Annotated in this window: 70 protein-coding genes (1 of these 70 running past the window's edge); 32 read left to right on the top strand and 38 right to left on the bottom strand. The window is 58.1% G+C overall.

Annotated elements, in window-relative coordinates; genetic code table 11:
• The 10 genes from rnc to folK all read right to left on the bottom strand — a co-directional run.
• Nucleotides 1–515, bottom strand: partial view of a ribonuclease III gene (gene rnc, locus AC2FJZ_RS17965; protein WP_496779357.1) — the 5' portion only. Its footprint begins 178 nt before the window's first position; only the first 515 of its 693 coding nucleotides appear in the window; it begins with the start codon at nt 513–515; the stop codon falls past the left edge of the window.
• Nucleotides 512–1,351, bottom strand: coding sequence for a signal peptidase I (gene lepB / locus AC2FJZ_RS17960; RefSeq protein ID WP_496779355.1), 840 nt, complete (start codon nt 1,349–1,351; stop codon nt 512–514). The genes rnc and lepB overlap by 4 nt, the downstream gene beginning before the upstream one ends.
• A gap of 60 nt (nt 1,352–1,411) precedes the next feature.
• Nucleotides 1,412–1,831 (bottom strand): holo-ACP synthase, encoded by a 420-nt coding sequence (gene acpS / locus AC2FJZ_RS17955; RefSeq protein ID WP_050605221.1) that lies wholly within the window; start codon nt 1,829–1,831, stop codon nt 1,412–1,414.
• Nucleotide 1,832: 1 nt separating this feature from the next.
• Nucleotides 1,833–2,300 carry an ABZJ_00895 family protein gene (locus tag AC2FJZ_RS17950; RefSeq protein ID WP_496779353.1) on the bottom strand — a complete coding sequence of 156 codons (468 nt, stop codon included), beginning with the start codon at nt 2,298–2,300 and terminating at the stop codon, nt 1,833–1,835.
• A gap of 64 nt (nt 2,301–2,364) precedes the next feature.
• Complete coding sequence (locus AC2FJZ_RS17945; protein WP_496779352.1) at nt 2,365–2,988, bottom strand: LysE family translocator; 624 nt, start codon at nt 2,986–2,988, stop codon at nt 2,365–2,367.
• Nucleotides 2,985–3,731: a pyridoxine 5'-phosphate synthase gene (locus AC2FJZ_RS17940; protein WP_496779350.1), complete on the bottom strand. Its 747-nt coding sequence runs from the start codon at nt 3,729–3,731 to the stop codon at nt 2,985–2,987. The genes AC2FJZ_RS17945 and AC2FJZ_RS17940 overlap by 4 nt, the downstream gene beginning before the upstream one ends.
• Nucleotides 3,731–4,423: a DUF2062 domain-containing protein gene (locus AC2FJZ_RS17935; RefSeq protein WP_496671078.1), complete on the bottom strand. Its 693-nt coding sequence runs from the start codon at nt 4,421–4,423 to the stop codon at nt 3,731–3,733. The genes AC2FJZ_RS17940 and AC2FJZ_RS17935 overlap by 1 nt, the downstream gene beginning before the upstream one ends.
• A gap of 16 nt (nt 4,424–4,439) precedes the next feature.
• Nucleotides 4,440–6,572: a RelA/SpoT family protein gene (locus AC2FJZ_RS17930; RefSeq protein ID WP_496779348.1), complete on the bottom strand. Its 2,133-nt coding sequence runs from the start codon at nt 6,570–6,572 to the stop codon at nt 4,440–4,442.
• 26 nt (nt 6,573–6,598) lie between these two features.
• Nucleotides 6,599–6,952: a DNA-directed RNA polymerase subunit omega gene (gene rpoZ / locus AC2FJZ_RS17925; RefSeq protein ID WP_050605226.1), complete on the bottom strand. Its 354-nt coding sequence runs from the start codon at nt 6,950–6,952 to the stop codon at nt 6,599–6,601.
• Nucleotides 6,953–7,046: 94 nt separating this feature from the next.
• A complete protein-coding gene (folK, locus tag AC2FJZ_RS17920; RefSeq protein WP_496671075.1) occupies nt 7,047–7,616 on the bottom strand; it encodes a 2-amino-4-hydroxy-6-hydroxymethyldihydropteridine diphosphokinase in 570 nt (189 codons plus the stop codon).
• A 139-nt stretch (nt 7,617–7,755) separates the two neighbouring features.
• On the opposite strand from folK, the gene AC2FJZ_RS17915 reads away from it, so the two are divergent.
• The 7 genes from AC2FJZ_RS17915 (at nt 7,756) to AC2FJZ_RS17885 (ending at nt 12,251) form a co-directional block, all read left to right on the top strand.
• Nucleotides 7,756–8,331, top strand: a complete 576-nt coding sequence (locus AC2FJZ_RS17915; protein ID WP_050605228.1) for a LabA-like NYN domain-containing protein — start codon at nt 7,756–7,758, stop codon at nt 8,329–8,331.
• 188 nt (nt 8,332–8,519) lie between these two features.
• Nucleotides 8,520–9,470: a 4-hydroxy-3-methylbut-2-enyl diphosphate reductase gene (gene ispH, locus AC2FJZ_RS17910; protein ID WP_496671072.1), complete on the top strand. Its 951-nt coding sequence runs from the start codon at nt 8,520–8,522 to the stop codon at nt 9,468–9,470.
• A complete protein-coding gene (locus AC2FJZ_RS17905) occupies nt 9,467–9,919 on the top strand; it encodes a DUF3429 domain-containing protein (protein WP_050605230.1) in 453 nt (150 codons plus the stop codon). The genes ispH and AC2FJZ_RS17905 overlap by 4 nt, the downstream gene beginning before the upstream one ends.
• The gene (locus AC2FJZ_RS17900; RefSeq protein WP_496779346.1) at nt 9,916–10,503 is read left to right on the top strand and encodes a class I SAM-dependent methyltransferase; all 588 of its coding nucleotides are present in this window, start codon (nt 9,916–9,918) and stop codon (nt 10,501–10,503) included. Before AC2FJZ_RS17905 ends, AC2FJZ_RS17900 begins: the two co-directional genes overlap by 4 nt.
• The gene (gene rnhA, locus AC2FJZ_RS17895; protein ID WP_496671063.1) at nt 10,496–10,963 is read left to right on the top strand and encodes a ribonuclease HI; all 468 of its coding nucleotides are present in this window, start codon (nt 10,496–10,498) and stop codon (nt 10,961–10,963) included. The genes AC2FJZ_RS17900 and rnhA overlap by 8 nt, the downstream gene beginning before the upstream one ends.
• Nucleotides 10,960–11,583 (top strand): trimeric intracellular cation channel family protein, encoded by a 624-nt coding sequence (locus tag AC2FJZ_RS17890; protein WP_496779344.1) that lies wholly within the window; start codon nt 10,960–10,962, stop codon nt 11,581–11,583. The genes rnhA and AC2FJZ_RS17890 overlap by 4 nt, the downstream gene beginning before the upstream one ends.
• A gap of 65 nt (nt 11,584–11,648) precedes the next feature.
• Nucleotides 11,649–12,251, top strand: a complete 603-nt coding sequence (locus AC2FJZ_RS17885; RefSeq protein ID WP_496779342.1) for a COG3904 family protein — start codon at nt 11,649–11,651, stop codon at nt 12,249–12,251.
• A 1-nt stretch (nt 12,252) separates the two neighbouring features.
• On the opposite strand, the gene speB is transcribed toward AC2FJZ_RS17885, so the two are convergent.
• The 6 genes from speB to def (AC2FJZ_RS17855) are packed head-to-tail and all read right to left on the bottom strand — an operon-like array spanning nt 12,253 to nt 15,542.
• Complete coding sequence (gene speB, locus AC2FJZ_RS17880) at nt 12,253–13,074, bottom strand: agmatinase (RefSeq protein WP_496779340.1); 822 nt, start codon at nt 13,072–13,074, stop codon at nt 12,253–12,255.
• Between the two features lie 60 nt (nt 13,075–13,134).
• Nucleotides 13,135–13,371, bottom strand: a complete 237-nt coding sequence (locus tag AC2FJZ_RS17875) for a GlsB/YeaQ/YmgE family stress response membrane protein (RefSeq protein WP_496671045.1) — start codon at nt 13,369–13,371, stop codon at nt 13,135–13,137.
• A 1-nt stretch (nt 13,372) separates the two neighbouring features.
• A complete protein-coding gene (locus AC2FJZ_RS17870; protein ID WP_050605237.1) occupies nt 13,373–13,609 on the bottom strand; it encodes a hypothetical protein in 237 nt (78 codons plus the stop codon).
• A gap of 6 nt (nt 13,610–13,615) precedes the next feature.
• Nucleotides 13,616–14,530: a methionyl-tRNA formyltransferase gene (gene fmt, locus AC2FJZ_RS17865; RefSeq protein ID WP_496779338.1), complete on the bottom strand. Its 915-nt coding sequence runs from the start codon at nt 14,528–14,530 to the stop codon at nt 13,616–13,618.
• Between the two features lie 2 nt (nt 14,531–14,532).
• Nucleotides 14,533–15,027 (bottom strand): peptide deformylase, encoded by a 495-nt coding sequence (gene def, locus AC2FJZ_RS17860; protein WP_496779337.1) that lies wholly within the window; start codon nt 15,025–15,027, stop codon nt 14,533–14,535.
• Entirely contained in the window at nt 15,024–15,542 is a 519-nt protein-coding gene (gene def, locus AC2FJZ_RS17855; RefSeq protein WP_496671038.1) for a peptide deformylase, read from the bottom strand. The genes def (AC2FJZ_RS17860) and def (AC2FJZ_RS17855) overlap by 4 nt, the downstream gene beginning before the upstream one ends.
• A gap of 94 nt (nt 15,543–15,636) precedes the next feature.
• On the opposite strand from def (AC2FJZ_RS17855), the gene AC2FJZ_RS17850 reads away from it, so the two are divergent.
• Together AC2FJZ_RS17850 and AC2FJZ_RS17845 are read left to right on the top strand one after the other, a co-directional pair.
• Nucleotides 15,637–16,809 (top strand): MalY/PatB family protein, encoded by a 1,173-nt coding sequence (locus tag AC2FJZ_RS17850; protein WP_496671035.1) that lies wholly within the window; start codon nt 15,637–15,639, stop codon nt 16,807–16,809.
• Nucleotides 16,810–16,845: 36 nt separating this feature from the next.
• On the top strand, nt 16,846–17,340 hold the full coding sequence (locus tag AC2FJZ_RS17845) for a L,D-transpeptidase family protein (protein ID WP_496671032.1): 495 nt from the start codon (nt 16,846–16,848) through the stop codon (nt 17,338–17,340).
• Here the strand turns inward: AC2FJZ_RS17845 and AC2FJZ_RS17840 are convergent.
• Nucleotides 17,337–17,690 (bottom strand): hypothetical protein, encoded by a 354-nt coding sequence (locus AC2FJZ_RS17840; RefSeq protein WP_496779335.1) that lies wholly within the window; start codon nt 17,688–17,690, stop codon nt 17,337–17,339. The two genes, AC2FJZ_RS17845 and AC2FJZ_RS17840, sit on opposite strands and share 4 nt — an antisense overlap.
• A gap of 212 nt (nt 17,691–17,902) precedes the next feature.
• On the opposite strand from AC2FJZ_RS17840, the gene AC2FJZ_RS17835 reads away from it, so the two are divergent.
• Complete coding sequence (locus AC2FJZ_RS17835) at nt 17,903–18,892, top strand: glutathione S-transferase family protein (protein WP_496779333.1); 990 nt, start codon at nt 17,903–17,905, stop codon at nt 18,890–18,892.
• Here AC2FJZ_RS17835 and AC2FJZ_RS17830 read toward each other — a convergent pair.
• Nucleotides 18,874–19,236, bottom strand: coding sequence for a response regulator transcription factor (locus AC2FJZ_RS17830; RefSeq protein WP_050605244.1), 363 nt, complete (start codon nt 19,234–19,236; stop codon nt 18,874–18,876). The genes AC2FJZ_RS17835 and AC2FJZ_RS17830 overlap by 19 nt on opposite strands.
• A 185-nt stretch (nt 19,237–19,421) precedes the next feature.
• Between AC2FJZ_RS17830 and AC2FJZ_RS17825 the strand changes: the two genes are divergently transcribed.
• The 3 genes from AC2FJZ_RS17825 to AC2FJZ_RS17815 are packed head-to-tail and all read left to right on the top strand — an operon-like array spanning nt 19,422 to nt 22,479.
• Complete coding sequence (locus AC2FJZ_RS17825; protein ID WP_496779331.1) at nt 19,422–20,387, top strand: threonine-phosphate decarboxylase; 966 nt, start codon at nt 19,422–19,424, stop codon at nt 20,385–20,387.
• A complete protein-coding gene (gene cbiB, locus AC2FJZ_RS17820; RefSeq protein WP_496779329.1) occupies nt 20,384–21,304 on the top strand; it encodes an adenosylcobinamide-phosphate synthase CbiB in 921 nt (306 codons plus the stop codon). The genes AC2FJZ_RS17825 and cbiB overlap by 4 nt, the downstream gene beginning before the upstream one ends.
• 11 nt (nt 21,305–21,315) lie before the next feature.
• Nucleotides 21,316–22,479 (top strand): lytic murein transglycosylase, encoded by a 1,164-nt coding sequence (locus AC2FJZ_RS17815; RefSeq protein ID WP_496779327.1) that lies wholly within the window; start codon nt 21,316–21,318, stop codon nt 22,477–22,479.
• Nucleotides 22,480–22,485: 6 nt separating this feature from the next.
• Here the strand turns inward: AC2FJZ_RS17815 and AC2FJZ_RS17810 are convergent, their stop codons facing one another.
• The 5 genes from AC2FJZ_RS17810 to AC2FJZ_RS17790 form a co-directional block, all read right to left on the bottom strand.
• Nucleotides 22,486–22,824 (bottom strand): acyl-CoA thioesterase, encoded by a 339-nt coding sequence (locus AC2FJZ_RS17810; RefSeq protein ID WP_496779383.1) that lies wholly within the window; start codon nt 22,822–22,824, stop codon nt 22,486–22,488.
• Between the two features lie 223 nt (nt 22,825–23,047).
• Nucleotides 23,048–23,398 (bottom strand): hypothetical protein, encoded by a 351-nt coding sequence (locus AC2FJZ_RS17805; protein ID WP_050605248.1) that lies wholly within the window; start codon nt 23,396–23,398, stop codon nt 23,048–23,050.
• 53 nt (nt 23,399–23,451) lie between these two features.
• Nucleotides 23,452–26,907: a chromosome segregation SMC family protein gene (locus AC2FJZ_RS17800; RefSeq protein ID WP_496779325.1), complete on the bottom strand. Its 3,456-nt coding sequence runs from the start codon at nt 26,905–26,907 to the stop codon at nt 23,452–23,454.
• A gap of 141 nt (nt 26,908–27,048) precedes the next feature.
• Nucleotides 27,049–27,444: a hypothetical protein gene (locus AC2FJZ_RS17795; protein ID WP_496779322.1), complete on the bottom strand. Its 396-nt coding sequence runs from the start codon at nt 27,442–27,444 to the stop codon at nt 27,049–27,051.
• Between the two features lie 44 nt (nt 27,445–27,488).
• Nucleotides 27,489–28,682: an aminotransferase-like domain-containing protein gene (locus AC2FJZ_RS17790; RefSeq protein ID WP_496779320.1), complete on the bottom strand. Its 1,194-nt coding sequence runs from the start codon at nt 28,680–28,682 to the stop codon at nt 27,489–27,491.
• A 149-nt stretch (nt 28,683–28,831) separates the two neighbouring features.
• On the opposite strand from AC2FJZ_RS17790, the gene AC2FJZ_RS17785 reads away from it, so the two are divergent.
• On the top strand, nt 28,832–29,602 hold the full coding sequence (locus AC2FJZ_RS17785) for a FadR/GntR family transcriptional regulator (RefSeq protein WP_050605252.1): 771 nt from the start codon (nt 28,832–28,834) through the stop codon (nt 29,600–29,602).
• 17 nt (nt 29,603–29,619) lie between these two features.
• Here the strand turns inward: AC2FJZ_RS17785 and AC2FJZ_RS17780 are convergent, their stop codons facing one another.
• The 8 genes from AC2FJZ_RS17780 to AC2FJZ_RS17745 all read right to left on the bottom strand — a co-directional run bounded on the left by AC2FJZ_RS17780 (nt 29,620) and on the right by AC2FJZ_RS17745 (nt 35,109).
• Entirely contained in the window at nt 29,620–30,402 is a 783-nt protein-coding gene (locus AC2FJZ_RS17780) for a class I SAM-dependent methyltransferase (RefSeq protein ID WP_496779318.1), read from the bottom strand.
• 3 nt (nt 30,403–30,405) lie between these two features.
• Complete coding sequence (locus AC2FJZ_RS17775) at nt 30,406–31,206, bottom strand: hypothetical protein (protein WP_496779316.1); 801 nt, start codon at nt 31,204–31,206, stop codon at nt 30,406–30,408.
• Nucleotides 31,207–31,438: 232 nt separating this feature from the next.
• Nucleotides 31,439–31,999 (bottom strand): F0F1 ATP synthase subunit B, encoded by a 561-nt coding sequence (locus AC2FJZ_RS17770; RefSeq protein ID WP_496779314.1) that lies wholly within the window; start codon nt 31,997–31,999, stop codon nt 31,439–31,441.
• A 5-nt stretch (nt 32,000–32,004) separates the two neighbouring features.
• Complete coding sequence (locus tag AC2FJZ_RS17765) at nt 32,005–32,556, bottom strand: F0F1 ATP synthase subunit B' (RefSeq protein ID WP_496779313.1); 552 nt, start codon at nt 32,554–32,556, stop codon at nt 32,005–32,007.
• 86 nt (nt 32,557–32,642) lie between these two features.
• Nucleotides 32,643–32,867 carry a F0F1 ATP synthase subunit C gene (locus tag AC2FJZ_RS17760; protein ID WP_005981269.1) on the bottom strand — a complete coding sequence of 75 codons (225 nt, stop codon included), beginning with the start codon at nt 32,865–32,867 and terminating at the stop codon, nt 32,643–32,645.
• Between the two features lie 48 nt (nt 32,868–32,915).
• Complete coding sequence (locus tag AC2FJZ_RS17755) at nt 32,916–33,674, bottom strand: F0F1 ATP synthase subunit A (RefSeq protein WP_496779311.1); 759 nt, start codon at nt 33,672–33,674, stop codon at nt 32,916–32,918.
• A gap of 2 nt (nt 33,675–33,676) precedes the next feature.
• A complete protein-coding gene (locus AC2FJZ_RS17750; protein ID WP_050605258.1) occupies nt 33,677–34,009 on the bottom strand; it encodes an AtpZ/AtpI family protein in 333 nt (110 codons plus the stop codon).
• Between the two features lie 200 nt (nt 34,010–34,209).
• Nucleotides 34,210–35,109 carry a LysR substrate-binding domain-containing protein gene (locus AC2FJZ_RS17745; protein WP_496779309.1) on the bottom strand — a complete coding sequence of 300 codons (900 nt, stop codon included), beginning with the start codon at nt 35,107–35,109 and terminating at the stop codon, nt 34,210–34,212.
• Between the two features lie 106 nt (nt 35,110–35,215).
• On the opposite strand from AC2FJZ_RS17745, the gene AC2FJZ_RS17740 reads away from it, so the two are divergent.
• Nucleotides 35,216–35,428: a hypothetical protein gene (locus AC2FJZ_RS17740; protein WP_496670987.1), complete on the top strand. Its 213-nt coding sequence runs from the start codon at nt 35,216–35,218 to the stop codon at nt 35,426–35,428.
• A gap of 40 nt (nt 35,429–35,468) precedes the next feature.
• Nucleotides 35,469–35,804, top strand: a complete 336-nt coding sequence (locus AC2FJZ_RS17735) for an ArsR/SmtB family transcription factor (protein WP_050605260.1) — start codon at nt 35,469–35,471, stop codon at nt 35,802–35,804.
• Here AC2FJZ_RS17735 and AC2FJZ_RS17730 read toward each other — a convergent pair.
• From AC2FJZ_RS17730 to AC2FJZ_RS17720, 3 genes are all read right to left on the bottom strand, one after another.
• Nucleotides 35,801–36,214 (bottom strand): universal stress protein, encoded by a 414-nt coding sequence (locus AC2FJZ_RS17730; protein ID WP_496670984.1) that lies wholly within the window; start codon nt 36,212–36,214, stop codon nt 35,801–35,803. The genes AC2FJZ_RS17735 and AC2FJZ_RS17730 overlap by 4 nt on opposite strands.
• Nucleotides 36,215–36,341: 127 nt before the next feature.
• The gene (locus AC2FJZ_RS17725) at nt 36,342–37,256 is read right to left on the bottom strand and encodes a DMT family transporter (RefSeq protein WP_496670981.1); all 915 of its coding nucleotides are present in this window, start codon (nt 37,254–37,256) and stop codon (nt 36,342–36,344) included.
• On the bottom strand, nt 37,253–38,131 hold the full coding sequence (locus AC2FJZ_RS17720) for a LysR family transcriptional regulator (protein ID WP_496779307.1): 879 nt from the start codon (nt 38,129–38,131) through the stop codon (nt 37,253–37,255). The genes AC2FJZ_RS17725 and AC2FJZ_RS17720 overlap by 4 nt, the downstream gene beginning before the upstream one ends.
• 120 nt (nt 38,132–38,251) lie before the next feature.
• On the opposite strand from AC2FJZ_RS17720, the gene AC2FJZ_RS17715 reads away from it, so the two are divergent.
• Together AC2FJZ_RS17715 and AC2FJZ_RS17710 are read left to right on the top strand one after the other, a co-directional pair.
• Nucleotides 38,252–38,833, top strand: a complete 582-nt coding sequence (locus AC2FJZ_RS17715; RefSeq protein ID WP_496670974.1) for an FMN-dependent NADH-azoreductase — start codon at nt 38,252–38,254, stop codon at nt 38,831–38,833.
• 70 nt (nt 38,834–38,903) lie between these two features.
• Nucleotides 38,904–39,641, top strand: a complete 738-nt coding sequence (locus tag AC2FJZ_RS17710) for an aspartate/glutamate racemase family protein (protein WP_496670971.1) — start codon at nt 38,904–38,906, stop codon at nt 39,639–39,641.
• Here AC2FJZ_RS17710 and AC2FJZ_RS17705 read toward each other — a convergent pair whose 3' ends face one another.
• Complete coding sequence (locus AC2FJZ_RS17705) at nt 39,642–40,172, bottom strand: prolyl-tRNA synthetase associated domain-containing protein (protein WP_496779305.1); 531 nt, start codon at nt 40,170–40,172, stop codon at nt 39,642–39,644. It abuts the gene before it with no gap.
• A gap of 352 nt (nt 40,173–40,524) precedes the next feature.
• On the opposite strand from AC2FJZ_RS17705, the gene ffh reads away from it, so the two are divergent.
• The 10 genes from ffh to AC2FJZ_RS17655 all read left to right on the top strand — a co-directional run bounded on the left by ffh (nt 40,525) and on the right by AC2FJZ_RS17655 (nt 47,333).
• Nucleotides 40,525–42,033, top strand: coding sequence for a signal recognition particle protein (gene ffh / locus AC2FJZ_RS17700; protein WP_050605266.1), 1,509 nt, complete (start codon nt 40,525–40,527; stop codon nt 42,031–42,033).
• On the top strand, nt 42,034–42,588 hold the full coding sequence (locus AC2FJZ_RS17695) for a GNAT family N-acetyltransferase (RefSeq protein WP_496779303.1): 555 nt from the start codon (nt 42,034–42,036) through the stop codon (nt 42,586–42,588).
• Entirely contained in the window at nt 42,585–43,136 is a 552-nt protein-coding gene (locus tag AC2FJZ_RS17690; RefSeq protein ID WP_496779301.1) for a GNAT family N-acetyltransferase, read from the top strand. Before AC2FJZ_RS17695 ends, AC2FJZ_RS17690 begins: the two co-directional genes overlap by 4 nt.
• Nucleotides 43,133–43,429 (top strand): chorismate mutase, encoded by a 297-nt coding sequence (locus AC2FJZ_RS17685; RefSeq protein ID WP_496779299.1) that lies wholly within the window; start codon nt 43,133–43,135, stop codon nt 43,427–43,429. Before AC2FJZ_RS17690 ends, AC2FJZ_RS17685 begins: the two co-directional genes overlap by 4 nt.
• 42 nt (nt 43,430–43,471) lie before the next feature.
• Nucleotides 43,472–43,852, top strand: coding sequence for a 30S ribosomal protein S16 (gene rpsP / locus AC2FJZ_RS17680; protein ID WP_050605270.1), 381 nt, complete (start codon nt 43,472–43,474; stop codon nt 43,850–43,852).
• Between the two features lie 12 nt (nt 43,853–43,864).
• Nucleotides 43,865–44,500 (top strand): 5,6-dimethylbenzimidazole synthase, encoded by a 636-nt coding sequence (gene bluB, locus AC2FJZ_RS17675; protein WP_496779298.1) that lies wholly within the window; start codon nt 43,865–43,867, stop codon nt 44,498–44,500.
• A gap of 148 nt (nt 44,501–44,648) precedes the next feature.
• Nucleotides 44,649–45,152 (top strand): ribosome maturation factor RimM, encoded by a 504-nt coding sequence (rimM, locus tag AC2FJZ_RS17670; RefSeq protein WP_050605272.1) that lies wholly within the window; start codon nt 44,649–44,651, stop codon nt 45,150–45,152.
• Nucleotides 45,152–45,961, top strand: a complete 810-nt coding sequence (locus tag AC2FJZ_RS17665) for a hypothetical protein (protein ID WP_496779297.1) — start codon at nt 45,152–45,154, stop codon at nt 45,959–45,961. The genes rimM and AC2FJZ_RS17665 overlap by 1 nt, the downstream gene beginning before the upstream one ends.
• A 2-nt stretch (nt 45,962–45,963) precedes the next feature.
• Entirely contained in the window at nt 45,964–46,773 is an 810-nt protein-coding gene (trmD, locus tag AC2FJZ_RS17660; RefSeq protein WP_496779296.1) for a tRNA (guanosine(37)-N1)-methyltransferase TrmD, read from the top strand.
• Between the two features lie 134 nt (nt 46,774–46,907).
• Nucleotides 46,908–47,333, top strand: a complete 426-nt coding sequence (locus tag AC2FJZ_RS17655) for a hypothetical protein (protein ID WP_050605275.1) — start codon at nt 46,908–46,910, stop codon at nt 47,331–47,333.
• On the opposite strand, the gene AC2FJZ_RS17650 is transcribed toward AC2FJZ_RS17655, so the two are convergent.
• A complete protein-coding gene (locus tag AC2FJZ_RS17650; RefSeq protein ID WP_050605335.1) occupies nt 47,330–48,130 on the bottom strand; it encodes a glycoside hydrolase family 25 protein in 801 nt (266 codons plus the stop codon). The two genes, AC2FJZ_RS17655 and AC2FJZ_RS17650, sit on opposite strands and share 4 nt — an antisense overlap.
• Nucleotides 48,131–48,500: 370 nt before the next feature.
• Here AC2FJZ_RS17650 and rplS point away from each other — a divergent pair, with 370 nt between their 5' ends.
• Both rplS and rpmE read left to right on the top strand, forming a co-directional pair.
• On the top strand, nt 48,501–48,884 hold the full coding sequence (gene rplS / locus AC2FJZ_RS17645) for a 50S ribosomal protein L19 (protein WP_050605277.1): 384 nt from the start codon (nt 48,501–48,503) through the stop codon (nt 48,882–48,884).
• Between the two features lie 11 nt (nt 48,885–48,895).
• On the top strand, nt 48,896–49,117 hold the full coding sequence (gene rpmE / locus AC2FJZ_RS17640) for a 50S ribosomal protein L31 (protein WP_050605278.1): 222 nt from the start codon (nt 48,896–48,898) through the stop codon (nt 49,115–49,117).
• 72 nt (nt 49,118–49,189) lie between these two features.
• Here the strand turns inward: rpmE and AC2FJZ_RS17635 are convergent, their stop codons facing one another.
• Both AC2FJZ_RS17635 and AC2FJZ_RS17630 read right to left on the bottom strand, forming a co-directional pair.
• Nucleotides 49,190–49,600 (bottom strand): VOC family protein, encoded by a 411-nt coding sequence (locus AC2FJZ_RS17635; RefSeq protein ID WP_496670938.1) that lies wholly within the window; start codon nt 49,598–49,600, stop codon nt 49,190–49,192.
• A gap of 53 nt (nt 49,601–49,653) precedes the next feature.
• A complete protein-coding gene (locus AC2FJZ_RS17630; RefSeq protein ID WP_496779293.1) occupies nt 49,654–50,541 on the bottom strand; it encodes an AEC family transporter in 888 nt (295 codons plus the stop codon).
• A gap of 218 nt (nt 50,542–50,759) precedes the next feature.
• On the opposite strand from AC2FJZ_RS17630, the gene AC2FJZ_RS17625 reads away from it, so the two are divergent.
• On the top strand, nt 50,760–51,569 hold the full coding sequence (locus AC2FJZ_RS17625) for a division plane positioning ATPase MipZ (protein WP_050605281.1): 810 nt from the start codon (nt 50,760–50,762) through the stop codon (nt 51,567–51,569).
• Nucleotides 51,570–51,700: 131 nt separating this feature from the next.
• Nucleotides 51,701–52,600: an MBL fold metallo-hydrolase gene (locus AC2FJZ_RS17620; RefSeq protein WP_496779290.1), complete on the top strand. Its 900-nt coding sequence runs from the start codon at nt 51,701–51,703 to the stop codon at nt 52,598–52,600.
• Nucleotides 52,601–52,706 lie beyond the last annotated feature (106 nt).

Genomic DNA, 52,706 nt, shown 5'->3' with positions numbered 1-52,706 from the left:
TTTTGTCCACGGGCCTGTGCCCATTCCTGCAGCGCGGTTTTGGCGTCGCGTGCGTCGGCCTCGACCGTGTGGACACGGTCCCCCCAAAGGGCGAGGATAACATCGCGGGCGGCCTCGAACCCGGCATCGCGGTAAATGGCGGCGATCACGGCCTCCATCGCGTCGCCCAGCAGGGCCTGTTTGCGGCGACCGCCAGACAGCATCTCGGACCGACCCAGTTTCAATACCGCGCCCAGATCGATCTGGCGGGCCACGTCAGCGCAGGCCTCTTTGCGGACCAGCGCGTTGAACCGAGGGGCCAGTTGGCCTTCGGATGCCTTTTTGTCGGCCTCAAGCAGCGCGGTGGCCATGACAAGGCCCAGTACGCGGTCGCCGAGAAATTCGAGCCGCTGATTGTCGGGTCGGGTAGTCGACGAGACCGAGCCATGGGTCAGCGCGCGCACCAGCAGTTCGGGGTTGGCGAACTCATACCCCAAACGCTGCTGGAACGCCTTTATTTCAGCCGAAAGCTTCAATTGACCGCCTTGAAGAACCGATCTCCGCGCCAGGTCCAGAAGAACAGCATCGACCGGCCCGCGGACGAGAACATAATCCGGTCGGCTCGACCGATCAGGTTTTCATACGGCACATAACCCACGCCACCGGCGGATTGCGGCAGGCGGCTGTCACTGGAATTGTCGCGGTTGTCACCCATGAAGAAATAGTGGCCTTCGGGCACGGTATAGATGCCTGTATTGTCCGATCTCTGATTGCCAATGTTCAACACGTCATACGAGACACCGTTGGGCAGGGTTTCGATCAGGCGCGACTTTTCGCAGGTACCGCCAATGCCGACAGGTCCGTTTTCGCAGCGCGGGCGCAGGCGCTGTGGCCCTTGCGGCTCGGCGATTTCTGTGAACACACCGTCAGGCTGCTGGGTAATCGGAGTACCGTTGAGGATAATCTGACCGTCGCGAACCTGTATACGATCGCCCGGCAGACCGATCAGGCGTTTGATATAGTCGCGCCCGGTGACCGGATGGCGAAAGACGATGACATCGCCACGTTCGGGATCACCGCCCCAGATACGGGTATTGTCTTCGCCCTGCATCCAGCCACAGATATCTTCGGCATCCACATTCAGACCAACGCTGGGAATAATCAGGCTGGGACAGGATGCGTAGGAATAGCCATAAGCCATCTTGTTGACGAAGAGGAAATCACCGATCAGCAGCGTCTGCTTCATCGAGCCTGAGGGGATCCAGAACGGTTGAAAGAAGAGGGTGCGGAACACGCCGGCAATCAACAGGGCGTAGACGATGGTTTTGATCGTCTCCCAGACGGGATTTCCGGTCTTGGCTTCCTCGGCCATACTGCTCTCTCCAGTTCTTTGCTTGGCTTCGCTGCTACATGCGGGGGGGATGGAGGCAAGTCAAGGCTGCGTGGCGTGATCTTGAAGCGGACGCGCCTCGATCACTACAAAGGCCTGCGCCCAGGGGTGATCATCGGTCAGGGTGACGTGAATGATCGCCTCGTGCCCTTCGGGGGTCATTTCCTTCAGGCGTTCGGCGGCCCAACCGGTGACATGCATCACAGGTTGGCCGGTGCGCAGATTGGTGACGGCCATGTCCTTCCACGAAATGCCCATGCGCAAACCGGTGCCCAGCGCCTTGGAACACGCCTCTTTCGCGGCCCAGCGTTTGGCATAGGTGCCCGCGGTATCGGCACGACGGTCTGCCTTGCGCTGCTCTGTCTCGGTGAAGACACGGTTGCGGAACCGGTCGCCGAAACGGTCGAGGGTGCCCTGAATGCGGTCGATATTTGCGAGGTCTGTGCCGATGCCGAGGATCATTTCAGGTAGCCTGAGCTTGAATGTTCTTTGCTCCACGAAAGACACGCGACGCAAGTCTGACGACCCACCAGTTGAGAATGAATACGGCCGAAAGTGCCATCACTGCTAAGCTGATGAAAAAGACAGCATATTCTCCGGTGAAAAAGAAGACGTATGCTTCCACCATTTCTGGCCTCCCAAGTAACAACAGAAAACCGAAAGTTACCAGTAAATCAACAACGAAGACTCTGGCCGTTGCTGCAAATGCAAAGCGCCGCGCTTCGCTGCGGTTGATCGCTCTTAGATTTTGGAGTTTGAATCTGCGGCCAACAATGAAGGCAGCCAAGACCACTGGCAGCAACGTGACCAGAAACCCGTGAAAAGTAATGTCAATTCCCGTACGCAAGCGGAACAAAACTGCAATCACTGGCACCAGAATTCGGAAAACAAAAAACCAAAACGTGTACCTTGAAAGGCTGATCGTTGTCATTTGTAAATCATTTCCCGAATATCGAGGTGCTTTATACCTCCACGCTGCATAGCCGCCAGTTCCTTCACGACAACCGCACCGTCAATATCTTGTAACTCGCCACACCGAAGAACCCCGCAAAGGCGAAATCGAACCAGCGGCGGGCGCGGCGGTAGGTGCGGACCATGCGCTCGGATGAAAACAGGAAGGCGTAACCGATGAAGATCAGTAGCGATCCCGCATAGAGCATGGCGAAATAGCCCAGCAGCATCGACAGGCTGGCATCATTGGGTGCGACGATGGCATAGATCGAGCCCCAGCTGAGGATTGCTTTGGGGTTGGTCAGGTGAATTGCCGCGCCTTTGGCGAAGATCGTCGGCAGAGAACCAGTGACCGGTTTGCCCAATGCGACCTCGTCCGAGGTCATCGCGCGGCGCAGAGCCTTGAGGGCCAGCCAGCCCAGATAGGCCACACCGACATAGCGGATCACTTCGAACACCCAGACATTGGCCAGCATGATCGCCGACAGGCCAAGTGCTGCGGCAATGCCCCAAGCGGCGGACCCGGCACAGATGCCCAGCGCGAAGACCAGACCGGCGCGGCGGCCTTCGTTCATGGCGGTTCCGGCAATGCCCATCGTGGCAGGCCCCGGAGAGCCGCCAGCCATCAGCCAGGCCAGCCAGATGGCGATAAAGCCGGGCGTGATCACGCGCGGGCCTCGTCCATCAGGCGGCGCATTTCCTGAATGGCGGGGGTGAGACCCAGAAAGATTGACTCACCGATCAGGAAGTGGCCGATATTCAGTTCTTTCACCTCAGGGAAAGCCGCAATCGGCTTAACCGTGTCATAGGTCAGGCCGTGGCCTGCATGGACCTCAAGCCCCAGCGAATGGGCAAACGCAGACATCTGACGCAGCGATTCAAGCTCTTGCGCGGCATCGTCCATGCGCCCCTCTGCGTGGGCGTCGCAATAGGCACCGGTGTGCAATTCGATCACTTCGGCACCAATGCGATGCGCCGCCTCGATCTGACGCTGATCAGCGGCGATGAAGATCGATACACGGCAGCCGACATCCCGAAGTGGCGCGATGAAATGCGCCAGCTTGTTTTCCTCACGCGCGACCTCAAGTCCGCCTTCGGTGGTGCGTTCCTCGCGCTTTTCGGGGACAATACAGACAGCGTGCGGTTTATGGCGCAGGGCGATTTTCTGCATCTCGTCCGTAGCTGCCATCTCAAAGTTCAGCGGCACCGACAGAACCTCCATCAGCCCGTCGATATCGGTGTCCGATATATGGCGGCGGTCTTCGCGCAAGTGGGCGGTGATGCCGTCGGCGCCTGCCTCTTCCGCCAGTTTGGCGGCGCGAAGCGGATCGGGATAAGTCCCACCCCGCGCATTGCGTACGGTGGCGACGTGATCGATGTTCACACCCAGACGCAAGTGGTTCTCAGACATCACTCGATTCCTTTTGTAGACTTTTCGGCCGAGCCTAGTGGCTTTGACGGGGGAACGGCAGCCGTTTCTTCGGCCAAACGTTTGATTTGATCAAACTTCGCCTTGATCCTGGCGCGACGGCGCTGTTGGTAGGTGCGGATCAGCGGCAGGCTGAGATAATAGCAGAGCACACCTGCCACGATGCCGGGAATGATACCGCCGATCATATAGGGGTAGAAGACGTCATCGTAGAACTGTGCTAACCCGTGCCAGTCGGCCACGCGATCCGTAAACAACGCCAGAAAATTGTTCTTGAGGTCACCGATAGCGTTAGCAAATTTGCCCATCAGGCCCTGCGTGTCACCTTCTTCGTATTCAGTGCCCAACAGGAAATGCCCGGTCTGAAGACAGATCACCCCAATCGGCACATAAGTCAAAGGGTTGCCGAAAAACGTGCCGCTAAGTGCGGCCAGAAGATTGCCCTTGAACAGCCTGGCGCCGATTGCAGCGACCAGAAAATGCAGCCCGTAAAACGGTGTGAACGCGGCAAAAACGCCTGCCCCGATGCCGCGCGCGATCCTGTCTGGAGTGTCAGGCAGCCGCCGGACCCGGTGTTTCACGTAATGAAAGGCGCGGGTCCACCCGCCACGCGGATAGACGAAATCCGATGCGACCTGAACAGGAGAGCGTCGGTCTCGGCGCTTGAATACCACGCGTGTTCACCCCTTCTCAGCCAGCTGTAACCGCGGATTTGGCCTGATCCCGATACCTTTCGACCGCCGCGACGTCGCTTTCCGCCTCGAGCATCAGCATAAGCGAATGCAACTGTTCAAGGTCGCGCAGTTCGACATTGATCAGCAGACGGTAGAAATCCGGTTTGCGGTCAACAAATTCCAAGTTCGAGATATTGGCCTTTTTCTCGCCGATCAATGTGCAAATACGCCCCAGAACACCGGCGTCATTGCCAATAGTCAGATCCAGCGTCGCGCTATAGACGGCTGGGTGGGTGCCCGAATGCCAGTGCAAATCGACCCAGCGCTCGGGTTCGCCTTCAAACTCGCTCAGCCGGTCGCAATCGATGGCGTGCACCACCACGCCCTTGCCACGGTAGGTGATGCCAACGATCCGCTCTCCCGGCAGAGGCTGGCAACACGGCGCGCGATCGAATTTCTGCCCCGGTTCAAGGCCGATGACGGCACGACGCAGCGGAATGGCATCGCCGTCGTCTTTGGCCAGTTCGGGATAGACGGCCTGAACCACCTCATGCGCCGTAAGTTCAGCGCTGCCCAGACGGGCCAGCAATTCGTGCCGATCTTTCAGACGCAGGTGTTTGGCTGCGGTGTCTAGCGTCTTTTCAGTGGCCTTGCGCCCAACGTGCTCAAAGCCTGAACGCGCCAGTTCCTTGCCCAGTTTAATGAACCGCTCCCGGTCGACCTCGCGCAGGGCGCGACGGATGGCGGTGCGGGCCTTGCCAGTGACGGCAATCTCAAGCCATGTGACCTGCGGCGTCTGACCGTCTGCAGTGATGATGTCAACCGACTGGCCGTTCTTCAGCCGCGTCCAAAGCGGCACACGGATGCCGTCCACCTTGGCCCCAACACAGGCATGGCCGATCCGTGTATGAATTGCATAGGCAAAATCAATCGGCGTCGCCCCGCGCGGCAGTTTCACCACATCGCCCTTGGGCGTGAAGCAGAACACCTGGTCGGAATACATCTCCAATTTGACGGCCTCGAGGAAGTCTTCGTGATCTTCCTCATTGTCGAACTGCTCGGTCAGGTTGGAAATCCACTTGGCCGGGTCAACGGCAAACGGGTTCTCGGTACGTACCCCGTCGCGATAAGACCAGTGCGCTGCAACGCCGGTTTCAGCCACGTCGTGCATCTGGCGGGTGCGGATCTGAACCTCGACCCTTTTACCGTCACGCCCCGACACCGTGGTATGAATCGAACGGTAGCCGTTCGACTTCGGCTGACTGATGTAATCCTTGAACCGCCCCGGTACCGCGCGCCAGCGCTGATGGATCGCACCAAGTGTGCGATAGCAGTCCTCTTCGGTCTGGGTGATGATGCGAAAGCCGTAAATATCGGACAGGCGCGAGAAGCCCTGATCCTTTTCCTGCATCTTTCGCCAGATCGAATAGGGTTTCTTGGCGCGGCCAAAGACCTCGGCATCGATCCCCGCCTTCTCCAGCTCGTGCCGCATATCGCCGGTGATCCGATGGATCACGTCACCGGTTTCGCGTTGCAGCGTGATGAAACGCCGGATGATCGATTGGCGGCCTTCGGGGTTCAGGACACGGAAAGCGAGGTCTTCCAACTCTTCGCGCATCCATTGCATACCCATCCGGCCCGCAAGTGGCGCATAGATGTCCATCGTCTCGCGCGCTTTAACCACCTGCTTTTCTGGGCGCATTGCCTTGATCGTGCGCATGTTATGCAGACGGTCTGCCAACTTGACCAAAATGACTCGCAGGTCCTTGGACATGGCCATGAACAGCTTGCGGAAATTTTCAGCCTGCTTGGTCTCACGGCTGGACAGTTGCAGGTTGGTCAGCTTGGTAACACCGTCAACCAGCTTGGCGACTTCATCCCCAAACAGCTCGGCCACCTTGCCATAATTGGCTTTGGTGTCTTCGATCGTGTCGTGAAGCAGCGCCGTAATGATGGTCGCATCATCCAGACGCTGTTCTGTCAGGATGGCGGCAACGGCAACGGGATGGGTAAAATAGGGCTCGCCGGAATGTCGGACCTGCCCCTCATGCATCTGCTGACCGAATTCATAGGCCAGTGTGATACGTTCAGCATTCGTCTTGGGATTGTAGTTGCGGACCAGCGCAATCAGGTCGTCAGCAGAAATCATCCGGTCCGCACCTTCGCTTTTAGGGCTTACCCCTGTCCCTGGGCCTCCATCAGAGCGCGCAGGAGTTTTTCTTCGGACATGTCGTCCATGGCAGGTTTGTCCGATTCGGCACCCATCAGCAGTGCCATCTGATCTTCTTCCGGCTCATCGACCTCGATCTGGGTCTGGTTGGCCTCGATCAGGCGCTCGCGCAGTTCATCCGCGCTTTGGGTTTCGTCGGCAATTTCGCGCAGGGACACGACAGGGTTCTTGTCGTTGTCGCGGTCAACAGTAATCGCAGCACCGGCGGATACCTCGCGCGCCCGATGGGCGGCAAGCATCACCAGTTCGAACCGGTTTGGAACCTTGTCTACGCAATCTTCAACCGTCACGCGGGCCATGAGGCGCTCTCCGTTTCTGAATCCATGTCAGGAAGGGGCTTATCTAAGCGCGAATCCGCGCCTTGACAAGCAGGAAATGCTGCATTTGCAAGGATCACAGTGGCGTGACCGCTGCAACTTCGTCCGCAGGCAGATCGGCGACCATCTGTGAAACCGTGCGATCCAGAACTGGATGACGCCAGTCAGGGACGATATCGGCCATGGGCACAAGCACAAATGAACGGTCCTGAAGGCGCGGATGCGGCAGGATCAGTTGATCCGGGGCCTTTTGCTGCTGCGCCTCAGGTGACAGGGTCAGCCAGTGATCGAACAGCGCACGATCCGGCAACACCTGATCGCTAAAACACACAAGATCGAGGTCCAGTGTCCGCATTCCCCAACGCTGCACCCGTTCGCGCCCGAACTCATGCTCAACCGCGTGCAGGCCGCGCAAAAGCTCGGCCGGAGACTGCTCGGTGGCGATCAGAGCCGCAGCATTCACGTAATCCGGGCCCGCGCCTGCGGGAAAGCAAGGTGTCGCGAAAAACCTACTGACTGCGCGAATCACCAGATCCTGACGCGAAATGGCGTCAAGGGCGCTCTGAAGGGTAACGGCAGGCCCATTTCCTCTCAAGTTGAGATTTGCACCCAGTGCAATAACGGCATTTGACAAAGAATTGCTCATCCAGCACCCTACATTCGACGCATTGCATACTTGCGATAACTGCCAAAAGTTCTAATTATAGCATGATCAGAACGCGCCAATTTATCACTCACTCACTCACTTAACGGCGCGATCTGGATTATACCGAAAGGGACTATTTATGTTTTATAAAGACGAACGGCTAGCGCTGTTCATCGACGGCTCGAATCTTTATGCTGCGGCAAAAGCACTCGGTTTCGACATAGACTACAAACTTCTGCGGCAGGAATTCATGCGCCGTGGCAAGTTGCTTCGGGCCTTCTATTACACAGCGCTCCTGGAAAACGACGAATATTCGCCGATCCGTCCATTGGTTGACTGGCTGCATTACAACGGCTTCACCATGGTCACGAAACCGGCCAAGGAATACACCGACAGCATGGGGCGTCGGAAAGTCAAAGGGAACATGGATATCGAGCTTACTGTCGATGCCATGGAACTTGCGCCTCGTGTGGATCATATCGTGCTATTCTCGGGCGATGGGGATTTCCGCCCGCTGATTGCCAGCCTGCAACGTCAGGGCGTGCGTGTGTCTGTCGTGTCGACCATCCGTAGCCAGCCTCCGATGATCTCGGACGAGCTGCGCCGACAGGCGGACAACTTCATCGAACTGGAAGATCTGCGCGACGTGATCGGCCGCCCGCCACGTGAAATGCCGGCCGAGCCGCGCAATGTCGCGATGGCCAGCAACAGCTGATCTGAAATACGCATTACTGATGGGGTAAAATTTGCGCGGTCAGGACCGAAGTCCTGGCCGCGCTTCCTTAACTATGTACAGGTGCTGAAACATCTCTTGGCTAGCATCGATTCGTGTCAGTTGAATGACGATCTCCTGTCTGGACCAAGGCCAGGAAAAGACTTACCTGTGCCTCAAGGAGACACCCAATGACACAGCCACCGCTGACACTTTACCTTGCAGCCCCCCGGGGTTTCTGCGCCGGTGTGGATCGCGCCATCAAGATCGTGGAAATGGCCCTGCAGAAATGGGGGGCTCCGGTCTATGTGCGCCATGAGATCGTGCATAACAAATTTGTCGTCGACGGGCTGCGGGCAAAGGGTGCTGTCTTTGTAGAGGAACTGCACGAATGCCCAGATGATCGCCCGGTGATTTTTTCCGCCCATGGCGTGCCGAAATCGGTCCCTGCCGAGGCCGCTAAACGCGAGATGATCTATGTGGATGCAACCTGCCCGCTGGTCTCGAAAGTGCACATCGAGGCACAGCGCCATGCAGATGCGGGGCTGCAGATGATCATGATCGGCCACAAGGGCCATCCCGAGACCGTTGGCACCATGGGACAGCTACCCGAGGGCGATGTGTTGCTGGTCGAAACCGTCGAGGATGTGGCCACGGTTGACGTGCGTAACCCCGAAAAACTCGCCTTTGTTACTCAGACAACCCTGTCAGTTGATGACACCAAAGACATCATAGCTGCGCTTCAGGCCCGGTTCCCGGCCATTGTCGGACCACACAAAGAAGACATCTGCTATGCCACCACGAACCGGCAAGAGGCCGTCAAGGCCGTGGCCCCCAAGGCGGACGCCCTGCTGGTTGTAGGGGCGCCAAACTCGTCGAACTCCCGCCGTCTGGTCGAGGTCGCCTCACGCGAGGGCTGCGAATATGCGCAGCTGGTGCAGCGCGCCTCCGAGATCGACTGGCGCGCGCTGGAGGGTATCTCATCCGTGGCCGTCACTGCGGGCGCATCGGCCCCCGAGCTTTTGGTGAACGAGGTGATCGACGCGTTCCGCGCGCATTACGATGTCACCGTCGAACTGGTTGAGACAGCCGTCGAAAACATCGAGTTCAAAGTCCCCCGTGTCCTGAGGCAACCGGTGTGATCGGAGTACCAAAGGCACCGCTCTATCTGGGTCTGGCGGGGCTGATTCCCTTTGTCTGGGGCGCTTTGACCTATCTGAACGGCGACCTGAACGCCTGGGGTGCGCAGAACCTTGGCGCGCGTTTTGTGGGACCGTACGTGCAGCTGTTCTATGGCTCGGTCATCCTGAGTTTTATGTCCGGTGTTCTTTGGGGTTTTGCCACCAAGACCTCGGGCAGCAAGGCGGGTCTATGTTACACCCTGTCTGTCCTGCCCGCGCTATGGGCCTTTTTCATGACAGGCGGCGGGCCGGTTCAGGCGGGCACGAACCTGATGTACGGGTTTGCCGGTTTGCTGGTGCTGGATGCCCTGTTTTCTTATTGGCGGCTGACACCGGTCTGGTGGATGCGGTTGCGCATCCTGCTGACCGCCGTCGTTGTCGCCAGCCTTGCCGTCGGAGTTTACCTGTGACCGACAAACGCACGATCAACGCCTATACCCCCAGGGTGGCCGAATATCTGAACATCCCGTTGCCCCCCGAGCAGCTCGAGGCACGTCAGGCATTTGCCGATGCAGTCTGTGCGGGTGGTTATGTGCTGGATCTGGGGTCCGGGCCCGGGTCAGACAGCGGTTTCCTGATGCGCCAGGGTCTAAAGGTAAGGGCGCTGGACGCGACGCCTGCCTTTGTGGACCATGCCCGTGAGAACGGAGTAGACGCGCATCTCGGTACGTTTGATGACGTGACCGAGACCTCGGTCTATGACGGTGTCTATGCCAGCTTTTCGCTGCTGCACGCGCCGCGCGCAGATTTCCCGCGCCACCTAAAGGCGATCCACAACGCCCTAAAGCCCGAAGGCCAGTTGTTTCTGGGCATGAAGCTGGGCACTGGTGAACACAGGGACGAACTGGATCGCTATTATACATATTATACCGAGGCCGAGATCGAAGGCGCTCTGACCCAGGCTGGGTTCTCGATTGACCGCAGCGTCAAGGGGATGGGCAAGGGTCTGGCCGGGTCTTATGACGGATTTATATTGGTGTTTGCTCATGCCTGATTTGTTTGCCTATACCGATGGTGCCTGTTCCGGCAATCCCGGCCCCGGAGGCTGGGGCGTGCTGCTGCGCGCGATGGACGGGGACACCGTTCTAAAAGAACGTGAGCTGAACGGGGGCGAGGCCGAGACAACCAACAACCGGATGGAACTGCTGGCCGCCATAAGCGCGCTGGAGGCGCTGGAGCGCTCGTCGACGATCACCATCGTGACCGACAGCGCGTATGTGAAGAACGGCGTCACCGGCTGGATCTTTGGCTGGAAGCGGAACGGTTGGAAAACTTCGAACAAGAAACCGGTCAAGAACGTCGATCTGTGGCAACGTCTGGACGAAGCGCAAGAACGGCATGATGTGACCTGGGAGTGGGTCAAGGGACATGCGGGCCACCCCGAGAACGAAAAGGCCGATGAGTTGGCCCGCGCAGGCATGGCGCCGTTCAAACCCAAGAAGGCGCAGGCGTGACCTCGCTATCCTTGCTGGATTACACCTCGGTCCTGATCTTTGCGCTGACCGGGGCCTTGGTGGCCAGCCGCGCCCAGCTGGATCTGGTCGGGTTTGCTTTCATGGCCTGTCTGACCGCAGTCGGAGGCGGTACAGTGCGTGATCTGTTGTTGGACCGGCACCCTATCTTCTGGGTCGGCCAACCGGACTACATACTGATCGCCGTTGCCGCCGCGGTTCTGGTGTTCTTTACCGCACATTTGATGGAAAGCCGTTACAACTGGCTGGTTTGGCTGGACAGTTTTGCACTGTCGGTTGCCGTTGCTGCCGGAACTGGCGCTGCGTTTTCTCTGGATCAATCCGGTATCATTGTCGTGCTGATGGGGGTGACGACCGGATGTCTGGGCGGGCTAATGCGTGATGTGGTCTGCAACGAGGTGCCACTGGTGCTGAAACAGGGTGAGCTTTATGTCTCTTGCGCATTTACTGGCGCGCTGACGGCGGTGTTGGCTGTCCGTTTAGGGACAGAACCTGCGCTTGCACTGGCTCTCTGCGCGTTGGTCTGCTGGGCGTTGCGAGCCGGATCATTGATATTTGGCTGGCAATTGCCCGTCTACAAAAGTCGTCCACCGCGCAAATAAGCCTGTCGGTAGACGTCAAAGCAGTGTGCTGATACCCCTTTGGAAAGCACAGCCCGGAGGCCAACGTGACCCTTAGACTTACATCCATTGCCGCCTGTCTGGCCCTGCTCGCCTCGTGCGGGCAATACTACACACCTGTCAGTTTTGTGGCGCAGGGCGACCAGATCATTGCCTCGGGCACAATTGATGAAACAACGCTATCCGCTTTTGAGGAGGCCATCGCTGAAAACCCCGAAGCCCGAACACTGGTCCTGCAGTACATCGAAGGATCCGTGGACGATGACGCCAATGTCATCTTCAGCCGCGCGGTGCGCAGGGCCGGTTTCGATACAATCGTGCCCTCAAACGGTCTGGTCGCCAGCGGAGGTACCGACCTTTTCCTGGCTGGAGAGCGCCGCGTGTTGCAACCGGGGGCCTGTGTCGGGGTTCACAGTTGGGCCGGATCTGGGCTGGTGGCCACCGAATTGCCCGAGGACGACCCGGAACATGACCGATACCTGGACTATTTCAAAGACATAGGCGTGGATGAGGAATTTTATTGGTACACGCTTTATGCTGCCCCGGCCGACAGTATGCACTGGATGACCGCCGCCGAGGCGAACCGCTACGAGATGACCACCAGAAGCGCCCCGGCACTTAGCTCGGCCACGGAGTGCGACGCGCGATAAATCAGCGCGTCATCAAGCGCGCACCGATTTCCTTGACGAATTTCGCGGCTACCATCGCGGTCATACCATAAGGGTCGCGATGCGGATTGAGCTCGACAATATCGGCCCCGACCAGTTGGCCTTCGAAACGGTGGATCAGGTTGATGACTTCGCGCGTGCTCAGCCCGCCGGGTTCGTGATGCGAGACGCCCGGGGCAAAGGCCGGGTCTAGCGCATCCAGATCCAGTGACAGGTAAACTGGGCCATCAAAGGAAATCTGCAGGTTGGGGCTCCAATTGCGCATATCGATCACCTCGACCCCGAACTTGTCGGCCTGTTCGCGCTGATGCGCGTTCATGGTACGGATGCCGACCTGCACCAGCCGCTTGATCGGGCAGTTCTCCATCACGCGCGCAAAAGGGCAGCCATGGCCCAACGGGCCGATATCCTGTTCGTCGTACAGATCGGGGTGGCTGTCGATATGCAGGATATTCAACCCTTCGTACTTCTCCGCATGGGCCTTGATCAATGGATAGGCCACGGAATGGTCGCCACCCAGTGACAACAGGCGTGCACCGGTTGCGATACGCTTGGCAGCTTCGGCTTCGATCCGGTCAATCGGCTCCTGACCGCGCATCTCAAAAACGTCCAAGTCGCCGGTATCTCGGAATCTCTCGGTCGCACCCAAGTCGGTGCCATCCTCGGCGGTCAGGTTGGCGGCACCGGAATGTAACGCTTCGCGTATGCGTCCTGGGGCGAAGGCAGGGCCTTGCAGGAACGAGGAATGCAGGTCCAGTGGAACGCCCATCAGAGCAACGTCACCCGGTTTCAGATCGTGCTGCATCGACAGCCTCCCTTGTCGTTGAACGCGATCTGGCCGGAGAGTTGGCGCAAGGTCAAGGCGTTAACGGCGCAGATAAGTCTGCCAGATCCAGATCACCAGCAATGCCCCAAGGACCGCCCCTACAAACCCTGACAGCCAGCCCATGACGGTTAGCAGAAACCGCAGCAGAAGCCCTCCGATCAAGGCCCCTACAATGCCGATCAGCATTGTCGTCGGGATATCCGCCTCGATCCGCATCAAACGGGTGGCGAGGAACCCTGCCGCAGCACCGATGATGATCAACACAACGATGGGCATCTCATTTCCTCCAATGGGTCGGAACGATAATCAGGGCACCAACGGACGATATCACCGCATCCAGACCTGGCGGGCCAAAGCTGATCCCGAACATGATGCGCACGAAATAGAACAGGAACGCGCCGCCCACACAGATGATGATGGATTGCAAATAGCCGTTACGGGTAAAACCGGTCTGTTCGGACAGGTATCCGACAATCCCGGCAATCACGACGGTGCCCATCATCACCATGAACATATGGCTTTACTCCGAAGATAGCCGAGTGCCGGTGGGTATTGCCCAGCCCCGTAGGAAGGTTTCCCTATCCTGCGCGCCTTTGCCTGCCCTTTGCAAGCGCAGCAGTTCGACAGCACCCTGCCCGCAGGCCACGTACAGATCATCATTCAGAACCTCCCCCGGAGTGCCCTGCCCGTCCACCAAACGCGACGCCAGCAGTTTGATGCGTTCACCCTCCATCTCGGTCCATGCCCCGGGAAAGGGTGACAGGCCCCGGATTTGCCTGTCGACGTCGACCGCCCGACGTGTCCAGTCGACGCGGGCTTCGGATTTGTCGATCTTGGAGGCGTAGGTCACGCCGTCCTCAGGCTGAGGTTCGGGCGTGAGATCCTGTAGCTTAGAAAGCGCATCGACGATCAGCGCCGCCCCCATGGTTGAGAGCCGGTCATGCAGTTGCGCGGTTGTTTCTTCTGGTTCAATCGCAGTTGCCTGCCGCAGCAGAACCGGGCCTGTATCCAGACCAGCCTCCATCTGCATGATGCAAATGCCTGTCTCGGTATCGCCGGACATGATCGCCCGATGAATCGGCGCAGCCCCGCGCCAGCGCGGCAGCAGGCTGGCGTGGATGTTCAGGCAACCCTGCTTGGGCGCATCCAGAACAGGTTGTGGCAGGATCAGGCCATAGGCCACAACCACGGCCACATCCGCATTCAACGCGGCAAAGGCATCCTGCTCCTCGGCTGATTTCAACGAAACCGGATGGCGGACGCGCAAGCCCAGAGCCTCGGCCCGGGCGTGAACGGGCGTTGGGCGGTCTTTCTTGCCGCGACCGGCGGGGCGTGGGGGTTGGCAATAGACGGCGGCAATCTCATGCCCGGCCTCGACCAGTGCATCCAGAACCGGCACCGAGAAATCCGGGGTTCCCATGAAGACAACGCGCATCTTTACCCCTGCTTTTTGGCTTTGCGCAGCAGCATGTCACGTTTGACCTTGCTGAGCCGGTCGAAAAACATCCGTCCGTTCAGATGATCGATCTGATGCTGCACACTGGTGGCGTCTATGCCAACAAAATCTCGGCGATCCACCATGCCCTGCTCATTCAGGAACTTCACCGTTACTGCACGCGGTCGTTTGATCTTGGCCGACACGCCGGGCAGGTTTGGACTGGCTTCTTCGTGTTCGCGCAGCTCCATCGAGCTGTGCAGAATTTCCGGGTTGGCCAGACGCACGGCCTTGCCCCGTTCGGCCGACCCATCGACCACAGCCAAGCGCAACATCACGCCGATCTGCGGTGCAGCAAGGCCAACACCGGGCATTGCCTCCATCGTGTCGATCATGTCGTCCCAGATGTCCCGGATCGCATCAGTGATTTCACCCACCTCATCCGCTTTGGTGCGCAGGCGTTTGTCGGGCCATGGCAGGCAGGGGCGGACGGTCATGTCCGGGTCCGTTCGCGTTTCAGCTTTTGCATCTTGCGGGTGATCATCTGCCGTTTCAGCGGCTTGAGATAGTCGATGAACAGCTTGCCGTTCAAATGGTCGATCTCATGCTGCACACAAGTCGCCCAAAGCCCGTCAAAGGTTTCCTGCTGAAGCTTGCCGTTCTGATCCATCCAGGTGACATCGACCACCTTGGGGCGGGTCACTTCGGCGTATTGATCGGGGATGGACAAGCAGCCTTCCTCGTAAACACTGATTTCATCCGAAGACGCAACGACCTCGGGGTTGAACATGATCAGGGGGCGCGGTGTCTCGCCCTCTTCCTTGACGCAATCAATCACGATCAGCCGGTCCAGCACACCGATCTGAGGCGCGGCCAGGCCGACGCCGGGCGCATCATACATGGTTTCCAGCATGTCGTCGGCCAGTTTGCGCAGCTCGTCCGTAAGGTCGTCCACAGGCGCGCAGACCTTCTTCAGGCGGGGGTCGGGATGGATCAGGATATTGCGTTTCATGAGGCTGATTTAGGCCATCCCGCCCCGCGCCGCAACGCCCCCCTTGCACCTGCCCGATTTGCGGTTAGCTTTCGACCAACAGAACGGAGCAGACATGACTTTCAACGACCTGATCGACCGCCGGGGCACCAACAGTTCAAAATGGGACAAGATGGAGACGCTGTATGGTGTTTCACCCGAGGATGGGCTGGCCATGTGGACGGCCGATTCCGATTACCAAACAGCGCCTTGCGTGATCGATGCGGTGCGCAAAGCGGCAGATCTTGGCGTGTTCGGCTATTCCTGGATGCACCCGGACTATCTGGCTGCGGTTCAATGGTGGATGAAAACTCGCCACGACTGGGAGATCGACACCGATTGGATTTTGACGACCCAAGGCTTGGGCAACGCAATTGCGCTGTCACTGGATGTCTGGACTAAGCCGGGCGATGGCATCGTGATCTTCACCCCAGTTTATCATGAGTTTGCCCACAAGGTGAACAAATCGGGCCGCAAAGTCGTGGAATGCCCGCTGGTGCGTGAAGGCGACAGCTATGGCCTTGATCTGGAGGACGCTCAGTCGCGTTTGGATGGGTCCGAGACGATGCTGCTGTGGTGTTCGCCACAGAATCCGTCGGGTCGGGTTTGGACGCCGGAGGAGCTGCGCGCCGTGGCCGCGTTTGCCGAACGCAATGGGTTGATCCTAGTGTCGGATGAGATTCACCACGATCTGGTCTATCCCGGCACCAAATTTGTGCCGATGGATGTTGCGGCCCCGGATGCACGACCCTGGACTGTGACGCTGACCGCTGCGTCAAAGACATTCAACATCGCCGGGCAACGCACCGGCAACATGATCATTCCTGATCCCAAACTGCGCGCGACCATGAAGCATCGGTTGCAGACGCTGGACTACGACCCCGGCGCATTGGGTGTGGCGATGATCACCGCCGCCTACAGCCCCAAGGGGGCCAAATGGGTGGATGCCCAGATCGCGCATCTGGAGGGCAATCGCCGTCTGTTCGATCAGACCATTGCCGAAATTCCAGGCCTGTGGTCGATGCCGTTGCAATCGACTTATCTGGCCTGGGTCGATTTCTCGGGCACCGGTATGGATCATGACGAGTTTGTCCGCCGCCTTCGCGAGGATGCGCGGATTGCAACTTCGTCAGGTCCTGGTTTTGGCGCTGGTGGAGAGACGTTCGAACGGTTCAACCTCGCAACGCAACGGGCGCGGGTCGAGGAAGCTTGCGCGCGATTGAAACGAGCCTTCGGGGATCTGCAATAAGACATGCGTCGGTTGGGGCTGATATGTCTCATTCTGTTGACACTAGGTGCCGGCTGGTTTGGCTGGCACCGCTATGGCCCGCGCCCGCCGGCCCCTCCGCTGGCGCCCGAAGCCACACGTATTGACCATATCCTGATTGAGAAATCCGCCCGCCGCCTGACTGCCTCGCTGGACGGGGCAGTGGTGATGCAGGCCGACATTTCGTTAGGTTTTGCCCCGGACGGAGACAAGCAGATCGAAGGGGACGGAAAAACCCCTATCGGGCTTTTTGAAATTAATCGACGCAACCCGAACAGCGCCTTTCACCTGTCACTAGGAATAGACTATCCACAACCCGATGACATTAAACGCGCACGTCTGAAGGGTGAGGACCCCGGAGGAGACATCTTCATCCATGGGCAACCAAACGGTGTGGTCGGTGTTACCCTGCCCGGAGATTGGACATTGGGCTGTATTGCACTGTCGAATGCCGAAATGGCGCAGCTTTGGAGCCTGACCGAAACCGGCACGACCGTCGAAATCCGGCCCTAATCCTCGTGCCCCAATAGGGCAATCGGTGCATCCGGCGCGCGATAGAAATCCAGCGGGGCACTGTCATGGGCTGCGGTGCTGCGTTTGAATTCATACCGCATTTCACCACCTTCGTCCTCATCCGCGACGATCAGGCATTGGTAAAGATGGTTTGCCCCATCATAGATATCGACCAGCCCGCGCAGACGCGGGGTGGTTTGGGCCTCAACCGTAAATCCATCTTTCCACAATTTAAGAATTTTGTATGTATTGTTGCCCATTTCCACCCGCAAACGGCTGGCTTTCTTCATCGTGGCGATTCGGGCCGCGTCCAACTCGGCGCGTATTTCCTTTGAAACATAGGTACTCATTAATCCGTTCCCCCGCTTATGAGTTCTATTGTGCGGGAAGAGTTGTAAAAATCCAGTGAACCGCATCACAGATCACGTTCTATCCGAAGTCTGTTGCACAGAAATCCCGACCCCGACTGTGCGACAATGCAGAGCTCTTGCGCGGGTGTTCGGATAGGAAGATGCCGGGTCTGGGCCTATCTTTGTCAAAACGCTTTTGCGGAGGAAAAGAAATGGGCCTGCTGGTCGACGGAAAATGGCACGACACCTGGTATGACACCAAATCCACGGGCGGCGCGTTCAAACGCAGCGCCGCGCAGTTTCGCAACTGGCTGACCGCCGATGGCAGTGCAGGGCCGTCAGGCAAGGGCGGGTTCAAATCGGAAGCCGGGCGCTATCACCTCTATGTCAGCTACGCCTGCCCCTGGGCGCATCGCACACTGATCTTTCGCGAATTGAAAGGGCTGAGCGATCTGATCTCGGTCTCGGTCGTGCATCCAGACATGCTGGACAAAGGCTGGACCTTTGAACCCGACAATCATGGTGCCGCCGGTGACGACCTGTATGGCTTGGATTATGCCCATCAGATCTACTCCAGGGCCGATCCCTCTTATTCTGGTCGCGTCACGGTGCCGATCCTGTGGGACAAACAGCACGAGACAATCGTTTCGAACGAAAGCTCGGAAATCATCCGCATGTTCAATTCGGCCTTCAACGGGATTACCGGCAATACCGACGATTACTGGCCCGAAGCGATGCGGAACGAGATCGAAGAGGTCAACGCGCGCATCTATTCAGACGTCAATAACGGAGTCTACAAGTCCGGCTTTGCCACCTCGCAAGCGGCATATGACGCCGCTGTGGGGCCGCTGTTCGACACATTGGACTGGCTGGAAGACCGGCTGTCCCGTAACCGCTATCTGATGGGGGACCGGATCACCGAGGCCGACTGGAGGCTTTTCACAACTCTGGTCCGCTTCGACCCAGTGTATCATCTGCATTTCAAGTGCAACAAGCGGCGTCTGACTGATTATCCGAACCTATGGGCCCATACGCGTGAGCTGTACCAGTGGCCGGGTGTCGCGCAGACGGTGAACATGAACCACATCGTGCGCCATTATCACTACAGCCACGACAGCATCAATCCGCATCGAATTATTCCGGTGAACCCGGTACTGGATTATGCAGAGCCGCATGGCCGCGATCAACGACCTGCAGCGTAATGTTCGACCATCGCCGCCAGATCCTCTGGCGGTGTTTCACTTTGCACATAGGCGCAGGCATTCGGGCTGTGGGCAAAGATCGATCCATCCGAGAAGAAGGAGGTGTTGGTGACAAAGATCACCCGCGCCTCGGGGCGGCGATAGCTGGCGAAATCGGCCACGGCCAAAGCGCTGCCGGTTTCCAAAACCAGATCCAGCACGATGATTTCGAAATCCGTGCCATACAGCGCCAGAATGGCGGCTTCCTGCGTCTCGACCAGCGTGACCTCGGCGCCTTGCCTTTCCAGATGCCTTTTCCAGACCCGACCAAGATCGGGATTACTCTCAACAATCAGAACTTTCATTTGCAACAACCTCGGCACTTGATATGGTGATTGGTGCCGACCCCCGTGGTCCGTGATCTCGTTATTTCCTTAACAAAGTGTTAACAGCGGCCCCACAGCTCCGTGAACTGGCGGATTTGCTTGTGTAAGAGGCAAAAATCCGCTTGAAACGCGCAAAAATCGGTCATTTCCCGCAGAGAGAGCAAATGAGCACATTGGATCACGGTCTGGACCCACGCGCGGCGCGCGACCACGGTGGAGGGCTGGACAGGGCGATTGTCAGGTATAGTGGTCAACGCTCCGACTGGATCGATTTGTCGACCGGCATCAACCCACATCCTTACGAGGTTTCTGGGCTAACTGCCGGAGATTGGGCTGAACTGCCGGATCACGGGGCCTTTGAACGACTTTCAGATGCCGCACGCCGGTTCTGGAATGTGCCGGACGGCGCGGCGATCCTGCCCGCACCGGGCGCATCGGCCATCATCGCACGCATTCCCGCGCTTGCGACGACAGGCGCCGTGCAGATCACGCCGCCCACCTATAACGAACACGGCGCCGCCTTTTCGGCGCAAGGTTGGACCGTTCAAGCTAATACACCCGGAGATGCCCGCGTAATCGTGCATCCGAACAATCCCGACGGTCGTATCTGGAAGGAAAGCGATGTTTCTGCCCCACTGACCGTGATTGACGAAAGCTTTTGCGACGTCATGCCGGACGCGTCCTTGATCCATCTGGCAGACCGCCCCGGCGTTATCGTACTGAAGAGCTTTGGCAAGTTCTGGGGGCTGGCCGGGATGCGTTTGGGCTTTGCAATCGGGCGGCCAGAGATGATCAACCGGCTGAACGATCTGACGGGCCCGTGGTCTGTGTCTGGCCCTGCCCTGAGGGTTGGAACACAGGCCCTGGCGGACAATGGCTGGGCAGACAATACACGTGCGCGATTGGATGATGAGGCCGCCCTGTTGGACGCTCTGGTGACTGCCAAGGGGGCAAAGGTCATCGGTGGCACCAGCCTGTTCCGGCTTTATCAGGTTGACGACGCCGCTGGATGGCAGAATCGACTGGCACAAAGCCATATCTGGAGCCGCGTCTTTCCTTATTCAACCACCTATCTGCGTCTCGGGCTGCCGCCTGCGGACGGGTGGGATCGGCTGGAGACCGCGCTGTGAGCCTTGGCCTGATGCTGGTTTGCGCCATGTGTCTGGACGCAGCGCTGGGAGAGCCCGACTGGCTCTGGTCGCGCGTCAAACACCCGGCTGTGATGATCGGCAATCTGATCGGCTGGCTGGATAAACGTTTGAACCATGGGGCCGGGCGTCGGCTGAAAGGGGTGGGTGTGCTTGCCCTGCTGGTCTGCGGTGCATTGGGGCTGGGCTGGGCGCTGTCTCTGCTGGGGCCGGTTGTCGAGGTCTTGCTCTGTGCGATCCTGCTGGCACAGAAATCGCTAGTTGCACATGTGCGTGCGGTGGGTGACGGGCTGCTGACCTCATTGGCTGAAGGGCGGGCACAGGTGGCCATGATCGTCTCACGCGATACGCGGGACATGACCGAGGCGCAGGTGGCGCGCTCGGCCATCGAAAGCGCGGCGGAAAACCTCAGCGACGGCGTCATTGCGCCTGCTTTCTGGTTTCTGGTCGCCGGTTTGCCCGGGCTGCTTGTCTACAAAGCCGTGAATACCGCCGACAGCATGATCGGTTATCGCAATGAAAAGTACCGCGCGTTTGGCTGGGCCTCGGCCCGGTTCGACGACCTGCTGAACCTGATCCCTGCCCGCCTGACCTGTGTGCTGATCGTGGCGCTCTCCGGCCAGCGGTCGCGCTGGCGCGAAATTGTAGGGGATGCGCGCCGCCATATCTCGCCTAATGCAGGCTGGCCCGAGGCCGCCATGGCCCGCGCGTTGAACGTCGCCCTTGCCGGACCGCGCAGCTATGACGGGCAGGTCAGGGATCTGGCCTGGGTCAACGGCGATGCGCCGCACGACATCGGCGCGGCGGAAGTTTTCCGCGCATGTCACATGTTGTGGTGCGTTTGGGGGCTTGCGCTTGGGCTCGTGTCAGTGTCGGTTGGGGTCAAACTGATTTTCTGACGGGTCCCTTCATGCGATTTCTTTCCGGTCTGATCGCCGCAGCTCTGTTTGCCTCTCCTGCTCTGGCCCAATGTGGTGGCGGGTTCAATTCGTTCGTTAAGGGGTTAAAAGCCGAGGCTGTGCAGCAGGGTTTTGATAAATCCACCGTGAACGCGTTTTTCAATGGCGTGCAGCAGGACAATGCGGTGCTGAAGGCGGACCGTGCGCAGGGGGTGTACCAGAAACCGTTCATCGAATTTTCACGCCTTCTGATCACGAGAAATCGGATCGAACGTGGGCAGGCAATGTCGCGCGAACACGACGTTGTGTTTGACCGGATCGAGCGCGAGTATGGCATCTCGCGCGGGGTGCTGCTGGCCTTTTGGGCGTTTGAAACAGACTATGGTGCGTTTCAGGGGAACTATAACACCCGCAACGCGCTGGTGACGTTGGCGCATGACTGCCGCAGGCCCGAACTGTTCCGCCCGCAAATATTTGCTGCCATCGAACTGTATCAGAACGGTGATTTCGACCCTGCCCGTACAACGGGCGCATGGGCCGGAGAGATTGGCATGGTCCAGATGCTGCCCCGTGACATTCTGGAAAACGGTGTCGACGGAGATGGTGACGGGCATGTTCGCCTGAAAACTTCGGCCACTGATGCGCTGATGTCCGGGGCCAAGATGCTGTCGCATCTGGGTTGGCGTGCGGGCGAGCCGTGGCTGCAAGAGGTCACAGTGCCCACACAAATGGATTGGTCCCTGTCTGGCCCCGGCAAACCACGCTCGGTGGCTGATTGGCAAGCCATGGGCATACAGGCCCGCAGCGGGTCGCTGGCCAATCTGCCAGCCTCATTGATCCTGCCACAGGGACGCAACGGGCCAGCGTTCCTAGCCTATCCCAATTTCGACGTTTATTTCGAGTGGAACCAAAGCTTTGTCTACGTTGTGACAGCCGCCTATTTCGGCACACGACTTGAAGGTGCGCAGATCTATGATGCAGGCAATCCGGCGCAAGGTTTGAACGGCGCACAAATGAAGCAGCTACAAAGCAAGTTGCAGGCCAATGGCTATGATGTCGGCAAAGTCGACGGCATTCTGGGAGCTGGAACGCGGGCCGCCGTGCAGGCGGAACAGCAGCGCTTGGGCCTGCCTGCAGACGCGTGGCCGACAGTTGAGTTGTTGAACCGCCTTTAGACGGCTTTAACTGTCTTCAAACACAGGACGTGGCACCCCGGTCTCATCCAAGGCAACAAAGACGAAATCCGCATCCGTTACCTTTTGGCCATTGTCGGATTGTCTGGGACGCGCCCAGACATCCACATGAACGCGTATGGATGTGCGTCCGACATGGACCAGCGTTGCATAGAGCGTCACTTCGTCCCCAACCTTGACCGGTTGCAGGAACTGCATCGCCTCGACGGAAACGGTCGCCGATCGTCCCTGCGCCACACGCGCCGCCATATTGCCCGCAGCCAGATCCATTTGTGACATCAGCCATCCGCCAAAAATGTCACCCGCCGGATTGGTGTCGGCGGGCATCGCAATCGTTCGAATGACCAAAACACCTTTGTCTTGCTGACGACCATGCGATCCGCGTTGTTTTCCCAGAGCGAGGCGTTTGTCGTAGTCTTCTGTCACAGGTTATATCCCCTCATGGGCCTTTGGCTGGAAAGGTCGTCCGCACAATCTGACAAGTTTTTTCGTCAAAATGAAGAGAGTCCCTGTTTTGTGCTTTGTCTTTGGACCGTGATCACACACCGGTTTACTCGGGCCGAACCGGATACCGATCGCCTTTCTCGTCGATTAAGATCAGCCTCTCGCCGCTGTGCACATACAGATCACATCGGCTGAACCCATTTCGATAAGCGATGCAGACGCTGCCATCCTCGGCAATGGAATAGGTCCCAAAAGCCGAGTCTCCGCTGGCATAAGTGAAGGAATAGGCCCCTCCAGCCGAGAATTTGGCCTGACCGTCATCGTAGAAGGTGAACGTTTGGCCCGCCAAAGCGTCGAGTTCCGATGATGTCAGGGGAACATCCCCGGATTTGACAGACCAGTCTGTGGCAAAGGCCGGGCTGGCGGCGATTAGGGCGGGGATCAAAAAACGCGTCATGTTCCCAAGTTAGCGTGATACAGCCGCAACCGTCATAAACTTGCAGTGAGCGGTCAGGCGACCATCTGCTCGGCTTTCTTCAGATCAACCGAAACCAATTGGCTGACGCCCTGTTCCTGCATGGTCACGCCGAAAAGCCGGTCCATCCGCGCCATCGTGACTGCATGGTGGGTGATGATCAGGAAGCGCGTATCGGTCTGACGGCACATCTCATCCAGTAGATCACAAAAACGCGTGACGTTGGCGTCGTCCAGCGGCGCGTCGACCTCGTCCAGCACGCAGATCGGCGCGGGATTTGCCAGGAACACACCAAAGATCAGCGCGGTCGCGGTCAGGGTCTGTTCTCCACCCGACAACAGGCTGAGGGTCGACAGTTTCTTGCCCGGCGGTTGGCACATGATCTCAAGGCCAGCATCCAGCGGATCGTCGCTTTCGACCATGACCAGGTTGGCTTCACCACCGCCGAAGAGATGCTTGAACAGCATCGCGAAATTCGAGTTCACCTGTTCAAACGCGGTCAGCAACCTCTCGCGCCCTTCGCGGTTGAGGCTGGCAATACCGCTGCGCAGGGCCTTGATGGCCTCTTCCAGATCTGCTTTTTCGCTACCAAGCGTGTCGAACTCTTCTTGAACTTCTTTACTGTCTTCTTCAGCCCGCAGGTTCACCGCGCCCATTGCGTCACGTTGGCGCTTGTGGCGGTTCACCTCTGATTCCAGTACATCCGCAGCAGGCATCTGGTCGGGGTTCACGTCCAACTGGTTCAGCAGCTGGTTCGGGGTCAGCTGTTGATCTTCAGCGATCCGTTCCGCTGCAGCGACGACGCTTTCTTTGGCCGCATCACAGCGTGCTTCAGCCGCCGCGCGGGTTTCACGCGCTTCCGAGGCCAAACGTTCAGCCTCACGTTCAGCCAGAACAATCTCTCGCTGCTGGGTCTCAGCCTCGGCCAGCTTGTCAGCAGCCTCTGCCCGACGCGTTTCAGCCGCTTCGATCAGTTCGTTCAACTCTTCCCGCGCTTCGGCGATTTCTGCGGGCGCTGCCATGGCTTCGGTCAGTTCTTCTTCCGAGCTTTCCTTGCGCTCGGCCAATTCCGAAATCCGCTTTTCTGCAGTTTCCAATCGGTGCCGCCATCCGCTGAGGTCTTTTGTGACCTCCTGCGAACGGCGGGTGCGTGCGTCCCCCTCACGACGCAGCTCATCATGGGTCGAACGGTGGGTCAGCATTGTGATCCGCGCCGCTTCGACGGTTTGTTTGATGTCTTCGACCTCGGCACGGGCGCTGTCGAGTTCACCTAAACCGCTCAATGCACCCTCAGCTTCGCGCAATTGCGCGCGGGCCGCGATGGCGTCTTCCTTGTGGCGATCCACGGTGAGAGTCAGGGTTTCCAGCCTTCCCTGCGCCAGATTGCGATCCGCTTCGGCCCGGCTGAGCAGACGCGCGGTTTCAGCCATGCGCTGATCAGCAGCACGGCGGGCTTCACGCGCCCGACGGTCGGCCTCGGTCACGTCTGCCAATTGGCGCGACAGCGCCTCATGCGCAGCGCGGGCACCATCTGCTTGCGCCTCGGTGCGTGTCAATTCCTGCTTCAGCGTTTCCAGTTTGTTGAGCTGCTCCAACCGCAGCGCTGCTGCGCTTGGGGCATCTTCGGCCCATGCGCGGAAGCCGTCCCAACGCCACAGATCACCCGAGCGGGACACCAGCCGTTGACCCGGTTTCAGCGCCGCCTGCAGGCGTGCACCCTGATCCGCATCCACAAGGCCAATCTGAGCAATCCGACGGCTGAGACGATCCGGGCCAGATACATGCAGCGCCAGCGGTTCGACCCCATCCGGCAACTGCTGATCACTGTCATAACCCGCCACCTGCACCCAGCCGGAGGGGCCATCGCCCTCGACCAGCGGCGCACGCAGATCATCGGCCAAGGCCGCGCCCAGGGCTTTTTCAAAGCCCGGCTCTACACGCAGCAAATCCAGCACTTGGCCACCTTCGGCGGTGTCGCGTTCCACCAGCTTGGCCAGGGCAGTGGTTTCGGCACGGATCGCTCCAAGTTCACCTTCAGCCTCAGAACGCTGCGCACGCGCTTCGGCCTCGCGCGCTTGCGTTTCGTTGCGCAGCTCGTCGGCGACAGCCAGTGCCTCGTCAGCGGCTTCTGCTGCTTCGCGCGCTTCTTCCTCGCCCTCCTGCGCGGCTTCAAACGCCTCGCTGGAGCGGGTCAGGGCCGTTTTGGCCTCATCCACTGCGTGCCGTGCTTTTTCCTCTTCGCCCTCGGACCGGGCCAAAGTCTTGCGACTGTCTTCGACCAAACGTTGCGCCGATTGGTGCCGGGCAACAAGGCGGGCCATATCTTCGGTCTGTTGCGACAGGTGGTCTTCGCGGTCCTGCAGGATCGAGGCCGCTTCGCGCGCGATTTCTGCCGCTTCGGCCACTTTCTCATCATGACCTTCGGCTGCCTTGGTCAGCTCGCGCGCTTCCCATTCCAGACGCTCGATCATCTGACCCGCGTCGCGGTTCAGACCGGTTTCACGCTCAATATCGTTGCCAAGCTGCTGAATACGGTTGGTCAGTGTCTCAATGGTCTGCCGCGCGCGGGTTTCCTGATCCGAAAGCTGATCGCGCTGCACCTGCTGACGTTGCAGAACAGCCGCAGCAATGGCCTCTTCTTCGCGCAAAGGTGGCAGGGCTTCTTCGATCTCGGACCGTTTGGCGGCGGCTGCTCGGGCTTCAGCCTCGGCGCGGGAGGCTTCGGTGATCCGTTCGCGCAGCTTTTCTTCAGCCTGCTGGCGGGCCATATCAGCTTCTTTCCAGCGCCGATACAGCAGCATCCCTTCGGCCTGCCGCAGTTGTTCGCCAATCTCGCGATAGCGCGCGGCCTGACGCGCCTGACGGGCCAATTGAGCCAATTGCCCACCGAGCTGTTCCAGAACATCATCGACGCGGGTGAGGTTGGCCTCGGTCCCTTTCAGCTTCAACTCGGCTTCATGGCGGCGCTGATAGAGGCCCGAGATGCCAGCGGCTTCTTCCAGAATACGGCGGCGGGCACGGGGTTTGGCGTTGATCAGCTCGGCAATGCGGTTCTGTCCCACCAGTGCGGGCGAATGTGCCCCGGTCGAGGCATCGGCGAACAGCATCTGCACATCTCGGGCTCGCACGTCCTTGCCATTGGTCTTGTAGGCGCTGCCGACATCACGGGTGATGCGGCGGACGATCTCCAATTGATCACTGTCGTTGAAACCTGACGGGGCGAGACGTTCCGAGTTGTCCAAGGTCAGGACCACCTCGGCAAAGTTGCGTGCAGGCCGGGTGGCAGCACCGGCAAAGATGACATCTTCCATCGCGCCGCCACGCATGGATTTGGGGCGGTTTTCACCCATCACCCAACGCAGTGCTTCCAGAAGGTTGGACTTGCCACAGCCATTTGGACCAACCACCCCGGTCAGCCCGTCCGCGATGATCAAATCGGTCGGGTCCACGAAGCTTTTGAAGCCGGTCAGTTTAAGTTTGCTGAAACGCAATGGCTGCTCTTGGTATGATTCCTATGGTTAAGAAGTCTGCGCAACCATGGGTACAAGTGTCAACGTGATTGCGCAGGATGTGGCATATTGGGTCGAGTTATCCACAATATCTTGGCGAAACCACGCGCAAGACCGGTTATCTCAGTAGGGCGTACACTCGAACACCTGATAGTCATAGCCGCTGGTATAGCCGTAATCGACACATTGATACGGGCGGAGGAGGAGTGCGCCGAAAATCAGCTTTTCCCCCAATTCGCGGTCGCACCCCAGCACCCCGACGGTGACTGCCGCATCGCCCAATACGTCCAGAAGCGGACAGCCCGACACGTACTCCATCGCCAACGCGGCCCGGTCGCGGATCGGGCCAAGACGCGGGGCGTATTGAGCGTTCACACGGACGGCCTCGGCCAGTTCATTGCGGACCCGCACGTCAAAGACGCTGCCATTCACCGCGACACGTGTTGCCGGCAGGTCGCGGAAGTAAGGCGTGCCGCCTGAACAAGCGGCGAGGAACAGAAAGGCAAACACTCGGGTCATGCCGCATTTCTAGCGGCAATATGGTTAACGAAACCTTTCCCAATTCAGGCCCGCAAGACTTCTCCCAAACGACGAATACCTTCGCGGATTGTCGCTTCGTCAGAATTTGAAAAACTGAGACGAATAGTATTGGTGCCGCTGCCATCCGGGAAGAATGCTTGCCCCGGTACAAAGGCCACTTTCACCGTATCCAGAGCTCGCGCCAACAGGTCAGACCCATTGATCCCTGCGGGCAGCGTGACCCAGATGAACATACCGCCTTCGGGCCGCGTCCACTCGACCCCCTCGGGCATATGCTCTTGCAACGCGTCCAGCATCACATCGCGACGGGCCGTGTAGACCGCACGCACTTTGAGAATATGTGTGTCAAAACACGTTTGTGCCACCTGATGTACGGCCATTTGATTGATGGTCGCCGAATGAAGATCCGCCGCCTGTTTCAACAAAACCATCTGAGAAATGATCGGTTTGGAGGCCACAACCCAACCCATGCGCAGCCCCGGCGACAGGGTTTTTGAGAAACTGCCGCAATAGATTGTCCGGCAGCTTTCGATAGACCCTTTACGATCGAGCTCCAGGGACAGGATCGGTGGAATCGGATCACCATCATAGCGCAACGCCTGATAGGCCCCGTCCTCGATTATGGCGCAGTCCAGTTCTTCTGCCAGATCCAACAAAGCATCCCTGCCCTGCCGATCCAGAGTTTCGCCGGTTGGATTGGCAAAATCCGCCGACAGATAAGCGAACTTCACAGTGCCATCCCTTGCTGCTGCTATGTATTCCGCGGCTCCGTTGTTGCCATTCAGCCGATCAAACCGGGGCTCGTAGGCATTGAACGCTGCAAGTGCGCCCAGATAGGTTGGCCATCCGACCAAGGCCGTATCACCAGGAGACAGGAATAGCTTGCCCAGATAATCCAACGCCTGCTGCGACCCCGAAGTGATCAGGATGTTGTCAATGTCACACTCTACTCCGATTTGACGCATGTGTTGCACCAGCCATTCTCGCAACGGGACATAGCCCTCGCTCACCGAATATTGCAGCGCCAGCGCCTGTGTCTCTGGTCCCAGTGCTGCTTGGAATGCCTGTGCGAACGGGTCAGCTGGAAACAAAGCAGGGTCCGGGATGCCACCGGCAAAAGAAATGATACCGGGCTGATCGAGCAGTTTCAGCAGCTCTCGGATTTCTGATGCCTTCATCCGGGAAGTTCGGGTGGCAAACAATGAGTGTCGAGACATGAGGCTCCTCCGATCTCAATTCAGGGCAGCCTATGGGTATACATCTTAAAGTCAATAATGCTGACCTATTATTTCAATCGATGTGAACTGGCGTTCTTGAACGCATTGCTCACCCGTGGTCAAATGAGTTGACCAATTCCGGAACGAAGATGCCCTTTCACAAAGTCGAAACCGAAAAACTCTCGCTTGCCGTCGTTCGCCAGATCGAACTTCTGATCCTGCGTGGTATCCTGCGCCCCGGTGAACGCCTGCCATCCGAACGCGAGTTGGCCGAGCGGATGGGGGTGTCGCGCCCGTCGTTGCGCGATGCGATATCCGAACTTCAGGCGCAAGGGTTGCTGGCCGCAAAGGCCGGATCAGGAATCTATGTGGCCGAGGTGCTGGGATCTGCCTTTTCGCCGGCGCTGATCCGACTGTTTGGCAGTCATGACGAAGCGGTATTTGACTACCTGTCCTTTCGCCGCGACATGGAGGGGTTGGCCGCAGAACGGGCCGCACGGCTGGGATCAGACAGCGACCTGAAGGTGGTTCAGGCGGTCTTTGACAAGATGCAGGCGGCCCATGACAGGAACGCGGCGCATGACGAGGCGCAACTGGACGCCGAATTCCACATGGCCATCATCGAGGCCAGCCACAACGTCGTCATGCTGCACATGATGCGCTCGATGTATGATCTGCTGATACAGGGCGTGTTCTATAACCGACAGACCATGTTCCAACAGCGCGCCACGCGCGAGGCCATTCTGGACCAGCATCGGGCGATCAATGGCGCGCTTCAGGCGCGCGATCCTTCGGCTGCGCGCAACGCAATTGAACAGCATCTGGACTTTGTTGAACGCAGCATGGCGGATCAACGAAAGGCCGAACGTAATGAAGCCATCGCACAACAGCGGCTGGCCCACGAAACCGAACACGACTGACAAGCGCCAACCGCCATTCAGGGCTTTTGCTGCTGCTCGGTCACGCGGCGCTTCAATTCGTCATAGTCAACCTGCGTCAGGCTGTCGTGGCCAAAGCGCTTTTTCAGCTTTCGGCGATGCCATTTTCCAGGCCACGCAAACTTGTCCAATGTCGTGAAAACATAGATGTCGCCGGTCAGGTGAACCTTTCGCATTCCCAGTTCAGAGGCCATGAAATCAAGGCACTGTTCCGAGAAAAAGCTGATATGCTGTCCGGTTTCAAAGACCCAATACCACCAGTCCCGTGAGGGTATGGCGTTTGGATCGAAGCATGTGGCCGAAAAGAACAAAGTGTCAAAACCGAACCGGGCGCGCGCCTCTTTGATTTGTGAAAGTGGGTTGGGCAGGTGCTCCAACACTTCGAAGGCGGTGGCAACAGAATAGGAACCGTTATCCGCTTCGAACCCACGCGCAACCAGATTGTCGGCAAAGGGGTCGGACCAATGGAAGTGAAGCCCTATATCACGCAGGCCACGCACGAGCAGCCCGTAGCCACCTCCAATGTCGATGCCACGAGCCTCGGCAAGGCCATTTGCGCGCATGGCAAGTGACACACCGCGAATATTGTTCAGGTTGCGCGCCAGAATTCCGGTATCTGTCAGAGCGATGGCATCGCTATAAGCTTCGTCCAGCCAGGTGGGAGAATCCACCCAGATAAACCCGCAACTTTTGTCCAGAAAGTACCGCGCCGGGTGACAGCCGATTACATTGGCCTCAAACAGAAACTCACCTTTTTCACCAGTCAGCGGGGAATGAGACATTCGTTAGGCCGCCCCTGCTTCTCTAGGCAGTAAATTAGATGGAAATGGCGCGCCGCTGCCTTCTCCCAAATGATGATCAGGGGCCAATGTTGTCAGCGCCGGATCGATGAACAATCTTGCGCCACGGTCCCGCAGCTGTTTGTGCAGCATCACATGTTCGCACACCTGCTGACCTTTTTCGTCCCGGCAAGAATAGCGCAAGCCCCTGAGCGCGCGGGTCTTATACAACCCGGCGCCTCCAAAAGCGCTATCAACCGGGATAAGCGGCGTTTCGGCCGGAATATGGAACTGGCGGTCAAAGACCGCTGACTTCAGCAAACTATGGCGCCATTTGCGACGCCCGAACAATGGTCTGCGCGTGCTCTGAATGCGCTGCCAGACGTCTTCATCACACCAACCGGAGCAGCGCAAGGCATGGATGTCATAATATGCAGGCTTGGAATTGCCGAAGACACCCTCCCACAAAGGGGCAACCCTCTGCGCCGCCGACAGAACCGCCTGAACATCCAGACAGACGTTCGGGCCATCCAGATCCAGCACCAGGGTAAGATCGAGATCGATGTCTTTCTCTTCCAATCTGTTGAGTACGGCATTTCTTGCGGCTGTGATGCGCTCAATCCGATCAGGTACACGAGAAGCAAGCCCATCCAATTGAATGATATCGACGTGCTGATTTCGATCGGCGTAATCGAATAACACACGGTCCGTATCGTCCGTGTTGTCATTGGTCGCAATGGTGGCTGAATACCGGCTCAACTGGGCCGACAGATTTTCAATCCTGTTGATCGTATCGATCAGCGCCAAGCCGCCGTTTCTGACCACGCCAATAATATTCATCGAAACTGGGTCGCCCGACACGGTCTGTCTTTCCCTGAACTGTAACGCTCTTCGCGGAGTTTACCTGCCAACCTGATCCCCGACGGGTGGTAGGATTCGGAGTGTGACCAACAAAAAAGCAGAACTGCAAAAGAAACAAAAGACCCGAAAGCCACTGGCCTTCGGGTCGTCTGCATCACTTTTCTGTAAGGGGCATCCCTCAGTGCAGCTTGGTGCCCACATCTGCAATCGACGCGTCGATCAGCTTGTTTGCCTGTGCCGCGGTCATCTGCTTGGCCAAAACGGAACCTGCAGCAGCAACCGCAACCGAAACGGCTTGATCACGTACTTCTTTCACAGCAGACGCTTCAGCCGAAGCTATCTGGTCCTTAGCAGCCGCCAGACGACGTTCGATCGACTTTTCAAGGTCGGCCTTCGCCTGTTCAGCTGCCAGAGCCGCGTCTTCTTTTGCCGCCGCAACGATGGCGTCAGCCTGAGTCTGCACCTCGCGCTGCTTGCGCTCGTACGAGGCCAGCAGGCTGCGTGCTTCTTCGTGCAGGGCACGGGCTTCGTCGAGCTCTGACTTGATGCCTTCGGCCCGGTTGTCCAGAGCGCCGCCGATCATACCGGGGACCTTGAAATAGAACAGGACCGCGATGAAAACGATAAAGCCCAGAAGAACAACAAAGTCTGTGTTGCCAAGCGAGAAGAACGGGCCGCTTGCAGCAAAGGCCGGGCTGGCTGCGCCAAATGTCAGGATAAGGGCAAGAGTGTTCCGCATGTCACTTATCCTTTCGTCTGCGTATCTACGGCACTGGAAATGGCATCCGCTTCCGCTTCGCCGCCCAGAGCTGTAACCAGTTCGGCCGCCGTGTCTTTGGCAACCACTTGAATGCTTTCCAGCGCACCGGCACGGATTTCGACAATTGCCTTTTCCGATTCAGCCGCCTTTGCAGCGATTTCCGCATCCGCCTTGGCAATCGCGTCGTCCAGTCCAGCCTGGATTTCGGCGCGTGCTTCGGCAGCAATACGCTGCGCTTCGGCACGGGCATCGGCCAGCGCCTTGTTATAGGCTTCTTCAGCCTCGACCGCCTTGGCCTTCAGATCTTCGGCCGCAGCCAGGTCATTTGTAATGGTCCCCTGACGTTCAGCCAGGATTGCCGCGATGCGTGGCAGAGCCACGCGGGACAAGACCAGAAAGATGACGACCAGCGTAACGACCAGCCAGAAGATCTGGTTGGGGAACCAATCGAAGCAGAGCTGCGGCATCCCGATGGCAGAGCCATAGGAGTCAACGCACGAGCCAGCTACCTCTTCTGTAAGGGGTTCAGTCGCCATGATGTCCTCCGTCGGAACGTTGTCTTTACAACAGGTGGGCCGCTATGGCTTGGGCCCACCCGCGCGTAAGGATCAGGTTCCGCAGATTAGACGGCGAACATCAGCAGCAGCGAGACCAGGAATGCGAAGATCCCCAGGGCTTCTGCGAATGCGATACCGATAAACAGGGTTGCGGTCTGCGAAGCAGCCGCCGAAGGGTTGCGAAGGGCTCCGGCCAGGAAGTTTCCTGCTACGTTGCCCACACCGATTGCGGCTGCGCCGGAACCGATTGCTGCCAGGCCTGCGCCGATGTGTGCGAGATCGCCTTCCATGATGTTTCTCCTTACGAATTGGAAGTTTCGATGTTTGGGTATCGGACCTTAGTGCGACGGATGCAGCGCATCTTTCAGATAAACACAGGTCAGAATGGTGAAAACGTAGGCCTGGATGAAGGCCACAAGGACCTCGAGACCGTACATTGCGGTGATCGCCAGAACCGACACGGGCGAGATTACGGCAACCGCTGCAAAGCCCGCGAAAACCTTGATAACTGCGTGGCCAGCCATGACGTTACCAGCCAGACGAATAGAGTGGCTGACAGGACGTACGAAGTACGAGATCAGCTCGATGATCGCCAGGATCGGACGCAACGCCAAGGGTGCGCTGGAGACCCAGAACAGGCCCAAGAAGGCCGCGCCGTTCTTGACGAAGCCTAGGATGGTTACCGTCAGGAACACGGCCAGTGCCAGCGGGATGGTGACCGCGAAATGCGACGTCGTTGTGAACGAGGTCGGGATCAGGCCCAGGAAGTTCGCGCAGACGATGAACATGAACAAGGTCATGACATACGGGAAGAACTTGACGCCTTCCTTGCCGCAGATATCTTCCAGCATCTTGTAGACGAAACCGTAGGTAAGTTCCGCAATCGACTGCATGCGGGTCGGAACGATTGCTCGTTTCGACGTGGGCAGCACCAGCAGAGCCACAACGGCAGCAATTGCCATGAACAACCACAGGGTCACGTTGGTGACTGTGAACATGCCCACTGCATCGTCGCCGAACAACGGCTTGACGATGAATTGGTCCATCGGGTGAAAAACCAGGCTGCTGCCTTCTGCTGCGGTGGTCTCAGTCGCCACGTTCAGTCCCTCTCGTCCTTTTCGGCCGCGTCAGCCGCCGTTTGCTTCGCCTGAGCTTCCTGTGCGCTGCGGAGCATAACCTTAACGCCCGCGACAAGACCCAGCAATGTGAATAGCACCAGAAATATCGGGATTGTCCCGAGCAGGCTGTCCAGCCCGTATCCGATGCCAAATCCGATCCCCAGACCGGATACCATTTCGATGACCATCCTCCAGGCAAGCTCGCCCCCGGACACGTCAGCATCTGCACGGGGCTTCGGCGCTTTGGCCTTTTTCGCCGCGTCGATCTTGGCCTCAAGCTGCGCCATACGCTGCTTTTGGTCGTCATCGGTCACGGGCGTTTCCCTCGTACAGTCTTGAGCATGGTGCTAAGGGGACAGAGGCCCAGAGTCAACGGGCTTGCACATCCTGATTGCCGCATCTTAAATATTTGTTTTTATTAACTATTTTCAGCTCACACTTGACTCAGGGGGATATCACACCCGAGCGCCGGTCCAAAAATGCGTCCAAACCTCATATTCAACCAAAGAGTTGATTATCCCCCGTCAACAGGTTGCCCGCGAAGACCGGCTGTTTCATCCAGCAACCAGCCACGAAAGGCCTGAACAGACTTCCTGCGGACTGCGCCCGCTCCAAGAACCAACCGGAATCCCCCGTCCCTAAAGCCGATCGGAAAGCACCGGATCAGCCGCCCCGCATTGAGATCCGAAAGCATACAATCTGCGGACCCCAGAAAGATGCCCTGACCATACAACGTCGCCTCCATCGCCAGCCCCGTCATGGTCTTCCAGCTGCCGATACGGCGTTCGGGCATTTCAATTCCAGCCAATTCCGCCCAACGCCGCCAGGTTTCGGCCGGTCGATCGCGATAAAGACGATAGTTCAGGATTTGCTCGGGGTTGCTCCAACCTTCGGGCCGCAGGGCTGGCGCGGCATAGGGATATACCGGCGCATCGCTGATCAGGTCTGACGGCATGTCCAATTCACCGCGATGCGCAAAGCGAACGGCCAGATCCGCGTCGTGACGGTCAACGTCGGCCAAAGCCTGCGAGGCCTCCAGCCGCAACTCAACACCCGGGAAGGCATTGTAAAAACCGGACAACCGGGGGACGAGGTATTTTTGTGCAAACAACGGCTCACAACTGATCGTGATGGTTCCTTCGGGCCGCTGGCGCACCAGTTCGGTGGCTTCGGCAATCTCGTCGAGCGCCGCCATGACCCTGATCAGCAAGCCGCGCCCTTCCAGCGTCAGCTCAACGCCGCGCGGCAGGTCCCGGAACAAAGCGACACCCAGCCGATCCTCGAGACCGCGCACATGTCGGCTGATCGCAGAATGGCTGACATTCAGCTCATCCGCGGCACGGCTGAAACTTTCGTGCCGTCCCGCAGCTTCGAACGCTTTCAGAGCATTAAGAGGAGGTAATATGCGAGCCATTCCCAATATGTGCTTTTTTGTAACGCATTGAGTCAAGTAATTGATTTTGTGTTTCTCTACAGAACCGCTCATTTTCTCAATGAAATTAGTGGATAAGGAGCATGTAATGGAACAGATTCAGAAGAAATGGACATTTAATTTACGTCTGATTTTTAAACCACTTCGACGTTTTTCACTTCTAAACCGTAAACGGCGCGCCAGGGCGACGCCTTTGCCAGCAACTGCGCGCATGGTCCGGGATATCGGCCTGATTGAAAGTGATGTGGATCGATTGCGGATGCACTTGCCTTTAGACAGACTCCGCCATCCGATGCTGTAACGCCCTTTCCGCGCGCACGCCAAGCGGCTATGAAAGCGTGATGAACGATCCGCTCGACACAGTCTTTGCAGCCCTCGCCGACCCCACACGCCGTGCTATCCTGGCAATGCTGCTGGAGGATGACATGGCCGTGACTGATGTGGCCGAGCCATTCGACATGTCACTGGCTGCGATTTCCAAGCATCTGGTCATTCTGACGAAAGCCGGGTTGATCAGTCAGGAGAAACGCGGGCGGGTGAAATGGTGCAAGCTGGAACCTGACGCGCTGCGCGCCGCATCAGTTTGGATGCAGGGGTTCGGTCAGTTCGAACCCGTTAATCTGGATGCGTTCGAGCGTTTTCTGGAAGTTGAGCTTCCGGCCTCGGACGAAGCCTAGCGCACCACAAAGACCGACATGCTGGCATGTTTGGCCAGATACCCGGCGTGGCTGGAGAATATGTAGTCTGTAATCCGGGGGGCATGGGTTCCCACAATGATCAAATCAGCCCCCATCTCTTCCGCTGCGCGGGTCAGGTCGCCGTCCACTTCGGCGGCAACGTCGACCGAGTGAATCTTGCGGATGGTAACTTTGGTCCCACTATCAGCGGCAAGCTTTTCGGTGAACACCGCCAAATCCCTGTCGATTTCGGCTTCGGTTTCCGTGGATTCACCCATATGGGCTCCGGTCACGCTGACCAGAGTGATTTTAGCCCCCTGCCATTTCGCCACTTCCGCAGCGATATCAGCAGCTTTGCGGACCTCGGGCGGCAGATGCCGATCTATCGGCAGCATAATATGCTTGAACATAACCTCCTCCTCTCACTTTCTTTGCAGTGTATTGGAGGGGCAAATCTCAAGCCTTGATCTGGCTCAAGCAAATTCCGCATTCGGAATGCATTCGAAAACCTAGGCGGCTTAAAGCGCACGTTCGGCGTTATTCCGCAGTTGTGCTCATCTGCACGGCACGCGGTGCTTCCTCTTTCAGCAGCATCAGCAAAGCGATGACGGTCAGGACCACCCCACCCAGGATCAAACCCGTGGGTACAGCTTTGCCCAGCGCGATTTCCCACAAGATCACCCAACTTGGCACCAGATAGGTATAAGCCATCACCTTCGCCGAGGGCAGCCGCAAAGACGAAAACTGCACCAGCACAAAACTGGCAGCCGTTGCAAAAAACGAAATATAAAGCAAACCAATCCAGACAATGGCCGGAAGCGCGGCCCAGTCTGTGGCCCCCAGATCAGACCAGCCAAACACTGTCAGCAAAAGACATCCGGCAAGCAAGGTACCAAAGGTGAAGACCACAGCGGGCTCTCCACGATTCAGTTTACGTACCATCGGAGTATAAACCGCATGGGCGACACAGCCCCAGAAATAGATGACCTCTCCGCGCCCGATCTCAAATGCGCGAAACACCTGCCAATCGGCTCGAAAGATTACCCATAACGCCCCCACTGCCCCAATGGTTAAAGCCAGCGCCATACGCGGGGTGGTGATCTGACGCAACAGAACCCATCCTGCGAGGGCCGAGACGACGGGTGTCAGCGTGAAGACTGCGGCGGCACTGACCGGTGGCGCGGTTTGCAGACCATAGAACATCAGCACGAAGTAGGTGGCGAACAACCCGCCCAATACAAGATAGCGCCAGGGGGCCTGCGCCGCAGCGCGCGGCAATCCGGTTGTGGCCAGAGCGGCGACACCAATCACCACCGCCGCAATGGCAAACCGCACCGCATTGAGCGCCGCCGGGGCAATCTCGTTCGCAATCATCGACCCAAGCGAAAAACTGCCCGCAACGAGCGCAGAAAAAGCCAGCATGGCCAGATGGCCACGGGCCTGAGGGGTCATGATTGCCAGCCTTTGGCCTGTGCTTTCAAAAAAGTCAGGAACGCCTGCACCTTGGTCGTTCGATGCAGATCCACATGCGTCACCAGCCAAAGGTTACCGAACCATTCTGGCAGCGGCTCCATCACTTCGACAAGATTGTCATGGCGGGTTGCTTCCCATCGGGACATGAATCCAATACCGGCCCCGGCCAAAACGGCCTCGCGCATACAGAAGTTGTTGGTGCAGCGAAAGGTAATGCGGTCAGTAGGCACCGTCGCGCGCAGCCACCGGGTGAACGGTGCCCGGCTGCCTTCATCATCAGAGCTGACAAATTGGTGCTTCGCGAAATCTTCGGTGCCCGACGGTTTACCAAACCGTTCGACATATGCAGTGCTGGCATACAGGCCGACCTCTTCTTGCCTGAAGGGCTGAACGACGTTGTCTGGCTGATCCGGTGCCGACCCGGCGCGGATTGCTACGTGCGCTTCGCCATATTCCAGCCGGAACAGCCGGTCTCCGGTTAAGTAACGCACTATCAGATCCGGATGCATCTCTTGAAAAGCGGTGAGCGTTGGAACCACCAGAGGCGCAATCGAGCCCAGTGACGTCACCACCAACTCGCCCGAAACATCTTCACCCCGACCCTTCATTCGGCCCACAAGCTGATTGAACTGGTCTTCAGTGGCCTGGGCCACACGCAACAAATCGTCACCCGCTTCGGTCGGCGTGTACCCGCGCGCGTGACGCTGGAACAGTTTGACCCCCAACCGCGCCTCGATCGCGTCGATATGGCGGATCACTGTGGCGTGGTGCACCCCCAGAACCTCGGCGGCACCACTGACCGTCCCCATGCGGGCCACCTGATAGGCAGTTCTCACCTCATCCCAATTGTCCATGGCAATGTCGTCACTGTGCAATTTCCAACAATAGCTGTTGATGTATCCGAGTTTTGTTCACCAGTGCAACATTCATATTGGAAGCAGGACAAGATTTCCCTGACCCAAAGGACCCAATCAATGACCAATACTATCCTTCATATCGACTCATCCGCCCGCCGCGTGAACTCGACCACGCGCGATCTGTCAGAGCGTGTGGTCAAGCAACTGGGCGCAGAGCGCATCATCCGACGTGATCTTTCCACCCCACTTCCAATGCTGACTGAAGATTGGATCGCTGCCAACTTCACACCAGCGGAACAGCGCGACGAAGTACAACGCGACCGGCTCGCCCTGTCAGACCAGCTGGTGGCCGAATTGCAGGACGCCGACACCATCGTCATTGGCCTGCCTATCTACAACTTCTCGGTACCGGCCGCCTTCAAGGCCTGGATCGACCTTGTTGCACGCGCCGGTCTGACTTTTTCCTATACCGAAAACGGTCCCAAAGGTCTGTTGGAAGGTAAACGCGCCATTCTGGCTATCGCTTCGGGCGGTGTCCCTGTCGGGTCCGAGGCGGATTTCGCCACCAACTACGCGCGCCACGTTCTGGGCTTTATCGGCATCCATGACGTGGACGTCATCGCTGCCGATCAGATGGCCGTGAACCCCGATGCAGCGTTGCAAAGCGCCCATAAGGCTGTAGCTGAGCTTGCAGCCTGATCCCCTCTGGTCAATGAGCCCGGAAACGTCCAGTCTGCCATTCAGTATGACAGGCAGACTGGATGGGCACATGAAGAAAATCGGCATTCTGGGCGGTGTGGGCTGGGCCTCGACCGTCGACTATTACAGGGCGATTGCCGAAGGAGCCGGGCGGTATTTCGCGGAACGCGGCCATGGCTCTCCTTTGCCGATCCCTCCGATGACGATCGAATCTGTCACACAGGCCAAGACGCGCGCCTTGCGCGGTGTCGCCGGAGATGAGGCAAGCTGGGCGGGTTTTGATGCCGTATTCCGTGATGCACTGCTGACGTTGGAGCGTGCAGGCTGCGACTTCGGCATCATCGCGTCCAACACACCGCACGCACGGCTCCACGCGATCCGGCTGGGTGTTTCCATGCCCATCCTCAGCATCTTTGATGCAACCGCCGACGCCACGGCAGGAACTGGCGCGTCCGAGGCTCTGGTCCTGGGCACAACCGTAACGATGCAGGCCACCAACTATGCGGATCGTCTGGCCGCCGAGGGCATCACTGCAAATGAGCGGCTGCCAGAGCCCGAGATTTCCGAGATGCAGGCCATGATCGACAGTGACTTCTACGGTGGCGCATCCGACACCGCCCGTACGCGATTGCTGGCCTTTTGCAACAAGCACGCCAGTCCGGGAACCGCGATCCTGCTGGCCTGTACCGAGCTGCCACTGGCTTTTCCGAACAATCTGGACGACCCGGTGTTCGAGGCTGACGGGCACATGTTCGTCAACCCGTCTGCCGCGCATGTCGCCGCCGCGCTGAAAGAGGCACTTGAGTGATCAGGGCAGCCAGGTGATTTCGCAATCGATGCGATCAAAGAAAGCCATCATGTCGGTCTGTTTCAGGACGACAATGCGGTCATTGACCAGCGGGTGCATGTAAATCACCTCGGCCTGTCGGGCCGCCGCGTCCATGAAGAACCGCACATCATTCTGTACCCCGTTGATCATCGCCAAAGGGCTGACCGCGCCCGGTCGAATGCCGAGGTTCTCTAGCAGCCTGTCCGCTGAGCCGAAGGACAGATTGCCAATTCCCAACTCAGCACCCAGCGCCTTAAGGTCGATCTCGCGGCTTTGCTCAAGTGTCACCAGATAGTTGCGCTTTTTTTTGTCGCGCAGATACAGGTTCTTGACCCGTAACGCATTCTCGCCCGGCACCGTGAATTGACCTTCGACGGACTTGGCATCCTCGACCGTACGCAGGGGCACATGAGTATGCATACGATAGGCCAACCCCCACTCATCCAGTTGCGCCAGCAATGCGTCGGAACTCAGCGGTAGTGTGTCCTGATAGGCGGATGAAGCGTCCATCCTGGTCTCCTTGCGCAGAATTTCCTGCGCTGTGCCACAGAACGGACGCGCCCGCAATCAGCCGAAATACAGTTAAGAGCATTGGCCACTCCAAACCCTTGATTCAAAGTGAACGCAGTTGACTCTGACGGCCATTGCGCCTAAAGCCCGGTCCAAACATCCGGAAGCGTCTGATCTTCCGGTCCCTTGAGTCGTTCAGGGATCGCCCCCCACCAGCGAGTTTCGCCCGTGGGGGCAATGCCATTTGGCATTACCCCCACGTCTAATTCAGTGGGAGGGGGCAATTGTGTACTCAACCGGTGGTTCCTACTTAGGAAGCGCCTAGTCAAAACCGGCGAAGGAGGCCGAAGGCATGTTTGAAAATCTATCCGAACGCCTCTCTGGCGTCTTTGATCGGCTAACGAAACAGGGTGCCCTGTCCGAGGAGGACGTCAAAACCGCCCTACGCGAGGTTCGCGTTGCCCTGTTAGAGGCGGATGTTTCGCTGCCGGTGGCACGCGAATTCGTCAAGAAGGTGCAGGAACAGGCAACCGGTCAGGCCGTCACCAAGTCGATCACACCCGGCCAGCAGGTCGTCAAGATCGTACATGACGCGCTGGTCGATACGCTGCGCGGCGAGGAAGACCCCGGCGCGCTGAAGATCGACAACCCGCCCGCCCCGATCCTGATGGTCGGTCTGCAGGGCTCGGGTAAGACGACCACGACAGGTAAGCTCGCCAAACGCCTGAAAGAGAAAGAGGGCAAGAAGGTTCTGATGGCCTCGCTCGACGTCTATCGCCCGGCGGCGATGGATCAGTTGGCGGTTTTGGGTACTCAGGTCGGCGTCGATACTTTGCCCATCGTTCCCGGCCAGTCGCCGGTCGACATCGCCAAGCGTGCCAAGCAGCAGGCAACGCTGGGTGGCTATGACGTCTACATGCTCGATACCGCGGGCCGTCTGCACATCGACGAAGTGCTGATGAACGAGGTCGAGCAGGTTCGCAACGTAGTTGATCCGCGCGAGACCCTGCTGGTCGTCGATGGCCTGACCGGTCAGGTCGCTGTTGAGGTGGCCGAGGAGTTTGACGCCAAAGTTGGCATCTCGGGCGTGGTCCTGACCCGTATGGACGGTGACGGGCGCGGCGGTGCGGCGCTGTCGATGCGCGCAGTCACCGGCAAGCCGATCCGCTTTGTGGGTCTGGGTGAGAAGATGGACGCGCTCGAAACGTTCGAGCCGGACCGGATCGCCGGTCGTATCCTGGGTATGGGCGACATTGTTGCCCTGGTCGAAAAGGCCCAGGAAACGATGGAGATGGAACAGACCGAGCGCATGATGAAGCGCATGGTCAAAGGTCAGTTCAACATGAACGACCTGAAAATGCAGCTGGAACAGATGATCCAGATGGGCGGCATGCAAGGCATGATGGGCATGATGCCGGGTATGGGCAAGATGGCCAAGCAGATGGATCAGGCGGGGCTTGACGACAAGATCCTGCGCCAGCAGATCGCCCTGATCCAGTCCATGACCAAACGCGAACGCGCCAACCCGCAGCTGTTGCAGGCGAGCCGTAAAAAGCGGATCGCGGCAGGCTCGGGCATGGAGGTCAGCGACCTCAACAAGCTGCTCAAGATGCACCGGCAGATGTCGGACATGATGAAGAAGATGGGCAAGATGGGCAAAGGCAAGATGCTGAAACAGGCCATGAAGGGCATGTTTGGCAAAGGCGGCCCCTCGCCCGAAGACATGGCCGCAGGCATGGACCCCAAAGCGCTGGAACAGGCGGCCAAGGCGATGGGCGGCAAGATGCCCGGCGGCATGCCCGGCATGGGTGGCGGCATGGGTCTGCCCCCCGGGCTGAGCGGGTTTGGCAAGAAGAAGTAAATGACTACCCACGCGCTTCATATCCCTCAGCTTGAGACCGAACGCCTTATCCTGCGTGCTCCGTCCGAGGCTGATCTTGACGCAGACACCGCGTTCTTCGCCAGCGATGCTGCGAAGTATGTCGGCGGTCAGATGCGCCGGGATGAGGTGTGGCGCGTGATTGCCGCCTTGCTGGGCCACTGGACTCTGCGCGGCTACGGGTTTTGGAGCGTCGATGAAAAAGACACCGGCACCTATGTTGGTCGTGTCGGACTCTGGTGCCCCGAAGGATGGCCCGAACCCGAAGTCGGCTGGACGCTGCTGAACCATGCCACCGGCAGAGGATATGCCACCGAAGCCGGGTTTGCGGCACGCAGCTATGCCTATGATGTTCTGAGTTGGGACACCGCGATCTCGCTGATCGATCCTGACAATCACGCCAGCATCGCCGTTGCCAAGCGTTTGGGCGCACAGTTCGAATACAACTACGAGCACCCCAAATATGAGATCTCGGAAATCTGGCGACACCCTGCCCCGGCAGATCTGGTGAACGGTGGAATGGAGGCCTACGCATGACCTCGTTCACTATCCCCACTGTCGAAACCGAGCGTCTGATTCTACGTGCACCGCATCAGGACGATCTGCCCGCGATGACCGCGTTCTTTGCGACCGAGCGCAGCCACATGGTTGGTGGCCCGAAAGATGAGCTGGGAAGCTGGGACTCACTGGTCAAACGACTGGGTCATTGGGCACTCAATGGTTTTGGCCTTTGGCATCTGACCGAGAAATCGCGCGGCGTGTTCGTCGGTTGGGCAGGCATCATCTTTGCTCCGGGCTGGGATGAACCGGAACTGGGCTGGACCCTGATGGAGCAAGCCGAAGGCAAAGGTCTGGGATTTGAGGCCGCAGAAGCTGCGCGCGACTATGCGGCACGTCATCAAGGCCTGAATGGCGTGATGTCCTACATCGCCCACGCAAATGACCGCTCGCGCGCCTTGGCCGAGCGTCTTGGCGCGACCTATGAACGCGAAGCCGAGCTGCTGGGTAAAAAAGCCCAGATCTGGCGGCACCCGCAAATCGATTTGTCTGAACCCGCTTTGACCACCGAAAGGACCGGCCAATGACCAACCCCGTGACACAGGCTGCCACGCTGTTGAAAGAGCATCGCGAAAGCATCGACCGACTGGACGCGATTCTTGTCTATACGCTGGGCGAGCGGTTCAAACACACTCAGGCCGTTGGCAAACTCAAGGCTGAACACGACCTTCCCCCGTCCGATCCCTCGCGCGAAGCGGCGCAGATCGCACGGCTCGAAGACCTGGCGAAAGAGGCCGATCTGGACCCCGATTTCGCCAAGGCTTTCCTGAGCTTCATCATTCAGGAAGTCATCCGACACCACAAGAAACACCAGAATTGATCGGGAAATTCCCGGCACACGCCATCTAAAGGAGATACCACCATGGCAATGAAAATTCGTCTCGCCCGCGGCGGCTCGAAAAAGCGTCCCTTCTATCGCATCGTGGCTGCCGACAGCCGCATGCCCCGCGACGGCCGTTTCATCGAGAAACTGGGCACCTACAACCCGCTGCTGCCGAAAGACAGCGAAGAGCGCGTGAAAATGGACATGGAGCGCATTCAGTACTGGCTGGATCAGGGCGCTCAGCCTACCGACCGTATCGCACGTATGCTGGAAGCAGCCGGCAGCCGTGACAAAGCCGAGCGCAACAACCCCAACAAGGGTACCCCGGGCAAGAAAGCTCAGGAGCGCGCGGAAGAGAAAGCGGCAAAGGCAGCTGAAGCTGCCGCTGCACCGGCTGAAGAAGCGGCTGCAGAAGAATAAGCAGGCGGGCGCGTGCGGGATCAAACCTTTACTGACGATTTTCGCACGCAGTTCGAGCTGTTGTTGCGGCTCCGGCGTGATGTGCGCCGGTTCCGTACCGACGCGATAGACGAGGCAGTGCTGGCGCGCTGCCTCGACACATTTCGACTTGCCCCTTCGGTGGGGCTCAGCGAACCCTGGCGCGTGATCCGCGTCGAAAGCGACGCGGCAAGGGCCGCAGCATTGAAGAATTTTCAAACCGCCAATACCGAAGCTCTGGCGGGGTATTCCGGCGACAAGGCGCAGCTATACAGCCGCCTGAAATTATCCGGGATGCAGGAAGCCCCTGTACAACTGGCCGTGTTCTGCGATGACAGCACCGATAAGGGCATGGGGCTGGGTGCAGGCACGATGCCCGAGATGCGGCGCTATTCCGTTGTGTCTGCCATAACCCTGTTCTGGCTGGCCTTGCGCGCCGAAGGGTTGGGTTTAGGTTGGGTATCTATTCTGGATCCCGAACAGATGACGCGCGATCTGAAGGCACCGGAAGACTGGCGTCTGATCGGATATTTCTGTGTCGGCTGGCCCGTGCGGGTCTCGGACACGCCGGAACTTGAACAAGTCGGTTGGGAAAACCGGGCTGACGGTCTGAAAATCGAAACACGGTAAGGCCACATGTTCGGATTGATACGACTTCCCATTCTGCTGCTGATCGCCTTTATTGTTGGCGTGTTCTTCGAACGCAGCAATCAACGCGAAGCCTGCGAGGGGCTTGGGGAATGGAGAAACGGAATTTGTTTGACTACGGGCGCTTCCAATGAGTGATCTGATCTGCGTCGGCAGTGTTGCAGGATCTTACGGCGTACGCGGCGAAGTGCGCCTTAAAAGCTTTTGCGCCGTTCCCGAAGAAATCGAAGCGTATTCGCCGCTGACCGATGAGGCGGGTAAGGAACGCTATCCGGTTGTTCTGACACGCGCGATCAAGAACGGGTTTGCGGCCCGTCTGGGTGGGGTCGAAACAAAGGAAGAGGCCGATGCGCTGAACGGGCTGCGCCTGTTTGCACGGCGCGATCAGTTGCCGTCCTTGCCTGATGATGAGTTTTATCACACCGACCTGATCGGACTTGACGTTTATGACACCGGCGGCACGCTGCTGGGCAAGGTCAAATCCGTGCAAAATCACGGCGCGGCGGATTTGCTGGAACTGCATGGGCCAGGTTTGAAATCCACGGTTCTGCTGCCCTTTACGCTGCAAGTGATACCCACTGTAGATCTGGAGCAAGGCCGCATCGTGGCCGACCCGCCCGAAGGTCTGATCTGATGCGTCGGGTCTTGCTGCATCTGGGTTTGCACAAGACCGGCATGGCCGCCGCACAATCGTTTTTGCATGAAAACCGCGAGTTGATCTGGCCCCGTTACTCGCTGGTTCTTCCCTATAAAACGCGCAAGTTGGGGCTGAGCGAAGCGGCCACGCGCCATTCGATCTATCGTCTGGACGCAACGATGGCAGGGTTTGGCGGGCAGATGAGCGAATTCCTTGATGGTCTGGATTTCGGAGCTCGTCGCGGGTTGATCGTGAGCGAAGAGAATTTTCTGGGCCTTCGCCCCAGCAGAAACAAAAGCGAAGGTTATGGGGCGGCACCGGAACTGGCAGAGACTCTGGTCAGCGTATTGCGCCGCCGTCTGCTGGGGCAGGAAGTCGAATTCACAATCTACCTGTCTTTGCGCCAGCAGGATCAATGGTTGCGCAGCCTTTGGGCCCATGATCTGCAGCATTCCCGCCTTGTTCAGGATCTGGACGCCTACTGCAACGCTCTTGCCCATCTGCCGCCGCTGCAGGACACGGTGGACAGGATCAGGGACCGGCTGCCTTCAGTCACCGTACGGACCGGGTGGATGGAAGAGGTTCAGAACCATAAGTTTGGTTCAGCTGCGCCTTTGGAAGAGTTCCTGGATCTGCCGCCCGAGAAAACAGCGCAGCTTGTTGGGCCCACGCGGACAAGCCCCAGGTTTTCTGCCGATACACTGGAAGAAATGCTGGTGCTGAACCGTTCATCGCTGGACGAAGGCGCAATGATCACCCAGAAGAAGGCTCTGATTCAAACCGCGCAGAACGAACTGGCCCGCTAGATATGACAGAAAAACCCAGCAAGTCCCATGGTCGCAAGGCGATCCGGCCCACCTTGAAGCCGCGTGAACTGATGACCGCGACCCCGGATCTGCATGGGGTCTGGAAAGCCAAGATCATTACGCTGTTTCCCAACGCCTTTCCCGGTGTGCTGGGCGAGAGCCTGACAGGCAAAGCGTTGCAGGAGGGGTTGTGGCAGCTGGAGACCGTGGATCTGCGGCCGTTCGGCGCCGGCAAGCACCGCAATGTTGATGACACGCCCGCTGGCGGTGGTGCGGGAATGGTACTGCGTGCAGATGTTCTTGGCGATGCGATTGAACATACCATGGCCGATGTGCGCGGCAACTGGCCGCTGATCTACCTCAGCCCCCGCGGACGACGCATGGATCAGCGCATGATGCAGAACCTTGCCCGCTGTGACGGGATGACCTTGTTGTGTGGCCGGTTCGAAGGTGTGGACGAGCGCGTGCTGGAACATTACGGCGTGCAGGAAGTGTCACTGGGCGATTTCGTGATGACCGGCGGGGAAATCGCCGCGCAAGCCCTGATCGATGCAACGGTACGCCTGCTTCCCGGAGTTTTGGGCAATCAGGCGTCGACCGAAGAGGAAAGCTTTTCCTCGGGCCTGCTGGAACACCCCCAATACACCCGTCCTGCAGATTGGAAGGGCCGTTCGATTCCCGAGGTTCTGATGTCAGGCCATCACGGCCGCATCGCGGAATGGCGCCAAAAGATGGCCGAAGATCTGACGCGTGAACGACGCCCGGACATCTGGGCGGAATATCTGAAAACCTCTGCCGAAAGCGCAGACTAAAGGCGCGGTATGTGGCCGACGTGCCGCAGGTTAAATGTTTGTCAGAATGCCATTTGAAGTTGTTTATACCTCATTTTATTCACGTTTAAGTCCCATAAAATTTTTGGGTAATTAAGAGTGAGACTAACAACATTATGAAGAAGTTATTGCTTGGCGCTTTGTTGGTTGCCTCGGCCTGCACCACCAAACCCCTCGGGACGTCTATTCCTACGCAAGCCGGACATAATTTGCACTCGGCGCGGGTCGCAGTCGATTCCTGCTCTCAAGAAGCGGATGAAGGCGGAAACAGCGCCGTCATTGGGGGCTATGCGACCAATATCCTTCTTTGGGGAATTATTGTCGGACCCGCCGTTACCGTTCCGATTCAGGACCAGTTGCGCGTGCAGGGCGAAATCGATCAAGTGGACCGGTGCCTCCGCGAGCGTGGGTTTGAACGCCGCGAGCTGAGTGCGGGCGAGTCGTTCTGGCTGCGCAACGCGTACGGTGAAGAACGCGAACGACGACTGGGCCATCTGGTGACGGGCGGTACTATCGAGACCTACGGAACACCTAACACCTAATTCCCCGACTTCCAGCTGGCCCAAGCTTCCGGAGTTCCGTTGAACGTGTTGATGTCCACCCTGCCCTGAACACCCGGTACCAGCCCGGTGCCGGTGTATTGCCAGAACCGCCAGACAGTGCGCGGATAGACCTGGCGCGGGTGGCCGGCGACCGACCTCAGCCAGAATTCGGTCTTGGGCAAGCGTCCGATATCCGTGTCTGCGAAAAAGTCCACAGTGGTATAGACGATTGGACGCCGACCATAGTGCCGTTCCAGAATGTCCAGGAACCGCTGCGCCTCGGCCCGAACGGTTCTGCCATCGGGCCGCAGCGTGCAGGTTTTGGAATGCGGCGTCCATTCCATATCCAGAACATGCGGTAGGTCTGCCCCTTTCGGAACGTTCTGGATGAACCAACGGGCCTGTTCACGGGCGGACCGGCAGAAATAATAATAGTGATAGGCCCCCCAAGGCACGCCTGCCGCCTGCGCGCTACGTCGATGTTCGTCGAACATCGGGTCGGCCACATCACCGCCTTCCGTCGCTTTCATGAATGCAAAGCTCACACCCGATGCCTTGGCCGTGCGCCAGTCTATCGGTCCCTGCCAGCGTGAGATGTCCAGCCCGTGGATCGGATACAATCCGGGATGGCGCCCCTCCCATTCATGTGGATCTGCGTCGCCAAAGTCAGGGTAGATTACGGACGGTGCAGTCCTGTCCACGCCCGGTGTGGATTCTACGACCTGCGGTTTCGGGCCACCGCGCCCGCAAGACATAAGCACAGCAGCCGTTATGGCCAGCATGAACGTAATTCGCATCATTGGATCCTGCCTGAAATTTCTGCTCTTTTAATTCCCCTCAGAATGCCTGATCTGACCATCATGACAACGGTGCAATTTCGGAAAGGCGGATTCCCACCGCCATGCCCCACAATTTGCACTTGATCCCAGCGCCCAATCCCCGTACACGACCGCAATCCGGTGCCGCATCCTGCGACTCCGGTGTTTTGGTTTGCATCATGGCGTGACGCTCAGCTTTCTTCGGCCGGGACGTGTCAGATCTGACCAGACCCAAGGAACAGTCGATCTGATCTCTGGCGGGCTGCATGCAGGACCCGGTGAAGACCAAGAGCTCTCAGGCCGCGCCCAAACTTCGTGGACCAACCACGAGCAGATAGGAGTACCTGCGATGGACCTGATCGCACAGCTTGAGGCGGAACAGATTGCCGCCCTGGGGAAAGACATCCCCGACTTTAAAGCCGGTGACACCATCCGTGTCGGCTATAAGGTGACCGAAGGGTCGCGCACCCGTGTGCAGAACTACGAAGGCGTCTGCATCGCGCGCAACAACGGCACTGGCATTGCCGGCTCGTTCACCGTTCGCAAGATTTCGTTTGGCGAAGGCGTGGAGCGTGTGTTCCCGCTGTATTCGACCAACATCGACAGCATCACCGTTGTCCGCCGTGGCCGCGTTCGTCGCGCCAAACTGTACTATCTGCGCACCCGTCGCGGTAAGTCCGCGCGTATCGCGGAAGTCACCAACTACAAGCCCAAGGCTGGCGCCGAAGCGTAAGGAACGGAAAGATGAAAAAAGACATCCATCCCGATTATCACGTCATCGACGTCAAAATGACCGATGGCACCGTAGTTCAGATGAAATCCACCTGGGGCGCCGAAGGCGATCAGCTGGCTCTGGAAATCGACCCCTCTGTGCACCCGGCATGGACCGGTGGCTCGTCGCGCCTGATGGACGCCGGCGGCCGCGTGTCGAAGTTCAAAAAGAAATACGAAGGTCTGGGCTTCTAAGCTTGACTGGTATGAAATGCGAAAGGCCGCCCTTTGGGGCGGCCTTTTTTCTTGCCTGCGTTGTGTCCGGAATTATCCGAAGACGTAGAAGCAAAGCTTGTTGCCATCTGGATCCCGCACATAAGCACCATAGAACCGGTCCGGTACGCGCTGCCCGGGTTCGCCTTCGTCCGTCGCGCCAAGGCTGATCGCCTTGTCATACATTGTGGTAACAGCCTCTTTGGTGTCGGCGGCGAAAGACACCATATTGCCATTCCCTGACGCGCAGTCATTGCCATCATAAGGCTCGCAGACGGCCAGCATCGGTGCGGCCGGATTATTGCCGATAAAGGCAATGCGACCCGCGTCGATCAGAACCTGTGCGCCTTTATCCTCGAACAACGAAGTATAAAATGTCTTGGCGGCATCCATGTTGGAAACGCCGATGGTTACATATCCGATCATATGTGGGCCCTTTTGAATACTGCGTGATATCCGGGGCATAGTCTGTCAGGCTCCCGAGGGTTACAAGTCACGAAACCGGCATCGGTCGGGTGTCAGATCCAGTAGGACAGCGCCACCGGCAGCACCAGTATTGTCGTCAGTGTCGAGACCAGAATATAGCCCGCCACATCAGGCCCGTATTCCGGCACATGCTGATCGATGAAGAGATAGGTCGCCACCGACGACGGCATTAGGCAACACAGGATTACAGCACCCCGTTCCGGTCCTGTAAATCCGAACAACCAGATCAATGCGCTGGCAATGACAACAGCCATCACCAAATGTAAAAGCGTCAACAGGATCGATCGTCCCAGACTTTTCACCTGCAATGTAGCCAGGGTGTGGCCCATCGTCAGAAGCATCAGCGGAATCGACAGCCCACCCAGTATGTCAAACGACTTCGAAATCGGCTGTGGCAGGCTGGTTCCCGTCGCCATCAGGATCAGCGAAAGCGCCACGGCATAAATGATCGGGGATGTGGTCAATTTCTTGGGTGAAAACTCTCCGGCTGGAATCCACATGCCCACGGTGAAAATGCTGATCAGCACAACCACCACAAACGCCATGGTATAAGCCATGCCCGCGTCGCCCAAAGCCAGCAGAGTGATCGGCAAACCGATATTGCCGACATTTCCATGCATCAACGGCGTCAGAAACGCCCTGACCGGCAGGCGCATGACCTTGAGTGCGACAAACCCCAACACGCCAAACCCTGCCACTGCCAACGCGGCCGCAGTCATCACATCCAGAAAGGTGCCAACGGCAAGTTTGGTGGTCGAAAGATGCGAAATGATCAGCGTTGGATAACCAACTTTTGAGACGATGCCACCGATCACCTTGTTGTCGAATGGGGCGTGAATCAGCGCAAGGCCATAACCGATCCCGGCGCAGATCAGAACCGGCAAAACCACGTTCAAAACGTTCAGGAACAAGTGTTCCAAGCCACATTCTCCCTGCCAGACCTGCAAGTGGACTGTGAATCAGGGCCGATACATTGGCAAGTGCCCGTCTGTAACCTGCGCACCACGCAGGGTTTTCCGATTTAGGGTCTGATATTGCCAGAAACCGCCGCTCGAGGTTCTTTTCTTCCAAGGCGACACAACATATAGTGGGAACCAACAACGTGTAGTTAAGCACGGCGGGACTTGGGAATACAAGCATGGCACATATCATTGTGGTCGGGAACGAAAAGGGTGGCGCAGGCAAATCGACCGTGTCGATGCACGTGGCGACCGCACTGGCCCGATTGGGACACAAGGTCAGCACACTGGATCTGGACCTACGGCAACGCAGTCTGGGACGCTATTTTGAGAACCGAAACAACTTCCTCAAAAGCTCGGACCTGACCCTGCCCGGCCCGCGCCATCACGACCTGCCCGAGATCGACGCCGCCACGCTGAAGCCGGGCGAGAACATCTATGACCACCGTCTGTCCGCCGCCGTGTCGCAGTTGGAGAGCGACAGCGACTTCATTCTGATCGACTGCCCGGGCTCTCACACCCGGCTCAGCCAGGTGGCACATTCGCTGGCCGATACGCTGATCACGCCGCTGAACGACAGTTTCATCGACTTTGACCTGCTGGCGCGGATTGATTCAAAGGGCGAGAAAATCCTCGGCCCGTCGGTCTATTCCGAGATGGTCTGGAACGCGCGGCAGTTGCGCGCACAAGCCGGGCTGAAGCCCATTGACTGGGTTGTGGTCCGTAACCGGGTCGGCACGCAGCGGATGGTCAACAAGGAAAAGATGCAGCGCGCGATCGAGATGCTGTCACAGCGCATCGGTTTTCGCGTCGCTTCGGGCTTTTCCGAACGGGTCATCTTCCGTGAGCTGTTCCCCCGCGGTCTGACCCTGCTGGACCTCAAGGATATCGGCGTCAAGCAGCTGAACATCTCGAACATCGCCGCCCGTCAAGAGCTGCGCGACATGATGAAAGAGCTGAACCTTCCGGGTGTTGAGATCGATTTTTGATCTGTCAGGCAGTCGCTCTGCGGACATTCCGGTCATTTCCTTTTTACCCGGGACCTAGCCATATTGTTGAACAGGAAGAATGGAGAGTGTCTAGAAAATTCAACTCGGCCAAGCCCAACTGATCGCCAAACTTGAAAGACAAATTTGATTTCATGGTGTCCACATCCACGCTGCGGGTATTAGAAACCTTGGCCAACGTATTGGTCTTTTATGACGGCCGCGTTGTAGGCAGGCGGTTGCACTCTTCGACGTGGAATTGGCTGGACGATGCGGCGTACACACTCGGGATCGCGAGCTACGCCGTTGTCGATGGCAGCAACGCCCTAGTCTATGATACCCACATCTCGCCGGACCACGCGCACTGGATACGAAGCGAACTGCAAAGGCGTGGGGTGACATCAATTCGGGTTGTGCTTAGCCATCATCACAAAGACCATGTCGCCGGAACCGAGGTGTTTGCTGATTGCGAGATAATCGCCGGTAAAAAAACGGAAGCCGCGTTGGTTGAAAAAGAGGAAAGCTATTCCAAGAGCGATCCAGCGATCAATCCTGTGATAATGCCTACAACAGTGTTTGACGGCGGAATGACACTGAACGTGGGAACGACCGAAATTGAACTTCGTCCTTTGGACATCCACAGCCACGATGGAGTTGCACTCTACCTGCCAAAGTCCAGGGTCTTGCTGGCTGGTGATGCACTGGAAGACAGCGTGACCTATGTCGCCGAGCCAGAGCGCCTTGAAGTTCACTTGGCCGAGCTTGATAGGCTTTCAACCTGGGATATTTCGTCAATTCTCCCCTGTCATGGCGACCCTGATCGGATCGCGAAAGGTGGTTACGGTAGTTCATTCATTACGGCCACAGAGCAATATGTTACCAAGCTCTTGCGGTGTAGAGAGAATGCCGAATTGGCCGGACTGTCGCTGAAGGAATTTGCGAAGGATTGGTTCGATAACGGCTCACTGACCTACTACGATGCCTATGAAGCGGTTCATCGCGACAACCTTCAATCAGTGGCGGGTACCTTATAGCGGCGTATTGTTTATGTCCTGCATGAGGTCAGCTTTGGGCTGATATTGTTGAAAAACAACGTGTTGCTGGCGCAGAGAGAGGCGTACCGAACTGAGCGCGAGTGCC

It is taken from the genome of Ruegeria sp. CDSA079, assembly GCF_059612245.1.
Note: the sequence above shows the minus strand (reverse complement) of the source record. Positions and strands in the feature narration are given on the sequence as shown.

Bases quoted from the DNA above. Each gene is read 5' to 3' on its own strand.
- lepB (WP_496779355.1), bottom strand. From the start codon at position 1,351: ATGGCCGAGGAAGCCAAGACCGGAAATCCCGTCTGGGAGACGATCAAA.
- acpS (WP_050605221.1), bottom strand. From the start codon at position 1,831: ATGATCCTCGGCATCGGCACAGACCTCGCAAATATCGACCGCATTCAG.
- AC2FJZ_RS17950 (WP_496779353.1), bottom strand. From the start codon at position 2,300: ATGACAACGATCAGCCTTTCAAGGTACACGTTTTGGTTTTTTGTTTTC.
- AC2FJZ_RS17940 (WP_496779350.1), bottom strand. From the start codon at position 3,731: ATGTCTGAGAACCACTTGCGTCTGGGTGTGAACATCGATCACGTCGCC.
- AC2FJZ_RS17930 (WP_496779348.1), bottom strand. From the start codon at position 6,572: ATGATTTCTGCTGACGACCTGATTGCGCTGGTCCGCAACTACAATCCC.
- rpoZ (WP_050605226.1), bottom strand. From the start codon at position 6,952: ATGGCCCGCGTGACGGTTGAAGATTGCGTAGACAAGGTTCCAAACCGG.
- folK (WP_496671075.1), bottom strand. From the start codon at position 7,616: ATGAGCAATTCTTTGTCAAATGCCGTTATTGCACTGGGTGCAAATCTC.
- AC2FJZ_RS17915 (WP_050605228.1), top strand. From the start codon at position 7,756: ATGTTTTATAAAGACGAACGGCTAGCGCTGTTCATCGACGGCTCGAAT.
- ispH (WP_496671072.1), top strand. From the start codon at position 8,520: ATGACACAGCCACCGCTGACACTTTACCTTGCAGCCCCCCGGGGTTTC.
- rnhA (WP_496671063.1), top strand. From the start codon at position 10,496: ATGCCTGATTTGTTTGCCTATACCGATGGTGCCTGTTCCGGCAATCCC.
- speB (WP_496779340.1), bottom strand. From the start codon at position 13,074: ATGCAGCACGATCTGAAACCGGGTGACGTTGCTCTGATGGGCGTTCCA.
- AC2FJZ_RS17875 (WP_496671045.1), bottom strand. From the start codon at position 13,371: ATGCCCATCGTTGTGTTGATCATCATCGGTGCTGCGGCAGGGTTCCTC.
- AC2FJZ_RS17870 (WP_050605237.1), bottom strand. From the start codon at position 13,609: ATGTTCATGGTGATGATGGGCACCGTCGTGATTGCCGGGATTGTCGGA.
- fmt (WP_496779338.1), bottom strand. From the start codon at position 14,530: ATGCGCGTTGTCTTCATGGGAACCCCGGATTTCTCGGTGCCGGTTCTG.
- def (WP_496779337.1), bottom strand. From the start codon at position 15,027: ATGACCGTCCGCCCCTGCCTGCCATGGCCCGACAAACGCCTGCGCACC.
- def (WP_496671038.1), bottom strand. From the start codon at position 15,542: ATGAAACGCAATATCCTGATCCATCCCGACCCCCGCCTGAAGAAGGTC.
- AC2FJZ_RS17850 (WP_496671035.1), top strand. From the start codon at position 15,637: ATGACTTTCAACGACCTGATCGACCGCCGGGGCACCAACAGTTCAAAA.
- AC2FJZ_RS17840 (WP_496779335.1), bottom strand. From the start codon at position 17,690: ATGAGTACCTATGTTTCAAAGGAAATACGCGCCGAGTTGGACGCGGCC.
- AC2FJZ_RS17835 (WP_496779333.1), top strand. From the start codon at position 17,903: ATGGGCCTGCTGGTCGACGGAAAATGGCACGACACCTGGTATGACACC.
- AC2FJZ_RS17830 (WP_050605244.1), bottom strand. From the start codon at position 19,236: ATGAAAGTTCTGATTGTTGAGAGTAATCCCGATCTTGGTCGGGTCTGG.
- AC2FJZ_RS17825 (WP_496779331.1), top strand. From the start codon at position 19,422: ATGAGCACATTGGATCACGGTCTGGACCCACGCGCGGCGCGCGACCAC.
- AC2FJZ_RS17815 (WP_496779327.1), top strand. From the start codon at position 21,316: ATGCGATTTCTTTCCGGTCTGATCGCCGCAGCTCTGTTTGCCTCTCCT.
- AC2FJZ_RS17810 (WP_496779383.1), bottom strand. From the start codon at position 22,824: ATGCCCGCCGACACCAATCCGGCGGGTGACATTTTTGGCGGATGGCTG.
- AC2FJZ_RS17805 (WP_050605248.1), bottom strand. From the start codon at position 23,398: ATGACGCGTTTTTTGATCCCCGCCCTAATCGCCGCCAGCCCGGCCTTT.
- AC2FJZ_RS17795 (WP_496779322.1), bottom strand. From the start codon at position 27,444: ATGACCCGAGTGTTTGCCTTTCTGTTCCTCGCCGCTTGTTCAGGCGGC.
- AC2FJZ_RS17790 (WP_496779320.1), bottom strand. From the start codon at position 28,682: ATGTCTCGACACTCATTGTTTGCCACCCGAACTTCCCGGATGAAGGCA.
- AC2FJZ_RS17785 (WP_050605252.1), top strand. From the start codon at position 28,832: ATGCCCTTTCACAAAGTCGAAACCGAAAAACTCTCGCTTGCCGTCGTT.
- AC2FJZ_RS17780 (WP_496779318.1), bottom strand. From the start codon at position 30,402: ATGTCTCATTCCCCGCTGACTGGTGAAAAAGGTGAGTTTCTGTTTGAG.
- AC2FJZ_RS17770 (WP_496779314.1), bottom strand. From the start codon at position 31,999: ATGCGGAACACTCTTGCCCTTATCCTGACATTTGGCGCAGCCAGCCCG.
- AC2FJZ_RS17765 (WP_496779313.1), bottom strand. From the start codon at position 32,556: ATGGCGACTGAACCCCTTACAGAAGAGGTAGCTGGCTCGTGCGTTGAC.
- AC2FJZ_RS17760 (WP_005981269.1), bottom strand. From the start codon at position 32,867: ATGGAAGGCGATCTCGCACACATCGGCGCAGGCCTGGCAGCAATCGGT.
- AC2FJZ_RS17745 (WP_496779309.1), bottom strand. From the start codon at position 35,109: ATGGCTCGCATATTACCTCCTCTTAATGCTCTGAAAGCGTTCGAAGCT.
- AC2FJZ_RS17740 (WP_496670987.1), top strand. From the start codon at position 35,216: ATGGAACAGATTCAGAAGAAATGGACATTTAATTTACGTCTGATTTTT.
- AC2FJZ_RS17735 (WP_050605260.1), top strand. From the start codon at position 35,469: ATGAACGATCCGCTCGACACAGTCTTTGCAGCCCTCGCCGACCCCACA.
- AC2FJZ_RS17730 (WP_496670984.1), bottom strand. From the start codon at position 36,214: ATGTTCAAGCATATTATGCTGCCGATAGATCGGCATCTGCCGCCCGAG.
- AC2FJZ_RS17725 (WP_496670981.1), bottom strand. From the start codon at position 37,256: ATGACCCCTCAGGCCCGTGGCCATCTGGCCATGCTGGCTTTTTCTGCG.
- AC2FJZ_RS17720 (WP_496779307.1), bottom strand. From the start codon at position 38,131: ATGGACAATTGGGATGAGGTGAGAACTGCCTATCAGGTGGCCCGCATG.
- AC2FJZ_RS17715 (WP_496670974.1), top strand. From the start codon at position 38,252: ATGACCAATACTATCCTTCATATCGACTCATCCGCCCGCCGCGTGAAC.
- AC2FJZ_RS17710 (WP_496670971.1), top strand. From the start codon at position 38,904: ATGAAGAAAATCGGCATTCTGGGCGGTGTGGGCTGGGCCTCGACCGTC.
- AC2FJZ_RS17705 (WP_496779305.1), bottom strand. From the start codon at position 40,172: ATGGACGCTTCATCCGCCTATCAGGACACACTACCGCTGAGTTCCGAC.
- ffh (WP_050605266.1), top strand. From the start codon at position 40,525: ATGTTTGAAAATCTATCCGAACGCCTCTCTGGCGTCTTTGATCGGCTA.
- AC2FJZ_RS17695 (WP_496779303.1), top strand. From the start codon at position 42,034: ATGACTACCCACGCGCTTCATATCCCTCAGCTTGAGACCGAACGCCTT.
- AC2FJZ_RS17690 (WP_496779301.1), top strand. From the start codon at position 42,585: ATGACCTCGTTCACTATCCCCACTGTCGAAACCGAGCGTCTGATTCTA.
- AC2FJZ_RS17685 (WP_496779299.1), top strand. From the start codon at position 43,133: ATGACCAACCCCGTGACACAGGCTGCCACGCTGTTGAAAGAGCATCGC.
- rpsP (WP_050605270.1), top strand. From the start codon at position 43,472: ATGGCAATGAAAATTCGTCTCGCCCGCGGCGGCTCGAAAAAGCGTCCC.
- rimM (WP_050605272.1), top strand. From the start codon at position 44,649: ATGAGTGATCTGATCTGCGTCGGCAGTGTTGCAGGATCTTACGGCGTA.
- AC2FJZ_RS17665 (WP_496779297.1), top strand. From the start codon at position 45,152: ATGCGTCGGGTCTTGCTGCATCTGGGTTTGCACAAGACCGGCATGGCC.
- trmD (WP_496779296.1), top strand. From the start codon at position 45,964: ATGACAGAAAAACCCAGCAAGTCCCATGGTCGCAAGGCGATCCGGCCC.
- AC2FJZ_RS17655 (WP_050605275.1), top strand. From the start codon at position 46,908: ATGAAGAAGTTATTGCTTGGCGCTTTGTTGGTTGCCTCGGCCTGCACC.
- AC2FJZ_RS17650 (WP_050605335.1), bottom strand. From the start codon at position 48,130: ATGCGAATTACGTTCATGCTGGCCATAACGGCTGCTGTGCTTATGTCT.
- rplS (WP_050605277.1), top strand. From the start codon at position 48,501: ATGGACCTGATCGCACAGCTTGAGGCGGAACAGATTGCCGCCCTGGGG.
- rpmE (WP_050605278.1), top strand. From the start codon at position 48,896: ATGAAAAAAGACATCCATCCCGATTATCACGTCATCGACGTCAAAATG.
- AC2FJZ_RS17635 (WP_496670938.1), bottom strand. From the start codon at position 49,600: ATGCCCCGGATATCACGCAGTATTCAAAAGGGCCCACATATGATCGGA.
- AC2FJZ_RS17625 (WP_050605281.1), top strand. From the start codon at position 50,760: ATGGCACATATCATTGTGGTCGGGAACGAAAAGGGTGGCGCAGGCAAA.